Annotated in this window: 53 protein-coding genes (2 of these 53 cut by a window edge); 7 read left to right on the top strand and 46 right to left on the bottom strand. The window is 41.3% G+C overall.

The window, feature by feature from the left end; translation table 11 throughout:
• The 12 genes from FYJ75_RS06685 to FYJ75_RS06630 all read right to left on the bottom strand — a co-directional run.
• On the bottom strand, positions 1-260 hold the 5' portion of the coding sequence (locus FYJ75_RS06685; protein ID WP_154429691.1) for an endosialidase. The gene continues 154 nt to the left of window position 1, outside the view; only the first 260 of its 414 coding nucleotides appear in the window; its start codon is at positions 258-260; the stop codon falls past the left edge of the window.
• Positions 261-369: 109 nt separating this feature from the next.
• Positions 370-2775, bottom strand: a complete 2406-nt coding sequence (locus FYJ75_RS06680; RefSeq protein WP_154429697.1) for an ATP-dependent Clp protease ATP-binding subunit — start codon at positions 2773-2775, stop codon at positions 370-372.
• Positions 2776-2845: 70 nt separating this feature from the next.
• The gene (locus tag FYJ75_RS06675; RefSeq protein WP_154429690.1) at positions 2846-4768 is read right to left on the bottom strand and encodes a cadherin-like beta sandwich domain-containing protein; all 1923 of its coding nucleotides are present in this window, start codon (positions 4766-4768) and stop codon (positions 2846-2848) included.
• A gap of 91 nt (positions 4769-4859) precedes the next feature.
• Entirely contained in the window at positions 4860-5141 is a 282-nt protein-coding gene (gene minE / locus FYJ75_RS06670) for a cell division topological specificity factor MinE (protein ID WP_154429689.1), read from the bottom strand.
• Positions 5142-5156: 15 nt separating this feature from the next.
• Positions 5157-5945 (bottom strand): septum site-determining protein MinD, encoded by a 789-nt coding sequence (gene minD, locus FYJ75_RS06665; RefSeq protein WP_328596879.1) that lies wholly within the window; start codon positions 5943-5945, stop codon positions 5157-5159.
• 20 nt (positions 5946-5965) lie between these two features.
• Positions 5966-6688, bottom strand: a complete 723-nt coding sequence (gene minC / locus FYJ75_RS06660) for a septum site-determining protein MinC (protein ID WP_154429688.1) — start codon at positions 6686-6688, stop codon at positions 5966-5968.
• A gap of 157 nt (positions 6689-6845) precedes the next feature.
• Positions 6846-7868 (bottom strand): S66 family peptidase, encoded by a 1023-nt coding sequence (locus FYJ75_RS06655; RefSeq protein ID WP_154429687.1) that lies wholly within the window; start codon positions 7866-7868, stop codon positions 6846-6848.
• A gap of 145 nt (positions 7869-8013) precedes the next feature.
• Positions 8014-9339, bottom strand: a complete 1326-nt coding sequence (locus FYJ75_RS06650) for an ABC transporter permease (protein WP_154429686.1) — start codon at positions 9337-9339, stop codon at positions 8014-8016.
• Positions 9336-10040, bottom strand: a complete 705-nt coding sequence (locus tag FYJ75_RS06645) for an ABC transporter ATP-binding protein (RefSeq protein WP_195838959.1) — start codon at positions 10038-10040, stop codon at positions 9336-9338. The genes FYJ75_RS06650 and FYJ75_RS06645 overlap by 4 nt, the downstream gene beginning before the upstream one ends.
• Positions 10041-10060: 20 nt before the next feature.
• Positions 10061-11485: an HlyD family secretion protein gene (locus FYJ75_RS06640; protein ID WP_195838958.1), complete on the bottom strand. Its 1425-nt coding sequence runs from the start codon at positions 11483-11485 to the stop codon at positions 10061-10063.
• Positions 11486-11667: 182 nt separating this feature from the next.
• Positions 11668-11955: a hypothetical protein gene (locus FYJ75_RS06635; RefSeq protein ID WP_154429684.1), complete on the bottom strand. Its 288-nt coding sequence runs from the start codon at positions 11953-11955 to the stop codon at positions 11668-11670.
• Between the two features lie 73 nt (positions 11956-12028).
• Positions 12029-13012: a radical SAM protein gene (locus FYJ75_RS06630; protein ID WP_154429683.1), complete on the bottom strand. Its 984-nt coding sequence runs from the start codon at positions 13010-13012 to the stop codon at positions 12029-12031.
• A 140-nt stretch (positions 13013-13152) separates the two neighbouring features.
• Between FYJ75_RS06630 and FYJ75_RS06625 the strand changes: the two genes are divergently transcribed.
• The gene (locus FYJ75_RS06625) at positions 13153-14391 is read left to right on the top strand and encodes a 6-phosphofructokinase (RefSeq protein ID WP_154429682.1); all 1239 of its coding nucleotides are present in this window, start codon (positions 13153-13155) and stop codon (positions 14389-14391) included.
• A 169-nt stretch (positions 14392-14560) separates the two neighbouring features.
• Complete coding sequence (locus tag FYJ75_RS06620) at positions 14561-16018, top strand: L,D-transpeptidase family protein (RefSeq protein ID WP_154429681.1); 1458 nt, start codon at positions 14561-14563, stop codon at positions 16016-16018.
• A gap of 85 nt (positions 16019-16103) precedes the next feature.
• Here FYJ75_RS06620 and FYJ75_RS06615 read toward each other — a convergent pair whose 3' ends face one another.
• The 5 genes from FYJ75_RS06615 to FYJ75_RS06595 all read right to left on the bottom strand — a co-directional run bounded on the left by FYJ75_RS06615 (position 16104) and on the right by FYJ75_RS06595 (position 21413).
• Positions 16104-17864 (bottom strand): ABC transporter ATP-binding protein, encoded by a 1761-nt coding sequence (locus FYJ75_RS06615; protein WP_154429680.1) that lies wholly within the window; start codon positions 17862-17864, stop codon positions 16104-16106.
• On the bottom strand, positions 17861-19627 hold the full coding sequence (locus FYJ75_RS06610) for an ABC transporter ATP-binding protein (RefSeq protein ID WP_154429679.1): 1767 nt from the start codon (positions 19625-19627) through the stop codon (positions 17861-17863). Before FYJ75_RS06610 ends, FYJ75_RS06615 begins: the two co-directional genes overlap by 4 nt.
• Complete coding sequence (locus FYJ75_RS06605) at positions 19624-20250, bottom strand: HAD family hydrolase (RefSeq protein ID WP_154429678.1); 627 nt, start codon at positions 20248-20250, stop codon at positions 19624-19626. Before FYJ75_RS06605 ends, FYJ75_RS06610 begins: the two co-directional genes overlap by 4 nt.
• Positions 20237-21151 carry a putative ABC transporter permease gene (locus FYJ75_RS06600; protein WP_154429677.1) on the bottom strand — a complete coding sequence of 305 codons (915 nt, stop codon included), beginning with the start codon at positions 21149-21151 and terminating at the stop codon, positions 20237-20239. Before FYJ75_RS06600 ends, FYJ75_RS06605 begins: the two co-directional genes overlap by 14 nt.
• A gap of 124 nt (positions 21152-21275) precedes the next feature.
• The gene (locus FYJ75_RS06595) at positions 21276-21413 is read right to left on the bottom strand and encodes a FeoB-associated Cys-rich membrane protein (protein WP_154429676.1); all 138 of its coding nucleotides are present in this window, start codon (positions 21411-21413) and stop codon (positions 21276-21278) included.
• A gap of 284 nt (positions 21414-21697) precedes the next feature.
• Here FYJ75_RS06595 and FYJ75_RS06590 point away from each other — a divergent pair, with 284 nt between their 5' ends.
• Positions 21698-22072, top strand: a complete 375-nt coding sequence (locus tag FYJ75_RS06590; RefSeq protein WP_154429675.1) for a metal-dependent transcriptional regulator — start codon at positions 21698-21700, stop codon at positions 22070-22072.
• A gap of 59 nt (positions 22073-22131) precedes the next feature.
• Here the strand turns inward: FYJ75_RS06590 and FYJ75_RS06585 are convergent, their stop codons facing one another.
• From FYJ75_RS06585 to rsmH, 8 genes are all read right to left on the bottom strand, one after another.
• Positions 22132-23058, bottom strand: coding sequence for an XdhC/CoxI family protein (locus FYJ75_RS06585; protein ID WP_154429674.1), 927 nt, complete (start codon positions 23056-23058; stop codon positions 22132-22134).
• A gap of 17 nt (positions 23059-23075) precedes the next feature.
• Entirely contained in the window at positions 23076-23786 is a 711-nt protein-coding gene (locus tag FYJ75_RS06580; RefSeq protein ID WP_154429673.1) for a C39 family peptidase, read from the bottom strand.
• A 29-nt stretch (positions 23787-23815) separates the two neighbouring features.
• On the bottom strand, positions 23816-24937 hold the full coding sequence (locus FYJ75_RS06575; RefSeq protein WP_154429672.1) for a DUF2974 domain-containing protein: 1122 nt from the start codon (positions 24935-24937) through the stop codon (positions 23816-23818).
• 71 nt (positions 24938-25008) lie between these two features.
• Complete coding sequence (locus FYJ75_RS06570; protein ID WP_154429671.1) at positions 25009-26700, bottom strand: S8 family peptidase; 1692 nt, start codon at positions 26698-26700, stop codon at positions 25009-25011.
• A 470-nt stretch (positions 26701-27170) separates the two neighbouring features.
• Positions 27171-28481, bottom strand: coding sequence for a flagellin N-terminal helical domain-containing protein (locus FYJ75_RS06565; protein ID WP_154429670.1), 1311 nt, complete (start codon positions 28479-28481; stop codon positions 27171-27173).
• 91 nt (positions 28482-28572) lie between these two features.
• Positions 28573-28890 (bottom strand): carbon storage regulator, encoded by a 318-nt coding sequence (locus FYJ75_RS06560; RefSeq protein WP_154429669.1) that lies wholly within the window; start codon positions 28888-28890, stop codon positions 28573-28575.
• A gap of 156 nt (positions 28891-29046) precedes the next feature.
• Positions 29047-29637, bottom strand: a complete 591-nt coding sequence (locus FYJ75_RS06555) for a tyrosine-type recombinase/integrase (RefSeq protein ID WP_154429668.1) — start codon at positions 29635-29637, stop codon at positions 29047-29049.
• A 313-nt stretch (positions 29638-29950) separates the two neighbouring features.
• Positions 29951-31009: a 16S rRNA (cytosine(1402)-N(4))-methyltransferase RsmH gene (gene rsmH / locus FYJ75_RS06550; protein ID WP_154429667.1), complete on the bottom strand. Its 1059-nt coding sequence runs from the start codon at positions 31007-31009 to the stop codon at positions 29951-29953.
• 98 nt (positions 31010-31107) lie between these two features.
• On the opposite strand from rsmH, the gene FYJ75_RS06545 reads away from it, so the two are divergent.
• A complete protein-coding gene (locus tag FYJ75_RS06545) occupies positions 31108-31644 on the top strand; it encodes a nitroreductase family protein (RefSeq protein ID WP_154429666.1) in 537 nt (178 codons plus the stop codon).
• 150 nt (positions 31645-31794) lie between these two features.
• On the opposite strand, the gene FYJ75_RS06540 is transcribed toward FYJ75_RS06545, so the two are convergent.
• Complete coding sequence (locus FYJ75_RS06540) at positions 31795-33486, bottom strand: recombinase family protein (RefSeq protein WP_154429665.1); 1692 nt, start codon at positions 33484-33486, stop codon at positions 31795-31797.
• Positions 33487-33627: 141 nt separating this feature from the next.
• On the bottom strand, positions 33628-33771 hold the full coding sequence (locus tag FYJ75_RS14300; protein ID WP_195838957.1) for a hypothetical protein: 144 nt from the start codon (positions 33769-33771) through the stop codon (positions 33628-33630).
• Between the two features lie 532 nt (positions 33772-34303).
• On the opposite strand from FYJ75_RS14300, the gene FYJ75_RS06535 reads away from it, so the two are divergent.
• Positions 34304-36634, top strand: coding sequence for a tetratricopeptide repeat protein (locus FYJ75_RS06535; protein ID WP_154429664.1), 2331 nt, complete (start codon positions 34304-34306; stop codon positions 36632-36634).
• On the opposite strand, the gene FYJ75_RS06530 is transcribed toward FYJ75_RS06535, so the two are convergent.
• From FYJ75_RS06530 to pcrA, 16 genes are all read right to left on the bottom strand, one after another.
• Positions 36623-37987 (bottom strand): TrkH family potassium uptake protein, encoded by a 1365-nt coding sequence (locus FYJ75_RS06530; protein ID WP_235907026.1) that lies wholly within the window; start codon positions 37985-37987, stop codon positions 36623-36625. The genes FYJ75_RS06535 and FYJ75_RS06530 overlap by 12 nt on opposite strands.
• A 55-nt stretch (positions 37988-38042) precedes the next feature.
• The gene (locus FYJ75_RS06525; protein ID WP_154429662.1) at positions 38043-38735 is read right to left on the bottom strand and encodes a potassium channel family protein; all 693 of its coding nucleotides are present in this window, start codon (positions 38733-38735) and stop codon (positions 38043-38045) included.
• A complete protein-coding gene (locus FYJ75_RS06520) occupies positions 38722-39153 on the bottom strand; it encodes a potassium channel family protein (RefSeq protein ID WP_154429661.1) in 432 nt (143 codons plus the stop codon). Before FYJ75_RS06520 ends, FYJ75_RS06525 begins: the two co-directional genes overlap by 14 nt.
• A gap of 396 nt (positions 39154-39549) precedes the next feature.
• Positions 39550-39906: a hypothetical protein gene (locus tag FYJ75_RS06515; protein ID WP_154429660.1), complete on the bottom strand. Its 357-nt coding sequence runs from the start codon at positions 39904-39906 to the stop codon at positions 39550-39552.
• Positions 39907-40098: 192 nt separating this feature from the next.
• A complete protein-coding gene (locus FYJ75_RS06510; RefSeq protein WP_331467487.1) occupies positions 40099-40836 on the bottom strand; it encodes a response regulator transcription factor in 738 nt (245 codons plus the stop codon).
• Positions 40837-40838: 2 nt separating this feature from the next.
• Complete coding sequence (locus FYJ75_RS06505; protein WP_195838956.1) at positions 40839-42344, bottom strand: DUF4118 domain-containing protein; 1506 nt, start codon at positions 42342-42344, stop codon at positions 40839-40841.
• A 115-nt stretch (positions 42345-42459) separates the two neighbouring features.
• Positions 42460-43902, bottom strand: a complete 1443-nt coding sequence (locus FYJ75_RS06500) for a relaxase/mobilization nuclease domain-containing protein (protein WP_195838955.1) — start codon at positions 43900-43902, stop codon at positions 42460-42462.
• 24 nt (positions 43903-43926) lie between these two features.
• Positions 43927-44280: a plasmid mobilization relaxosome protein MobC gene (gene mobC / locus FYJ75_RS06495; protein WP_154429657.1), complete on the bottom strand. Its 354-nt coding sequence runs from the start codon at positions 44278-44280 to the stop codon at positions 43927-43929.
• 819 nt (positions 44281-45099) lie between these two features.
• Positions 45100-46086: a nucleotidyl transferase AbiEii/AbiGii toxin family protein gene (locus FYJ75_RS06490; RefSeq protein ID WP_154429656.1), complete on the bottom strand. Its 987-nt coding sequence runs from the start codon at positions 46084-46086 to the stop codon at positions 45100-45102.
• The gene (locus FYJ75_RS06485) at positions 46073-46834 is read right to left on the bottom strand and encodes a type IV toxin-antitoxin system AbiEi family antitoxin domain-containing protein (protein ID WP_154429655.1); all 762 of its coding nucleotides are present in this window, start codon (positions 46832-46834) and stop codon (positions 46073-46075) included. Before FYJ75_RS06485 ends, FYJ75_RS06490 begins: the two co-directional genes overlap by 14 nt.
• Before the next feature lie 133 nt (positions 46835-46967).
• Positions 46968-47447, bottom strand: coding sequence for a hypothetical protein (locus FYJ75_RS06480; protein WP_154429654.1), 480 nt, complete (start codon positions 47445-47447; stop codon positions 46968-46970).
• Entirely contained in the window at positions 47448-48509 is a 1062-nt protein-coding gene (locus tag FYJ75_RS06475) for a ParM/StbA family protein (RefSeq protein WP_154429653.1), read from the bottom strand. It lies immediately after the preceding gene.
• 62 nt (positions 48510-48571) lie between these two features.
• Positions 48572-49489 (bottom strand): ParB/RepB/Spo0J family partition protein, encoded by a 918-nt coding sequence (locus FYJ75_RS06470; RefSeq protein WP_154429652.1) that lies wholly within the window; start codon positions 49487-49489, stop codon positions 48572-48574.
• A gap of 298 nt (positions 49490-49787) precedes the next feature.
• Entirely contained in the window at positions 49788-51188 is a 1401-nt protein-coding gene (gene rlmD / locus FYJ75_RS06465) for a 23S rRNA (uracil(1939)-C(5))-methyltransferase RlmD (protein WP_154429651.1), read from the bottom strand.
• Positions 51189-51340: 152 nt separating this feature from the next.
• Positions 51341-51601 carry a hypothetical protein gene (locus tag FYJ75_RS06460; RefSeq protein ID WP_154429650.1) on the bottom strand — a complete coding sequence of 87 codons (261 nt, stop codon included), beginning with the start codon at positions 51599-51601 and terminating at the stop codon, positions 51341-51343.
• A 141-nt stretch (positions 51602-51742) separates the two neighbouring features.
• A complete protein-coding gene (gene pcrA / locus FYJ75_RS06455; protein WP_154429649.1) occupies positions 51743-53998 on the bottom strand; it encodes a DNA helicase PcrA in 2256 nt (751 codons plus the stop codon).
• A gap of 134 nt (positions 53999-54132) precedes the next feature.
• Between pcrA and FYJ75_RS06450 the strand changes: the two genes are divergently transcribed.
• On the top strand, positions 54133-54762 hold the full coding sequence (locus tag FYJ75_RS06450) for a DUF1836 domain-containing protein (RefSeq protein ID WP_154429648.1): 630 nt from the start codon (positions 54133-54135) through the stop codon (positions 54760-54762).
• Between the two features lie 69 nt (positions 54763-54831).
• Here the strand turns inward: FYJ75_RS06450 and FYJ75_RS06445 are convergent, their stop codons facing one another.
• Positions 54832-55131, bottom strand: coding sequence for a YerC/YecD family TrpR-related protein (locus tag FYJ75_RS06445; RefSeq protein ID WP_154429647.1), 300 nt, complete (start codon positions 55129-55131; stop codon positions 54832-54834).
• Between the two features lie 144 nt (positions 55132-55275).
• Here FYJ75_RS06445 and FYJ75_RS06440 point away from each other — a divergent pair, with 144 nt between their 5' ends.
• Positions 55276-56124 (top strand): CPBP family intramembrane glutamic endopeptidase, encoded by an 849-nt coding sequence (locus FYJ75_RS06440; protein WP_154429646.1) that lies wholly within the window; start codon positions 55276-55278, stop codon positions 56122-56124.
• An 89-nt stretch (positions 56125-56213) separates the two neighbouring features.
• Here the strand turns inward: FYJ75_RS06440 and FYJ75_RS06435 are convergent, their stop codons facing one another.
• Positions 56214-56678: a COG2426 family protein gene (locus FYJ75_RS06435; protein WP_154429645.1), complete on the bottom strand. Its 465-nt coding sequence runs from the start codon at positions 56676-56678 to the stop codon at positions 56214-56216.
• Positions 56679-56703: 25 nt separating this feature from the next.
• On the bottom strand, positions 56704-57671 hold the 3' portion of the coding sequence (gene hisC / locus FYJ75_RS06430; RefSeq protein WP_328596878.1) for a histidinol-phosphate transaminase. The gene runs 112 nt beyond the window's last position; the window shows 968 of its 1080 coding nt (coding positions 113-1080); its start codon lies beyond the right edge, outside the window; the stop codon is at positions 56704-56706.

The raw sequence follows: 57671 nt of genomic DNA, 5'->3' as shown, positions 1-57671 counted from the left end.
TGTGCATCTTCCGGTCCTTCAACAACAAATTCCACGCTGTTTTCTGTTTCATTAAAATGATCAACTGCAGTCCCAGGAACAGACTCATATACGAACATTCCGTTACGCTCTAACTTTGTGATTTCTTTGAACGTCTTAACCTTATAAATGTCTCCATCGTGTTCAAAATTATCGTGCTTTGCCTTTGCTCCTAACGTATAATCTCCAAAGCTGATTGTTCCGTCTGCTTCTGTTCGAATTAATTCACTAATTGCAGCCATTTTTATCCTCCTGTACATTTTCGTAGTATCCTAATTATACAATACACACGTTATGATTTCAAACCAATTCCCACAAATTTAATACTTTTGTAATAGAAAGAAATCTGCTTTATTTTTTCTCAATGACAATTTTTTTGTTCTTCGTAGATACAATTACCGTATCCTGCGCTTTTATCTCTCCTGCAATAATTTTTTCTGCAAGAGCATCCTCAATTTCATCCTGAATCTTGCGTTTTAATGGTCTGGCACCATATTTTCTGTCGTACCCTTTATCCACAATGTACTGTTTTGCACTGTCACGCACGATCAATGTGATATCCAGCTGTTTTTTACAACGTGTTTCAAGTTCACGTACCAGAAGTGTCACGATTTTTTTCATATCCTCTTTATTTAACACACGGAATACGATTGTTGCATCGATACGATTTAAAAATTCCGGCTTAAAGATTCGTTTCACTTCTTCCATGACATTATTTTTCATCATGTCATAGTTATGCTTTTCATCTTCCACAGCACCAAATCCAAGTTTTTTCGGCTCAATAATGGATTGCGCCCCCGCATTGGATGTCATGATAATAATTGTATTTTTAAAATCAACCTGTCTTCCCTGCGAATCTGTAATATGTCCATCATCCAGAACCTGTAACAGAATATTAAAGACATCCGGATGTGCTTTTTCGATCTCATCAAATAAGATTACAGAAAACGGATTGCGGCGCACTTTTTCGCTTAACTGTCCACCATCTTCATGTCCAACATATCCAGGTGGAGAACCAATCATTTTGGAAACGCTGTGCTTCTCCATATATTCAGACATATCAACACGGATCATTGCATCCTCATTACCAAATACAGCTTCTGCAAGTGCTTTTGAGATCTCCGTCTTACCAACACCTGTTGGACCAAGGAATAAAAATGATCCCACTGGACGCTTCGGATCTTTCAATCCGACCCTTCCACGTCTTACTGCTTTTGAAACAGCCGCTACTGCTTCTTCCTGTCCAATCACTCTCTTATGAAGAATCGACTCCAGTTTCTGAAGCCGTGAAGCTTCACTCTCTGTCAGTTTGTTTACCGGAATCTTTGTCCAGCCTGCAACTACATCTGCGATTTCATCTTCACCTACAATAAGTTTTCTGGATTTTGAAGAACGTTTTACCTTCTTCTGTTCCTTCTCCAGTGCTTCCTCAAGTGCTGTCTTCTCTTCTTTTTTCTGTTTTGCTTCATCAATAGAAGCTTCTTTTAACGCTTCTTCCAGTTCCATCTGTTTTTCTTTGATCTGAATCTTAAGCTGCTGGATTGTATCCGAAGATTTCACCATGCGAAGCTTGGTCTTTGCTGCAGCCTCATCCATCAGATCAATTGCTTTATCCGGAAGGAATCTGTCATTCACATAACGGGAAGATAAACGCACTGCTGCCTCAAGTCCCTCATCGCTTATCGTAACACCATGATGTTTCTCATACAGAGGACGAAGCCCCTTTAAAATCTCAATCGTTTCTTCTTCCTTTGGTTCTTCCACCATAACCGGCTGAAATCTTCGTTCCAGCGCAGCATCTTTTTCAATATATTTCCGGTATTCTTCAATTGTCGTTGCACCGATCACCTGTATTTCGCCTCTGGCTAATGCAGGTTTTAAAATGTTTGATGCATCCAGAGCACCTTCTGCTCCACCTGCACCAATGATCGTATGAAGTTCATCAATAAAAAGAAGAACATTTCCTGCGGATGCCACTTCCGAAATCACTTTTTTGATTCGTTCCTCAAATTCTCCGCGGTATTTGGATTTTGCAACAAGTCCGGACATATCTAAAGATACCAGACGTTTTTCTGCAACTGTATCTGGAACTGTTCCATTCACAATACGCTGTGCAATTCCTTCTACAATGGCAGTCTTTCCTACTCCGGGCTCGCCGATCAGACATGGATTATTTTTCCCTCTTCTGCTGAGAATCTGTATTACACGGTCATTCTCTTCTTTGCGCCCAACAACCGGATCTAACAGATTATCTCTTGCCATAGCAGTCAGATCCCTGGAATACTGATCCAGTGTCGGTGTTGTAGAGCCACCTCTTTGTGAATTTTTGCTTTTGCTATATTCCTCACGGTATTTTGCAGGATCTTCGCCCATTGCACCAATGAGTTCCACAAAAATCTTCTGCGGATTTGCCCCCAGGGTATTTAACAGACGGGATGCAGCACAATCTCCTTCTTTTACAATTGCAATCAGAAGATGCTCTGTTCCAATTTCATCGGAATGAAAATGCTCTGCCTCCTCAGACGCACGTTCCAGCACCTGCTGTGTCCGTGGTGAATACCCATCTTTTTCCATAAGCTGAATCTCATCTCCCGGTGAGATCAGTTCTTCAATCAACTTTAAAAGTTTATCAAGCTGCACATGATTGGTCGAAAGCACCTCTGCGGCGACTCCGGTTCCTTCTTTCAGAAGACCGGCAAGAATATGTTCGGTTCCAATATAATTATGATGCATGCTTCTGGAAAGGCGGGCAGCCATATCCAGTGCCTTTTTTGCTTTCGCTGTATATGCTTTCACTCTGTAGCCTCCATTGACAAATAGTTATTGATTATTTAAGATCCAGAAATTCAATGTCGTCATCATCGTCATTTGTTTCTTCTGTCTCTTCTTCATCTTCCTCTTCTTCCTCATCATGGATTTCCATTTTATCGAGGAACTTATCCATAAGACTTCTCTTTTTTACACGTACATTTTCTTCATGATAAGATGACTGAACCTGTTCTGCAGCCTCACTGAATTGCTCATCTTCCTCATTGGAAGACGGAATTACCATAGTATCGTCCTTTTTCTGCTCCGGCTTCTCAGATTCTGTTTTTTCTTTCTGCTGTTCCGGTTCAGCCTTCTCCGGTTCTTTTATTTCCGGTTCAGCTGCTCCAGATTCTTCTGTATCCTCTGTGGCATTCTCCTCTGACGCATTGTTTCCACCATCTTCCTCGGAGTCGTCCTCTGGATTGTGCACATCTTCTTCGTTCAGATCATCTTCTTCGTCATCATCTTCGTCATCTTCAAGATCATCCACATCATCATCTTCATCCGGATCATCATAAGCATCGTCCAGACCATTCTGATCTTTTCTTGCAATTAAAAGGTTAATGATAATAATAATTAAAATTGCTGCACCAAAGATCATGCCAAATATCATATAACGATTTTTCTGTTTCATTTTTTCCAATTGATTCATCGCCTCATTATACTGTTCATTTTCATTCTGCTGTTCTGAAGAGTTATCTAACTGCTCTGCATATCTCTGATAAGTACCTTCTGCATTATCATACTGATACCAGTAATTCTGCCCCTGATCATTCAGGCAATATAAATAATAAAAATCACTGTCCGGAATCTCTGATGCATCATCCCTGTGATATGCGGTCACATTTTCTGTTTCCCCCACAGTAACGGACATCTGAGTAAATCCTTCCGGAATGGAAGCAGCATCCGGATTCAGGACAATTGCGTAATGCGAATCCGTGTGAAGCAGGATAAATGGATACACGGTTCCATCATTCGTGTTGTAAATATACAATTTTCCAGCATCTTCTAAATTCTCCGGAATCAGATATAAAAGTGTGAGTTCTGCTTTTGTAAAACTGAGAGCCGGGTAATCTGTTCCATCAATCGAAACAGAGCTTTCTGAAAAGTCAGCAGGGATCACATCCTCCGGAATCGTATCCGCCGGAATATAATTCAGTCCATTGATGGTAAACACTTTACTTCCATCTGCACTCTGCTGTTCTTCCGGCTGGTTTTCTTCTTCTGCGTCTTCGTCCTGCTCTTTTCGCTCGACATTAATCGTATAAGTTGCTGTAGATCCGTTTCCAGCCTTCACTACAACCGTAACCGTATTATTTCCAACCTGAAGATTGTCTGTTCCGGTAATTGAATCGATCGTTGCCGAAGAATTACTTGGAATTGCCGAAACGTCAATACTTGTAACATCATAGTCGACAGATGCCGTATATTTTGTTGTTTTATAGGAAAACTCCGGTGAGAGTGTTCCATCAGAAAGACTCAGACTTGATAAAGAGTTATCTCCATTGGTCGAATCCGTATCACTGTCCTCCTGTGAACCGGCAGCTTTCACAACTACGCCAGCAGCGGAATAATCTGCTGAAGCTCCGCTTGAATCGGTGCCTGATGTCGAAGTGGCAGTGAGTGAAGTAGAGCCTGATCCCACGACAGTAAATGTTACCGTTCCTTTTGCTCCATCCACACTGATCATTTTCTCACCATCTCCGCCACTGGAAGTGACCGAAGATGAATCAAATGAAATTACACTGCTGTCATATGACAAAGCTACCTGGGAGGATCCACCGCCCGGAACCGAAATTGTCGCTGTAAATGTATCTCCTACTTTTAAATCCTGATTTGACAATGCTATTGACAATCCTGCTGCATACACCGGGAACTTTGGAACAGCTATCATGGCTGCCATCAGAAGTCCCGCCAGCAATATACTGAGTTTCTTTTTCATTTTGTATCATCCTCACTTACTGTTATAAAAGACACCGGCTTCATGCTCCAGACAGAGTCATTGGCCGGCGTCCGATCAACACTATGTAATTCTAGTTATCCTTAGGTTGATGCTTCATATCCTTGATCGGGATATTTGCAAAAAGAGCCGGAACAGTTCCATTATTGGCATCGGATTCCGTCTCTGTGATTTTTACATCCAGAGCATCTGCATCAATATCCATATATTTTGAAATAACCTGAATAATATCATTTTTGATCATTTCCATCATCTCCGGTGAGCAATTTGCACGGTCTGAAACCAATAACAGTTTCAAACGATCTTTTGCAACATTTCCGGAATTTTTTTTCTTAAACAAATCCATCAAGCCCATGGTAAGCTGTCCCCCTTATTTCTTAAACATTTCTTTTAATTTGCTGAATACGCCCTGTTTCTCCTCAAGATTCAAAAATGGAACTTCTTCTCCCATGATACGTCTGCAGATATTTGCGTATGCCTGTCCTGCAAGACAGTTGCTTCCAACCAGAGGCTCACCCTGGTTTGTAGAAACTACGATCTGTTCGTCATCCGGTACTGCACCGATCAGGTTCACTGCAAGGATATCACACACATCGTTTACATTCATCATATCGCCACGTTTTACCATGTCCATACGGAGTCTGTTTACAACCAGGTCGATACGTTTCATCTCATTTGCTTCAAGTAATCCTACAATACGGTCTGCATCACGGATTGCAGATACCTCAGGTGTGGTAACTACAAGCGCTCTGTCTGCACCTGCAATTGCATTTTTAAATCCCTGCTCAATACCAGCCGGACAATCGAGAAGGATATAATCAAATTCTTCTCTGAGTTCATTGATCAGTTCAACCATCTGTTCCGGTGTTACCGCATCCTTATCTCTTGTCTGTGCAGATGGAAGCAGACACAGATCCTGATATTTTTTATCTTTGATCAAAGCCTGTTTCAGACGGCATTTACCCTCGATTACGTCAACAAGATTGTATACAATACGGTTTTCCAGTCCCATTACAACGTCCAGATTACGAAGTCCGATATCTGTATCAATCATAACTACTTTTTTGTTTAACTGTGCAAGACCTGTACCAACATTTGCAGTTGTGGTGGTCTTACCAACTCCACCTTTACCAGATGTAATAACGATTACTTCACTCACGAAAATTTCCTCCTCGGTTCTTAAATATTTCTCAAGATATTCTTTGTAATTGGTTCGATATATATAGCTCCGTCTTTTGCAACTGCGATCTGAGCTTCCGACGGTGCCTCTTTCTCTTTTCTGCGAAAACGTCTTCTGGTATTTTCTTTATCCGGACTTTTCGCGATCAGATCCCCAATCTGGATCTGGATCGGATTCATGTTCAATGCAAAAACAAAACAATTCCGTTCGCCCGTACATCCGGCATGAACATTTCCCTTCAGAGCTCCAAGAATCACAATATTCCCGGCAGATATGATTTTTGCCCCCGGGTTCACGTCTCCGATGATCGTAACGCTTCCTTCGCTCTCGATGATCTGTCCGGAACGAAGTGTTCCCTGATAAAATTCGCCATAAGGTACCTGTGCCATCGCGTTCTGCATTTCCTGCTGGATCTGCTGTTCTCTGAGCAGATTCTGTTCGATCAGCTGTCTTGTCTGTTCCTCATGTTCCTTATCATTGTCAATAATACAGATAATCTCCATTGAGGTATGCTTCATAATCTCCTCAATAATCCGATTCTCCTCGTCCGTCGACAATCTTCTTCCTTCAAAAGAAATCCCTACTTTTGCATTTTTGAAAAACTTCTCTGACTCCTGAAACTTTTCAATAATTGCATCCAGCAAATCCCGAAATGAACAATCCGGATCAAGTCTCAGATTGATTCCATAACGGTTGCTTTTCATAACTACGAATTGTGACATATATGCCTCCAAATATTATCTGTTATTATACAGACATCAACGATTCAATTATACCGAATCCACAGGATTATGCAATTGATTTTGTAAAAAACCATTATATTTTCCGTTTTATCCGCATATTCCTTCAAAAAAACTTATAATCCGCCACTCTGCAGTACTATTTCCAGGTATTTGTAATGCTGATCTGACCATCACATACCGAAACATCCACGGTTCCTCCACAGACAAGCGGCATCATTGGCGAAAAATGTCCAATATCAAGATCCATGATGACCGGCACCTGATACTCCGCAAGCAGATCTGTTACAGCCCGGTAATGATCGATCCCAAATGCCTCCTCGCCATAGCAGAGCGGTCTTCCGATCAAAAATCCCTTTACATACTGGAACCACCCCGCATTTTTCATATGCCAGATTGCCCGCCGGATACTCATAACATTCAGTTCGCAGGCTTCTAAAAACCAGATGATTCCATCTTCTTTGTATTTCTCATTAAATTGCTTAACCTGATCAAACCTCGTTCCCGTCAGATTAATCAGGCAATCCATACATCCTCCAAGCAGTCTGCCAGAAAAATGTACATCCTCATCCGGGAATCTTCGGATTCTGGTCTGTTCCGTCAGATGATATGGTTCCAATGGGTGTTCTTCATCTTTTAAGGATTCCTTCTCCCACATTTTGTATCCATGTACCTGATCTTTCCGTCCGCATAACACATCCATCGTGTCCTGTAAAGACTCATGCCACGGTTCCATACCAAAGGCTGCTGCACATGGTCCATAAATTGCTGCAGTATCACAAAGTGTTGCCGATAAAAATGTAAAATTGGTATTATCCGAAAATCCCATAAACCACTTCGGAGCAGCTTTACGGATTCTCTCAAAATCCATATATGGAACCACTTCGCACATCAATTCTCCACCACCGCAGGAAATAAGCACATCATTTTTTGTGGAACTGTATGCTTCGTTTAGTTCCTCTGCACACTTTTGCGGAGTATTGCTGATTCCGATTCCTCTTCCTTCATAACAATTCGGACCAACATCCAGCTGATATCCAAGCTCCGTAAACTTCTTTTTCGTATGTTCAAATGCCGTTTTATATGGCTCTGTATTGCACCCGAATGACGGAGCAACGAATCCAATTGTTCCATTTTTCTTTAAAAATTCAGGATATCTCATTTTCTTCTCCCACTCATATATTTTGCACTATTCTACCATAGATTTTCCCGAATCGCAAAACAGAGATGAAAACAGTCTGCATATAATACAGATACTGTTTCCATCCCTGTCCTAATTGTTAAGTAACTATTTTTTTAACTATTATTTATTCATATCTCAATGCATCGATCGGCGACATTCTCGCTGCACGTTTTGCCGGATAAGATCCGAATACGATTCCTGTCAGCATCGAGAAGATAACCGATACAATAATTGCTGTCAGCGAAGGACTTACACTTACCGTAAGCATTGAGCCGATATCCGATGCAAAATTTTTGATCAGCATCACTGCCACTTTTGACAGCAGGAAACCATTGAAAATTCCCAAAAGGATTCCTATAATTCCACCGATCAGACAGATTACCACGGATTCTGTCAGAAACTGCAGATGAATTCCACGGTTCTTTGCACCGAGTGCCTTTCGTATACCAATTTCTCTTGTACGTTCCACAACACTTACCAGCATAATGTTCATAACACCAACTCCACCGACGATCAGTGAAATTGCTGCAATAACAGATATCGCAATTGTTATTACTTTTAATACCGTATTGATCACACCAAGCTCCGATGCCATATCATGGCACTGGACTTCCCATGCTGTATCCTCTTTGTATTTGTGTTCTGCAAAATAAGAAGTCGTATCCTGTGCAAGCTGTGTCGGGTCCGTACCCTCTCCTGCCAGGACATTAAAATACTGAATTGCAGCCATAGCCGGATCATCCACCTGATCTGCTGCATAAGTAAATGGAATATAAACCGGTGTTGAGATATCTTTCTCTGCAACCTTTGTGTTTCCACCGCCGAGTTTTACCTTATCATATTGATAAACACCGACCACATATACCTTTAAGACCGATCCATCCGAAAGTGAAATACTGATCTGCTTTCCAATCGGGGAGTTTCCATCACATGCATATTTCACAAACAGGTCCGAAACAACTGCTGTCGCCTTTTCCTGCTCATTATCCTTTTCTGAGATATCCCGCCCCTCAATCAGGGTAAGCTTATTTGCATCTAACATCCCAGGTGTGGTTCCCATGGTATTTACATTTACTGTTTCTTCACCATCAACCGTTCCCGATCCAAGTCCAATGTTTGCAATTACAGACTTTACTTTATCCCCAAAGGCCTCCTTATACGCCATCAGATCCTCATACTGAAGCATATCGTCGGTTGTCATATCCGGATATTCCCATGTATCATAATCTACATCATCCGGAATTACAGCATTGACATATGCCGTAATCAAATTGGTTCCTCCAAGAGAAGTAAGTGTGGATGAAATCGTTTTCTGTAAAGAGTTACCAATGGTCGTAATCGTAATAACTGAACTGATACCGATAATAATTCCAAGCATTGTAAGAACCGAGCGGAGTTTATTGGCTTTGATGCTGTCTAATGCCAGCCGGATACATTCGAAAAGATTCATTTCTGCTCACCTCCTACATCTGAAAGAATATTACCGTCGCTGATCGTAATGATACGTTCCGTCTCCTTCGCCAGTTCCTGACTGTGCGTGATCAGTACGATCGTTTTATGCTGTTCTTTGTGTAATTTGTGAAAAATATCCATCACAAGATGCCCTGTTTTCGAATCCAGTGCACCTGTTGGCTCATCTGCCAGTATAAGAGATGGATCATTTACCATTGCCCTTGCAATTGCGACCCTCTGGTTCTGTCCTCCGGAAAGTTCATTTGGTTTGTGGGAGGCCCGTTCCTTCATTCCAACCATATCCAGAAGTTCCAGTGCCTTTTCCCTGCGCTGTTTTCCCGGAATACCGGCATACATCATCGGAACTTCTACATTCCGCACCGCAGAGGTTCTTGGAATCAGACAGAAATTCTGAAATACAAATCCGATTTTCTGATTACGGATCTCGCTTAATCTCTCATCGCTCAATGTGCTTACGTCTTCTCCATCCAGGAAATAATTTCCCTCTGTCGGACGGTCTAACGCACCGATCATATTCATCAGGGTACTTTTACCGGAACCGGACTCACCAACGATTGCCACAAATTCACCTTCATAAATCTTAAGATCAATGCCATGAAGGATTTCAAGTTCATTGGGCTGATTTTCATAGTATTTTTTTACAATACCATGCATATCAATCACAACTTTCTTTTCCATGCTCTGCAATCTCCCCTCTGTTACTCTGTGTCAACGGTATAGGATGTGGTATCATCCGGAACATATAAAGGAATCGTATCTCCTTCCTGTACATCATCCGGTGTACTGATGATCAGATCTCCGAGTTCCAGTTCATCTGAACTGATACCGGTATAATAATCTGTACTATCCCCAACTGTAACCGGAACTTTTTCGATCAGATAATTACCGTCATCCTGCTCTTTTCCGCGGTAAACATAAGAACCGTCATCATCGGCTGCAATGCTGTCATAAGGAACCGCCATTCCTTTTCCACCTTCTTTTAAGGTAATTTCAACTTTAACTGTCATTCCAAGAAGAAGACTGCTTCCGGCATCGACATTCACTTCTGCACTATATGCACTTCCCGAACTGCCAGATGTTCCGGCTGCTGCAGACTGATCTGCTGTCTTTGCATCAGACGAAGCAAAGTTGATCACCTTATTTACCGCACCTGTGTTTGTCTGATCCGGGAGAGCATCGGCTGTGATTTTTGCTGCCATTCCCTGCTGCACTTTTGTGATATCTTTTTCTTTAATGGAAACTTTCACCTTTAAATTGGTATTATCTTCAATCTGCATTAACGATCCGTTCGGAACACCACCCTGTGCAATATTAAGCTGTGTGATAATACCGGACTGCCCTGCAACGACTGTCATCTGATCTAACTGACGATATAATTTAGCAAGTTCCTTGGTTGTCTGTGCATCTTTACTGTTTGTAAGTGCATTGGTATCCACTGTATCCTGTGCAGACTGGATCGTCTGATCAGTTGTTCTCTGTACCTGGGTAAGGTTATCCTTTGCAGCCTTCAATGCCTCATTTGCAGACTGTACACTGGCGCTCAATGAGCCCACCTGTTCCTGGAGTGCTGCAATTGTAGAATCGTCTCCTTGTGCGATTGCCGCATCCAGCTGGTTCTTTGCGTTATTGTAATCCGCATTTGCTTTATCATATGCGCTTTGTGCATCTGTAATTGCTGCATTTGCAGAATTGATCTGGGAAGCCTGATCATTTTTCGCATCCTGAAGATTACGCTCTGCGATCTGATTCTGCTTTGCAGCAAGCTGATCCGAAGCGGATACCTGTTCCTCTAAGGTTGCGATCTGTTCTCTTACATCCGAATCATCGAACACACAAAGAACGTCTCCCGCTTCCACATGATCCCCAAGTGCAACTTTCAGTTCTTTCACCTTGCATGTAAGATCCGTGGTAACCGAATATACATTCTGGCTCTCTACAGTTCCTGTCGCATTGATCGAACTGGACAGATCCTGTTCCGCAAGCGGGAGCGCCTGCTCCATACTCTCCGCACTTTGAATCGCTCCAGCCACATTCGAGCCACAGCGTACAAGCGAAAAAATAACTGCGATCAATACAACTGCAACAATAAGAATTATGATAATTCTCTTTTTTCTTTTTTTCATCTCTATATCATCCTCCATTTTCAATTTGACCTTTTGTCAGATCTTATGAGGATGATTATATATGTTTTTGTTTCCGGGAAAAAGTGGGTTTGCTAAGAGTTAATACTTTTTAAGACTATCCTATGGGTTTCGTAAGAATTCCTTAAGAAAAAGACCGGCATCTTAACATACCGGTCCAAAGATCAGGCTATTTTCAGATGAAGCATATATTTTTGCTTCTGTCTGTAATAATGAATAAACATACAGAAATTTCTCCATGCAGAAAACTCTTTATGATAATTAAATCTGGTATCATAAAGGATCCCCTGCCTGTTGCACCAGTTATAAATATCCGTCAGACTAATGCCCTTCATTGTGCGGATATTATTCACAAAGATCTCAACCTTTGTCATTTCGTCTTCATTCTGTACAAACAGACGAAAAATTGTATTAATACACTGTATTTGAATCATACCGTTTTTCTGGCTCATTATGAGGATCCCTCCTTTGTATTTTTATGTTACTATAGTACCATAATTCCGATATTTTTTCCAGTACTTTCTTTCAAACACCTTCACAATCAAATGCAGGAATAAAGCTGTCTTTTGCAACGTCACCTTCCTGTATAAAACCATGTGTCACCCCAAGTGAAATTGCATAATCCAGATATTTTTCATATTCCCGGTCTGTAACCTTACGATTCAGTTCCGGATAATTTTCTACCTGTTTTAACGGTGTATACTGGCTCATCAGGCTGAGATAGATCTGATCCCCATACGTATCCACCAGATAACGTACGATCTTTTTTGCATCCGAAAGCAGTCCTGGGAGCAGTAACTGCCGTACGATCACCCCTTTTGCGATCAGATATCCATCTTCCGCTTCTGTAATATATTTTCCTTCTTTTTCCTTCTCTATGCCTTTTTCCGGATAAAAATATGCTTTGGGCTGCTGCCTTACCATTTCTGCGATTGCGGCCTTTGCCACAATGGCATAATCTTCGGCATGGGAATACTTTTTGCTGATCTTTGCATCCATATATTTAAAATCCGGCAGATACACATCCACAATTCCTTCTAATGCACGCAGTGTGTCAACAGACTCATAGCTTCCGGTATTATAAACGATTGGAATCGACAAACCCTGGTCTTTTGCACTCTGTACACTCTTTATAATATGTGGTACATACTGTCCCGGAGTCACGAGATTGATATTGTTTGCGCCTTTTTCCTGCAGTTCCAGAAATATTTCGGTCAGTCTCTCATCTGATATTTCTTTTCCGGCAAGTCCCTGCGCAATCTCTTCATTCTGGCAGAACACACAGTGCAGTGCACAACCGCTGAAAAAAACCGCTCCGGAGCCATTGGTTCCAGATATACACGGCTCCTCCCAGTAATGAAGCGCCGCACGTGCCAGTTTCAATTGGTCTCCAACGCCGCATACTCCCCCCATCTGCCTGCTACGGTCTGCTTCACATTTTCTTGGGCAAAGTGTACATTTTGTATAAATTCTCCGAAATTCAGCGAAATCTGTGCTTTCTTTTCTCATCTTATTCCTCTTGACGTTCTTTCTTTATTCATACTACAATATTGGTTGCGTGTTTGGACGCATGAATAAGCATATAATTACTGCATATTTATAATAATGCAGACAAAAACAATGAACCAACCTACACAAAGGAGTACAAAATGAATCAATCAAATTGTATGGTCGCCCAGTCCGGCGGACCTACTGTTGCTATCAATGCAAGTCTTGCAGGTGTTATTCAGGGTGTTATGGATTCTGATCAGTATAATATCTGCTATGGTGCTGTAAACGGTGTGCTTGGCATACTGAACGAGAATTACCTGAATCTTACCGGTATCGTATCCGAGGACGCCGGAGCAATTGACCGGTTAAAAACGACACCAGCTATGTATCTTGGCTCCTGCCGACACAAACTTCCAAACTACAAGGACGATGATTCTCCTTATGTATTTATTTTCAATCAGTTTGCGAAGCTGCATATCAAAGCTTTTTTCTATATCGGCGGAAACGACTCTATGGATACCGTATTAAAATTATCCGATTATGCAAAAAAAATCAATAGTGATATCCGCATCATCGGTGTACCAAAAACGATTGACAATGATCTGTGTGTAACCGATCATACTCCTGGTTTTGGCTCTGCTGCAAAATATATTGCAACATCACTTCTTGAAATCGCACATGACACGTTCATCTATGCCGTAAAAAGCGTTACCATCGTAGAAATCATGGGACGTGATGCCGGATGGCTTACCGCAGCATCTGCGCTTGCAAGAAATGAATACAATACAGCTCCACACCTTATCTATCTTCCGGAGACTGTATTTGACAAAGAACAGTTTTTAAATGATGTACGCAACATGTTAAAACACCGCAATAATGTCATTGTTGCAGTATCCGAAGGAATCCATGACGCAGACGGCAATTATATTACCGCTTCCAAATCCGCAGTTGATACTTTTGGTCATCAGCAGCTGAGCGGAGCCGGAAAAGCGCTTGAGTTCATGGTAAAAGAAAACATTGGTGTAAAAGTACGTTCTGTAGAAGTCAACGTTCTGCAGAGATGTGCTTCCCACCTTGCTTCCCTGACAGATATTGAGGAAGCCTTTGCCCAGGGACAGAAAGCCGTTTCCCTTGCATCCTCCGGTGTGACAGCTTCCATGGTCACGATCACCAGAACTTCAAACCATCCTTATACTGTAGAATACGGTTATTCTGAGATCTGTGATATTGCAAATGAAGCCAAATCCATTCCAGTTGAGTGGATCAATGAAAAAGGCAATGATGTCAAACCTGAACTGATCGAATATCTTTCCCCTCTGATTCAGGGTGAGGTATCCGTATCCTACAACAATGGTATTCCATCTTATATGAATGTTTCTCATCTGAGCCATTCCTGATTCCATACTGCCGCCGGAACTTCTTCTTTTTGTTCCGGCGGCAATATGATATAATGTATGCGAACGCGCCCGCGAGTCCGGAAAATCGAAGGTTTTTCGGACTTTTGCCGTAGCGGTTAAGCAATATCAGCCGCAGCGGTTAAGAAAATAAAAAGGGAGGTACTTTTACATGAGAATAAAAAAGGATATTCCGCATATCATTGCTTATGTTCTGCTTGGCATTGCGGCAGTCCTGCTGGTTGTATACTTTGCATTCGCAGCATACTTCCACAGCCACTATTACTTTCACACCAGAATTGGTACGTTAAACTGTGGTGGAAAAACTGCAGAATACGTTGAAAAAAGTAATACACAAAACGCAGACGATTATCTTTTAACAGTATACGACAGAGAAAACAACAAATTTCATCTGACCGGAAGTGATTTTGGCTTTCAGTATAATTCTACCGGAGAAGAAGAAAAAATTCTGAAAAACCAAAATCCTTTCCTGTGGCCATCCAGTTTATTCCATCACTCCGATTACACACTCTCCGCATCTACTTCTTATGATGCCGATGCACTGAAAGAACAGATCAGCAAACTGGAATTTATGAGCGCAGATTATATGACTGCACCTACTGACGCACGTATCGAGATTGAGGACGATAATTATGAAATCATTCCGGAAACCATGGGAACAACCACGATTCCAGATGAAGTATTGAAAGAAATTGAAGCTGCCGTCGACAGCCAGGAAACATCTGTAACATTATCGGATGCCTGCTATGAATCCCCGAGCATTCTTTCCACTGATTCCTCACTTCAGGCAACGGCAGACCAGCTTGACAGTTATATGGCTTCTACAATTACATACGACATCGAAGGTGCCGATGAAAAGCTTGCTTCTTCTGACATTCTTAAAATGCTTCAGATTGATGACAATGGAAATGTAACGGTAAACGATGATGCAATCACTTCTTATGTCCAGCATCTTGCAAGTACTTATAATACATATGGTGACAAACGTGAATTCACCACTTCAAAAGGCGATGTTGTTGAGGTTTCGGGTGGTGACTATGGATGGGTCATTGCCAAGACAAAAGAAGCCGAACAGATTAAAAGCGATCTCGCCGGCGGAACACCAGTAGAACGTGAGCCAGTTTATGAGCAGACCGCTGTTGCCCCTGGTCCAAACGATATTGGCAATACTTATGTAGAGCTGGATTATTCAAACCAGCATATGTATTATTACAAAGACGGGAATCTGACTTTCGATTCTGACTTCGTGTCCGGTAAATTAAGCAACGGAAACGGTTCTCCAGATGGTGTGTATAAAATTGTTTACAAACAGAGTCCATCCGTTTTAGTCGGTGAAACCTATCATACTGAGGTCCAGTACTTTGTGCCATTTGCCTATAACGTCGGATTCCATGACGCGACATGGCAGCCAAAATTTGGTGGTGACTGGTATCTGACACATGGTTCCCACGGCTGCATCAATATGGCATTGGATAAAGTTCAGGAATTTTACGGAATGATCGAGGTTGGAACACCGGTAGTTGCCTATTACCGTACTCCGGTTGAACTGACATCGGAAAGCGCACAGATTTCAAACGCAGCATCCTACGTTGATAAAAACGCACAGTAAATAAGAACTATCATAAATCCTGCAGTCTGCTTTGCAGGACGTAAAAAAGCATGAGCCCTTTTCAAAGCTCATGCTTTTTTCATTCTCAGGCAGAGAACTGACTGTTGTACAGGTTCGCATAAAACCCGTTCATAGCAAGCAGTTCTTCATGATTGCCCTGCTCGATAATCTTTCCCTGATTCATCACAAGAATAATATCCGCCTCACGGATCGTTGACAGCCGATGTGCAACAATAAAGCTCGTTCTGCCTTTCATCATCTTTAAAAATGCATTCTGTATACGCATCTCCGTTCTTGTATCGATTGACGATGTCGCCTCATCCAGAATCAGCATCGGTGGCAGACAAAGCATTACACGTGTGATACACAGCAGCTGTTTCTGTCCCTGTGAAAGATTTCCTCCGTCTTCGGTGATCACCGTATCATATCCATCTGGAAGTCTCTTGATAAAACTGTGTGCATGGGAAGCCTTTGCCGCCTCGATCATCTCTTCTTCTGTCGCATCTGGTTTGCCCATAATGATATTTTCACGGATTGTTCCCGCCTTCAGCCATGTTTCCTGAAGCACCATTCCGTAATTCTGGCGCAGACTGTGTCTTGTGATCTGATCGATCTCATAACCGCTGACACGGATCTTACCACTGTTCGCATCATAAAAACGCATCAGAAGATTAATTAACGTCGTCTTTCCACATCCGGTAGGACCGACAATTGCAACTCTCTGTCCCGGTGTAACCTTTAAGTTAAAATCTTCGATCAGCTTCTGTTCCGGAACATAAGAGAAATATACATGTTCGATTTCGACGTGGCCATCTGCCTCCTGCAGTTCCACCGCTTCTGGTGCATCTGGGATCTCGGCTTCTTCCTCAATCAATTCGAAGATTCTCGCAGCACATGCCAGCGCATTCTGAAGTTCTGTGATAACTCCTGAGATTTCATTAAATGGCTTTGTATACTGGTTTGCATAAGTCAGGAAGCAGGAAAGCTGACCAACGGTAATTCCACCGGTAAGGGCGGATAATGCCCCCGTCAGACCGACGGTTGCATATACCAGACTGTTTACAAATCTTGTAGACGGATTCGTGATGCTTGAGAAAAAGATTGCTCTTAATGAACATTTCTGCAGTCTCTGATTGATCTCATCAAATGTTTCCAGAGCTTCATCTTCATGATTAAACGCCTGGACAACTTTCTGATTTCCGATCATTTCCTCAATATGTGCGGTCTGTTCTCCCCTCGTCTTGGACTGGAGCTTAAACATCGCATATGTTTTCTTCGCAATAAAACTTGCCACAAACAGCGATAACGGTGTGATCAGAACAACTGCGCAGGTGATCTTCACATTGATCGTCAGCATAAAAATCAACGTTCCAAGAATTGTTGCCACTCCGGAAAACAACTGCGTAAATCCCATCAGAAGTCCATCCGCAAACGTATCTACATCTGCGATAATACGGCTTACCATATCTCCGTGAGAATGACTGTCTATATATTTCAGAGGAAGCTTCTCGAGTTTTTCAAACGCGTCCTTACGAATATCCTGAACAATGTGATACGTCATCTTATTGTTGCTCATATTCATAAGCCACTGCGCAAGCGCCGTAATTCCAACTACAATTACGCCGCGCCTTAAGATCACAAACATTCCGTCAAAATCAACTTTGCCTTTTGCCAGAATCAGATCGATCGCACGACCAGTCAGAATTGGAAAATACAAAGTCAGTGCAACACTGACTGCTGCAAGTATAATGGAAAATATAAGAAGCGGTAGATAACGTTTCATATAATGCAGCACTTTACGCATGGTTGCCATCTGTCCTGCTTTCTGTTCTTTCTTTTCTCTCATGCTGTCTCACCTGCTTTCAAGTCTTCTTTTTTAAACTGTGATTCGTAGATTTCCCTGTATGTCTCGCAATTTTTCAATAATTCCTCATGTGTTCCAAGTCCGACTGTCTTTCCATCATCCAGTACCAGAATCTGATCTGCAAACTGAATTGAGGAAGTCCTCTGTGAAACAATGAAAATTGTCTTTTCTCCCTGCATATTCCGAAGCGCCGCTCTTAATCTTGCATCCGTTGCGAAATCAAGTGCCGATGCACTGTCATCCAGAATCAGGATGTCTGGATCTTTCACCACCGCTCTTGCAATAGTAAGTCTCTGTTTTTGTCCACCGGAAAGATTTCGTCCATTCTGTTCAATTTCATAATCCAGTCCGCCTTCTTTTCCGGCAACCACATCTGTTGCCTGTGCAATTTCAATCGCACGATTTAACTGTTCATCAGTTGCATCCGGATTACCCCAGAGCAGATTCTCACGGATCGTGCCATGGAACAATACCGCTTTTTGCATTACCATACCGATTTTATCCCGAAGTGATGTCACATCATATTCACGTACGTCTTTTCCATAGATCCGGACCGCACCTTTTGATACATCATAAAACCGCGGAATCAGATTCACGACAGAAGATTTGCCGGAACCGGTGCCTCCGATAATACCGATAGTCTGTCCTCTCATCGCTTTAAAATCAATATCTGTAAGTGCCTCTTCTCCTGCACCTGCATAATTCATGCACACATGGTCAAATTCAACAGCCGGAATTTTGGCGTCTGCCTTCGTCTTTTCTGTATCGGAAGGCTCGGATGCACGGATCTCTTTTGGAATGGAAGGCTGCATATCCATAATCTCAGCAATACGGTTTCCACATGCAATGGATTTCGTAATATTAATGATCAGATTGGCCAGTTTGATCAGTTCCACAAGAATCTGTGACATGTAACTTACCAGTGCAACAACCTCACCCTGTGTAATGATTCCGTCATATACCTGTCCGCCACCGATCCAGATTACCGCAACGATGGAAACATTGATGATAATATAGGTTGCAGGATTCATCAGCGCTGACAATCGTCCAACAACCATCTGAAGGTTCGTCAGTCTGTTATTCTGCTCATTGAAATCCTGTATTTCGTTCTCTTCTTTGTTAAAAGCACGGATAACACGGACACCCTCCAGATTCTCTCTCGTCTTGCCCAGTACACGGTCCAGCGCTGCCTGCACCTTTTTAAACATCGGGATACTGATGACCATAACTCCAAATACGACAATCGAAAGCAATGGAATCGTAACAACAAATACCAGTGCCGCCTTCACATTTACCGTAAAGGACATGATCATCGCACCAAATACAATAAACGGCGACCGAAGGAACAGACGAAGCACCAGATTAACTCCGGACTGTACCTGATTGATGTCGCTGGTCATACGTGTGATCAGTGTCGATGTTCCAACCGTATCCATCTCAGAAAAAGAAAGTGTCTGAATATGTTTAAACAGTTCATAGCGAAGCGTTGTTGAAAATCCAACAGATGCTTTTGCTGCAAAATACTGTGCCGTAATGGAACATGTCAGTCCAATTGTTGCAAGAAGAATCAGCACACAGAACATTCGGAAAATATAGCCCTTATCTCCATGTGCGATTCCCACATCGATAATCCTTGCCATGACAAGCGGCACGATCAGTTCAAATGTAGCCTCCAGCAATTTGAAAAGCGGTCCTAACACACTTTCCAGTTTATAATCTTTTAAATATACAAGCAGCTTTTTCATTCTATCTCAAAACCTCCATTCAGAATCGCATCCATGTATTCAAGCAGGCTTTCCTGCGAAAAAACCTGTCTGGAATCAATTCCACAGGCAATTGCGCCTTCCACATTTTCTTTTCGATCATCAAAAAACAGACTTTCCTCTGCTTTCAGCTGATACTGCTCAAGCAGATATTCATAAATTTCCCGATCTGGCTTGGTCTTATGTATCATATAAGACACAACTGCACCATCAATATCTTTCATAAAATCCGCATCTTTTGTATGTTTCACAAAAAGACTTTCCGGATAGTTGGAAAGAAGATAGATCCCATACCCCTGTTTCTTTAAAAGCCTTAACTTCTCCCATACCTTTGGACGTGATACTTTCATGCCTTCCCCATGTGTAATAAACCAGCGGATATACGCCCCATGCTCCGGATATTTTTTCTCAAATCCACATATAATTTCTTCTTCTGTCATATTCCAGAGATCCATCTCATGCCAGAGCGGATCGTCAAACATTTCATTGCCGACGATCTCCGCGGTTTTCTCATCCAGTCCGTAATCATCCACAAGCATTTCTTTCCACCGGTAATCCAGCAGAACATCTCCCACATCAAAAATAATATTTTTATACTTCTTCATCTTTTTTCTCCATAGTATTCTCTTTCGAAGCTTTAAAATTCTTCAGTGCTTCTGCTTTCTCTGTTGCAGCATTTTTGGCATTCTTCGCTTTTTTACGTATTTCCTGCTCCATGCGTACCAGTCGGCTGCTAAAACCTGAGGTGTGATCTTCATAGTGGAACTCTTTTACACTGTGTAATGCGTGTCTTTGTCCAAGATTCAAAAGTCTTGTCATAGACTCCACAGCAGCATTGGTAAGCTCCTCCTTTTTCTCTGCGGCACTGGCTGTAAACTCGTCTTTCCGCTCCATGGCAAGCAGTTTTTTCTCATTCAGATTGTCTTCCAGATTGGAATATAATTCTTCCATCTGTTTGTTCACCTGTGCTTCAATTGCCTGAAGATTCTGCGTCAGGCTGGTAAGTGCGCTTACCGTAAGTGCAGTATCCGCCGCAAACACCGCCATGAGCAATAGCGCAAGGATCTCCATGGCAAGCGGCGACAGAAAGCCCGTCGTATGCTGTGCAAACGGAAGGATCACATGTACAACCAGAAGCCCGGCCAGACCAAACCCAATAGATGCTGGAAGGCATACTCTTCCGTGAATGTTAAATTTCACATTACTGTAATCCCACCAGATTGCATGAAACAGTTTTTCAAGTACCCAGGAAGTAACATATTCCAGAATAATACTTCCGAAAAAACATACCAGAAAGATTTTCAGGTTCGACATCTTTGGAAGTGCCACGCCTGAACACACAATAGAAGCTGCAACCGCACCAACGCCATAAATCGGACAGATCGGGCCAAACAAAAAGCCTCTGTTCTGCCAATGATGTTTATTCAGTGTACAATATATTGTTTCGTACACCCAACCCATAAAACTGAATAATATAAACCATATAAAATACTTACTTACAACCATAACTTCTCTCCTGTTTCCCTTTACTCTAATTTTATAATTATATCAATTTTCCATTTTTTTCTCCACCTTTTGGGTCAAAAAAAACTGCGATACATGTCATCCATGTACCGCAGTTTTTTCTGTTCTAGTGACAGCCGCCACCACAGTTCTTGCAGTCGCCACCGCAGGAAATCGATTTACCGTTCTTCTTTGCTTTCACCATGCTTCGAATAATCAAAAACACAATCAACCCGAGAACAACGAGTACAATAAAAGTTCCCATTGGCCGCTCCTTTCACCTTTTATTTCTCTATCAATAGCTTACGTTTCTGATTCATTAGTTAGTATACACTAACTTATATTAGATGTCAATCACGTTTTTCGCAGGATTTAGAGAAATTTTATTAACTAATCCCCTATATATCCTTGGCACATTTTCCAATCTTATGGTATACTCTTATTATATATTTACATAGAATACTTATTTCGCAGTTTTTCACCGGATGATAATGTCTGCTTTTTACAAAAAGCTGCGTGATTTGCACTATATATTGGGAGGTTACAACTATGGTCAACAATGAATCAGCTGAAAATTATCTTGAAACTATCCTCATCCTGAGTAAGAGGCTTCCGGTCGTTCGTTCTGTCGATGTTGCAAATGAACTTGGTTTCAAGAAATCAAGTGTCAGCATCGCAATGAAAAACCTTCGCGAAAAGGGACATATTACAGTAAGTGATGCTGGATTTATTTTCTTAACAGATACCGGACGTGCAATCGCAGATATGATCTATGAACGTCATGAATCCATTACTGCTTTTTTTGTTTCTCTGGGCGTTCCAGAAGCAATTGCAGCAGAAGATGCATGTCGTATCGAACATGTCATCAGCCCGGAAAGTTTTTCCGCATTAAAGAATTACCTGAAAAAACAGAACACAATTTAATACTATGATGAAAAACCGGGCACAATGCCCGGTTTTTTTGTTCATATTTCTATAGCAAATTATATCACCGGTTCCAACCATACTTTCATGGATCCACCGCACACCATGCCATCATCTTCTGAAATATCTCCAGTCATATCCACAGATACCAGCTTCGGTTTTCCACTTTGTAACACTTCCCTGGCTTCCGTAAGTACCGCATTTTCTCCGCAACCTCCGCCTACAGTTCCCGCAGTTCTTCCCAGAAGATTACAGCACATAACGGATCCTGTTCTGGCAGGGACGGATCCCTTTGTATCAACAATCACCGCGATCACACGTTTTCCAAGTTCTGCGTGGTCTGTTACAGAAAGCAGATCCTGAAAAATTGCTTCCTCATAATTAGTCTGCACAAGAAACTGCTCTTCTTTTGATCTTCTGTTTCGCTTCTGGATCAGTTCTGCAAGAATTGCCACTGCGATCTCCTGTGGTGTCTGCGCGCCGATATCCAGGCCGATCGGGGTACAAACCTGTTCTAAAAAGGCTGGAGAAACTCCTTCCTCCTCCCTGAGCAGCCGAAACAGTTCCTGCACTCTTCTTCTTGAACCTACCTGGCCGATATAATAAGGACGGATTCCTTTTGATAACTGCAAAAGGCATTCTTTGTCCCAGCGGTGTCCTCTCGTCAGTATCGCCACATAATCATATTCAGAGATTTCAAGTTTCCGGATTGCAGAAACAAATCCATCGCAAACGATCCGTGATGCATCCGGGAATCTCTGTGCATTGGCAAAATCCGGTCTGTCATCTACAACCGTCACATCAAAATCCAGCCTGGCTGCAAAATGACATAACGCACCTGCAATATGTCCTCCTCCTAAAAGAATCAGTCTCTGATGTGGAATAAACCGCCGGATAACGGTCTTCTCGTCCGTTTGTATCACCCAGTCTGCCTCCTGATTCTGCCTGAGCCGGTTATATATTTTCTGTATCTCATCTATTCTCATATTCGTACATTCCTTTTTCACACAATGATCAATGCATATTTTCCAATTTTATTATAATTGTCACGGAATACCTCCATATCCACTGTCGTTTTTCCCTGCATTGGATCGTAAATCGTAACACTCGAAGCTCCCTGATCAAACCCGCCAAGCATCACACAATGCTCATTCGAATACCAGCGGTAAGTCCTTCCATTGTAACTGATCTCCGAGTCCGAATACTTTGGATCCGAATAATCAATCGTTGTCCACACGACAACCGGAATTCCATCTGCAATATATTCAAGCAGATCTTCTATCTCCATTCCTGTGACATCATACGCTTTATGCGGGTATCCTTTGCTTTTCAAAAAATCGTTTGCAGTATCACAAAGTCCAGGGGGAAAAATACCTGCACCATTTTCCGAAAACGGATCTCCGGCATATCCCAGTACATAATTCTCATCATTATGAATCAGCCAGTCACTTGCGATTGCCGTCTTATCCAGATCAAATCCATAGCTGTTTAATGCCATAGTGAGTGCAACACTCTCACATCCTGTCGGAAGTTCCGGCATCTGAAGTATCGGTGTCGTATTAATTTGTGCATTATTGATCAACGGCATCGATTCGTCTGTCTCTTTCACTGCTGCTTCCCTTTTTATATGGATCTCAGGAAGCATTCCACCTGCTTTCAGCACAAAAAGCAGCACCAGAACCGAAGCCAGTAAGATCAGCAGTTGTTTACGCATAGCTGCCTCTGCTGCCCCTTTCCGCTAATTTATTCGTCCAATTCCGTCTGTACTTTCTTCTGTATCCTCATCCGGACCGCTGCCTCAAACAGTTTAAGAAGTGTATCTTTCAATGCCGCCTTGCTCTCCGGTTCAAGCCCTTCCATCGCTTTCCAGAGTTCTAACAGCTGTCCGAATTTAATCTTTCCAAGCTGATCCAGATCTGTGATCTGGGCATTCTCAAGGATTCCAAACAAAGCTTCCACAAACTGGTGTCTCTGCTCATCGTTCAGTCCCCCGATCCAGCTCTTTAATGTGCGATCCAGATATATACTATCCTCTTCCAGATCATCCATATGTACAAAAGCAGGACCTTTTACTTCCCATGAAAACGCGTCATGCTGCATCAGTCCGGTATTGGAGCTCTGAATGATCTCCATATCCTCCTCATGTTCCAAAAGCATTCCAACCACAGATGACTGTGGCAGAATCGTATGAATCCGGTTCATGACCGCCTGATACCCATCCTCGCATATCATTTTACGTGTAAATCCCGGCCCGTCATTATTATAAACTGCAATCAGCCGGTTCTGTATCGAACGTTTTGCACACATCGCTGCATAAACTGCCAGATTGCCACCTTTGGAATGCCCCCCGAATCTCAGTTTGTTTTTGTAAAAAGGAACCGTCTCCTGCACATATCTTACTGCCTTCTGCTGTCCCGGAGTCTCCGTCAGATAACTCATATTGAAGTTTTCTTTCCAGCCGACCACCGTATTATCTGTTCCACTGAACGAAAGGAACACACTTCCATCATCCAGGTCAATCTTCACAGCAGAAAACTGGGATTCCTCTTCCACACTGATATCCTCAACATACTTGGAAAGATAGCAGTTTTTAAATCGCTCGGATTCCATCATCGCCTTCAAAAGAAACGATGCACTTTTCTTCAGTCGTGGCATGGCATTCACGATCTCTATCGGATATTTATGAAAATACCGCTGTCCGGCTTCTGCAACCGTAACCTTCGAATCCCGGTCGATTCCCGGAACTACTCCCTCCAGATCCAGATAAATGATCTGCGTCAGAATCAGGTTATCCACTTCATTAAACGGAGCCTTATGAAAATCCAGATCTCCGCGCCACTCCAGATAGTCCATCATATTTGCCATACTTCTCACCGACCTTTCTATTTTTTATTATAATCGAAAGTATCGTAAAATGCATCCTGCAAAATGGTTTCTTAACCTCCAAGACCTACGATATTTTCAAAAGACCGGTACAGATTCAGCTTTCCATATCCCCATATAGTGTTTGGATAATTAAGATCCTGATTTTTTGTACATCCGCGTATCAGCATATTTTTCAGTTCTACCGAATTCATAGATGGTTCTTTGCCTCGTACAACGCCCCATTCCATCACCTGTGCGCAGGCGCCCGCTGTAATTGCAGCCGCAATGCTCGTTCCCGAATTTTCCACATAATTGTTCCTTAGTCCTGCCCCCTGTACTCGAACAGCCGGTGCCGTAAAATCCGGTTTTACAAGTCCATCTGCGGTAAATCCTCTTCCGGAATCAATAAAAATCCCTCCGCTTCTGTGATCGTATCCACCTACGCTGATTGGAATCCTTGCCGAAGACGGAATCGTAAGCGTTGTGTCCGGATTTGGTTCTAAAAAGAACACATCATGCTCTAACATTCCACTCATTGGAAGCCACATATGAAACGATCCGGTCACAACATTCTCCGGATAAACATTAATCTGCCATATTCCTTTTGCCGCATTTTTAAACTGGATATAAATCAGCTGATCGGCACGATTTCTGCCAACGATGCGATAATCGATGCTGATCTGTGTATTTTCCAATACAAAATCATAGTCCTGATGTCCGCTGCTTCTTGGAATGATCTTTGGCACCAGTTCACCCGTCGGAGAACGAAGTGCTACCGCAAGGATCTCCGGTGCATACGCCCACATTTCCACATAAAAACCTTTCATGTCCTCTTCCACATTGATTTCTACAACCTTTGGCTGGTTCACTTCCAATGCCCTTCCCAGATAATGATGTCTTGCATTGGCCTCATTCCCGGTTGCAACTACGATCGCCCGTTTTCGGAATGCCCCAACTTCATTCAGATAATCAGATAACACACTGGTTCCCGAATGACTCCCATTATTGGTACCGATTCCAATACAGATCACAAGCGGCTGATTTCTTGCATTTGCATATGCATTCATCCACGAGACTGCTGCCATTATATCGTTTTCCTGAAAAGCAGTGGCATTCTGCGGAATAAAATAAAAATCCTTCAGATACTGTTTTGCTTCCTTCAGTTTCACAACCAGAATATCAGAAAGCGGTGCTGCTCCTGTAAAATCGGATACTGGATCTGCGCTGCCACACGCGATACCCGCAAGATAAGTTCCATGTCCATTTGTGTCCGTCTCCGGCACGATCACAGATGGATCGTCCGAACGAAGTGCTTCATTGATCTGCTCCTCATCGTACTGTGCCCCATAATCAAAACCAGCTGGCGTATCCCCCGCCAGCTGTGTCTGATCCCATATGGAAAGAATACGAGTCGAACCATCTGACTTACGGAATGCCGGGTGTGTATAATCGATTCCGGTATCCAAAAAGCCGACAATAACCCCGTTTCCTTTCAGGGCAAGTGCCGGCTGATTTTGTACTCGAAGAATCCCACTGCTCTCAAGTGCACCACTGTCAAGCAGTCCAAAGCACTTTGGAATCGCAGAAAATGTAAAATCCATTACGGAAAGCTGTGGAACCCCTCCTCGGTAATAGTACCAGATCTCGTATTTTTCGCTGATCCTCTGCGTACAGTCTGGTAAGATGTTCGGTTTCTCCATCTCATCCATTGCAACCAGAAGATCCATATATTCATTTGATTGTATGATCTCATTGCATGTCATACTGCCTACCCATCATATCTGCCGTTTAACTCATCTTATGCAGCGTATACAGTTGTTATTCATGCCAGGGCGTAAATCGGAATCCTGGCGTTCGTAAGATTATGTCAGAAGTGGATTTCAGTCATTTTCCAAGTATGAAGCGAAAGTTGATTCAGAAATTTTCAGTTTCATCGGACATTCTCCGTAAACAACAAAAAATCGACATTACACCGCATCCTTTACGGATTTCATCTTGGAAAACAACAGATTCTCCGTAGCGAAAAGAAAATTCTAAATTACACCGTCAAATAGTAAAAAAATGGCGGTGTAATCACCAGGAAATGGCGATTTACGGAGAAAATGCCAGATTTCCTATACATTACGGTCATAAAATTAGGCGTAGCGGAGAGAAAATTCGCTATTACGGAGAAAACACCTAAATATGCCAAAAAGGAGTCCGAAGACTCCTTTTGACAATTTCATAATTATTTTTACTGTAACAGAGAAAGTACACCCTGAGTAGACTGATTAGCCTGTGCAAGCATAGACTGTCCAGCCTGTGCAAGAATGTTATTCTTGCTGTAGTTGACCATCTCTTCTGCCATATCGGTATCACGGATACGAGACTCAGCAGAGGTTGTGTTCTCAACAACGTTATCCAAGTTGCTGATTGTGTGCTCAAGTCTATTCTGAACAGCACCGAGGGCAGAACGCTGGGAAGAAACCTTCTTAATTGCGTCAGAAATTGTGTTTACAGCAGAGTCTGCGTTGGTAGAATCCTTACCTGTAACTTTTACACCGCTTATACCAATTCCTTTTGCACTCATGCTCTCCATTGTAACATCAATCTTATTCTCTTTGGATGTCTCAGCTCCAACCTGGAAGCTTAAGATTAATGCTTTCGTGTTATTGCTTAATGATGATGTGCCTGTTGCACTAATTGCAAGTTTTGCTGTTACTGTAGCACCTACAGTCATATTATCCAGATTTCCTGTATATGTACCAGAAATATCTGCATTAGTTGTTTCCTGAGTTAAAGTTTTTGAAATAGTTGCACTGTCTCCAGCTTGTGCTGCATTTTCTGTTTTAATTCCATATGCAGTCTCAATATCAGCCTTTGCTTTTGTATCTACAGTTCCATCAGCCAATGTAACCGTTGTATTTGTTCCATCTGTTGTGACCCCAACAACTTTAGCTGCTAGAGCAGCATTCGCAATCGAAAATTTTGTCTTATCACTTGATTGCATTCCAACAGTACCTAATGTAACATCAGCATTATCCTTCAATTCAGCAGCTGTTGCAGCCTTTGCTTTTACCGTAAGTCCATCAACAGTTCCAAGCACAGCTCCAGCTTTAAAAGTTCTCTTATTACCATTTGATGTATCATCACCTTTTAACAGATAAGTCTCATTGAACTTGGTCGTCTCAGAAACACGATCAATCTCAGTGGTAAGCTGATCGATCTCATCCTGAACATTCTGACGGTCATCCTCAGACATTGTTCCGTTTCCAGCTTTTACAGCCAGTTCATTCATACGCTGTAACATGGAATGTACTTCAGTTAAAGCACCTTCGGCTGTCTGTACGCAGGAAATGCCATCCTGTGCATTATCAGATGCCTGTGACAGACCACGGATCTGTTTTCTCATTTTTTCGGAAATTGATAATCCTGCTGCATCGTCTGCTGCACGGTTAATTCTGTATCCGGAAGATAACTTCTCTGTGGATTTTGCCTGTGCGCTTGTTGTTACTCCTAACATTCTGTTGGCATTCATTGCCTGCATATTGTGTTGTACTACCATTTTATTTACCTCCATGTGATAAAAAATATTGTTTTGGGAATCCGTTCCCTTTTGTATAATAAAATCCAGTCCCTAGGTTAACCGGATATTATTACCGTCTGTTGTCTACGGTATAAATGCGCTTTTTTCCAGGCGCATCTGTGCGTGGGTGCTCCGCCTCCCCGGAGGCAGCCTGCTTCTCTCGTCTCAAGATTCCTGCAATCTGCTTTTGTGCTTCCTCAGAAATTCCTTTCTCGCGATAATAGTGCGTTTTATCTTTTGTACCGGTTGCGCTGCTTCTTGCGATATTGTACTCACGCGGTGCATCGACAAGCAGATGAATATTGTTTGACGATCCTCCGGAAAATATAATGCGGATGTCCTCACCGATATCGATATATTCTCCCGGTTTTAATGACAATTTCAGCATAAGAACCTCCCTGTTTTCGATGTATTTTTCCATAAATACTGTGTATACTAGCTTTAATTGCCAGCCGTCATATTTATGTGCAGGTAACATAATGTATATTGTGTTACCTCTGCTTTTCATATGGGTTTTGTTCCTTCCCCCGGACAATAAAGGTGACTACAGACACACATTGCGAAATACCTCGTCTCTGTCGTCCTGTTCAATTCCTAAATATCGTTTGGTAATTCGGTAAGATGAGTGATGGTAGATATCCATCAGAAGTACCGGAGATGTTCCCTGCTTCCATGCATGGTAGCCAAAGGTTTTTCTTAAAGAATGTGGGCTGATCACGCCCTTAAGATTACAGGCCTCTGCCGCTTTTCGTATAATGCGGTATGCCTGCACCCGTGAGATTGGTTTCTTTGTTTTTCCTGGAAACAGATATTCCTGTCCGGTGAGTGGCTGATCTGTCTTGGCAGCGCACTCTTTTTTATACGTAGAAAGCGCATTTTTGATATGCTCATTCATATAGATGCTGGAGGCTTTCCCTGTTTTGGCTTCGATCAGTAAAATATGATCTTTCCATATCCCGCTTCCCGGATCATACACATCCCGCCAGCGTAGTGATAAAAGATCTGATATACGAAGTGCCGTATTTAAGCCCATGACAATGAGCAGCCGGTTTCTTGGATGGGGCTGCACTTTCTTATAATAATTCATAAATTGTTCCAGTTCCTGTTTTGTTCTGATTGGCTGTGAAGTATTCATTTTTTTCTCCTTAAAATAATGAATTTCTGGCAAATTGTCATACTTTTTGGTTACATTTTAAATGTTTTCCCTAAATTCCAGAATTTTCAACCCATGTTATTCTTATTTCCCCATATTTTTTGAAATAAAAATTTTTAAAACAAAGGGTTAAGTATTTCATCACACAGCCGATATATAAAATGAAGCAGAGGTAACACAATATACATTGTGTTACCTCTGCTTCATTGTTTTCTGATTCTTCTATATAACTTATTACTTCCTGCATGCAGCACAACTCTGATGCTATATGCTATCTGCATTCCCCTGATCCACACTACATCTTAGAGCGAACCGCCCAGCGCATTTTGGTGGAACGTGCTCTTCCGTTCTGTGCACACTCCTGCGCTGTCGGTCGGATCACATCCCTGGCATAATCGGAATAAATTCCGGCTTTATATCCGGCTTTTAATGCCTGTTTCACCAGCTTGTCCTCTCCGGAATGGAATGTCAGAATTGCCACTCTTCCACCTGGTCTGAGTGCATTCGGAAGCTTCTCCATAAACTCATACAGCACTTCAAATTCACGGTTGACATCAATCCGAAGCGCCTGAAACGTCCTCTGGCAGGTCTTTTTGATAGTATCCTTCTTCTCTTTCTCTGGAAGAAAATCAAGTGTTTTTTCAATGACTTCCCGCAGCTTTGTTGTCGTATCGATCCGGTTTCCTTTCCGCATCTCATCCGTGATCGCCTTCGCAAGCTCTTCACAATAGGGTTCATCCGAATTCTCATAAAGCATTCCAGCAAGTTCTTCCCTTGATATCGTATCCAGTCTCTCTGCCGCACTGATTCCCTTTTCCTGATTCAGTCTGAGATCAAGAGGCCCATCCACTTTAAAAGAAAAACCACGCTTGGGATTATCGATCTGCATTGAAGACACGCCCAGATCCGCCAGAATAAAATCAAATCCACCGGTCTCTTTTGCAATCTCATCGATCGTGCAGAAATTCTGCAGACGAATGCTTAAAATATCCTCTCCATACCCCTGGTCTTCCAGACGCTTTTTCGTCTTCTGTGATTCTACCGGATCTACATCTGTCGCATAAATGTACCCATTTCCCTGAAGTTTTTCAAGCATCGCCTTGGTATGTCCTCCATAGCCAAGCGTAGCGTCAAAACCGATCTGTCCCGGCTGGATATCAAGAAAATCCAGAATTTCGTTGACCATGATTGAAATATGCATGCCAGCCGGTGTATTTCCTTTGCTGATTACATGCTCAATGGTATCTTTATACTTTTCGGGCTGTAGTTCTTTATATTTTTCTTCAAATTTTTTTGGATATTTTCCTTTATAACGGACACGACGTTTGTGTGGTGTCTGTGTTTCCTTTTCCATATTGTTCTCCTTTTCCTGATATGTATAATTGACATTTTCCATATGATTGTATACTATATTGTTAGTTTATTCTAACCATTTATACGGAGGTATTACATATGGAATTACAAACTGTATTCGAAACCAGAAGAAGCGTCAGATCTTATGACGAACAGAAAACGGTTTCCAAAGAGCAGATCAAAGAACTCGTGGAAGCCGGAATCCAGGCTCCATCCTGGAAGAACTCCCAGACCGCAAGATACTACTGTGTTCTGGACGACACCTTAAAAGAACAGTTCCGCAAAGAATGTCTGCCGGAATTCAACGCAAACAGCTCCGCCGGTGCCGCACTTGTCGTTACGACCTTTGTTGCAAACCGTTCGGGATTTGACCGGAGTGGAACACCAGACAATGAAGGTGGAAACGGTTGGGGATATTATGATCTCGGACTCCACAATGAAAACTTTCTTTTAAAAGCAGCCGAACTTGGCCTGGATACACTGGTAATGGGAATCCGTGACGCAGACAAGATCCGCACTATGCTTCAGATCCCTGAAACTGAGATCATCGTGGCTGTTATCGCTGTCGGTTACGGAAAGGATCATCCTGCGAAACCAAAACGCAAACAGCCGGATGATATTCTCAAATTCTACTAATTCGTCTTGTGCAATGTACAGATTGTTTCTGCATGCGTCGTCACCACTATTGAAACACATATCCTCTACCTCGTGTCCCGAAAAAGAACACATATCATTATCATTCAACAAATCGTGTTTATCGCTCATTTTAAACTCCTCCTTGTTGATTTATATTTCCTGCTTATGAAGATTTCTGTACCTGAGCTTTGCATCCGGCACGGCTCTCTCATCCATGCCCTTTAAAACAAACGTGAGCTTGTACGGATCAATGGTGCCGTCCTCTGCAATTTCTCCAACAATCACCTTTTCCACAATACTCTCAAATACCACTCTGTCAAATTCATCAAGAATATTAGCATTTTTGAGCTTTGTCCTGATTGCTTTCATTCTGCCTGAAATGTTCTTCTGCGATAATGCATTCTCTGCGAACAACTGCCTTTCTTCCTCGCACTTTTCTAACTTACGTTTTAGTTCCATGTACTTATCGTCATAAGCTTCCTTTGTAATTTTATCATCGAGATACATGTCAGTCAATTTCTTTCTCTTCTTCTCAAGAGTTGAAATTTCCTTTTCCACACGCTTTAACTTCTCTGTGCTTTCATCTTTTGAAACAGAAGCTTCCAATGATGTAAGCACTGTTTCAAGCACATCATCAAAATTCTCTGATAACAACTGAAACATCTCTAGAAACGCATTCTCTATGATGACCTCATCTATCGCCTTGCTGTTCGGACAGTTTGCAATTCCTTTATTGGCTGCTGTCCTACATTTCCATACAGGCTTTTTATGTTGTGTATCCTGATGATGGGAACGCCTTGTGAGATTCGTACCGCAGAAGCCACACTGACACATACTGCTGAATGCATACTTTCTGGCATACTTGGTTCTTGCCACATCAGAAACATTTTCATTCGTATGATACCGGCTTTCACGGATTTCCTGTGCCTTATTCCATATCTCTTCAGAAATGATTGCTTCATGGTGATTTCTAGTATAATACTTGTTAGATTCTCCACGATTATCCAACCGCCTCTTAGAAATAGGATCAACCGTATAAGTCTTTCCCATAAGTAAATCACCTTTATACTTCTCATTCTTAATTATGCCTCTGACACCACTGTCCGTCCACTTGACCTCGCCTTTTTTGTTAACTTTTCCAAGCCTTGTAAGCTCCTTTGCAATCGTGTATGCACCATAACCCTGCACATACAAATCAAAAATCATACGGACTATTTCAGCTTCCTTTTCATTGACGGTAATACTTTTATCTTCCGGATGATAATCATACCCCAAACAACCGTTAAATCCCATCAGTTCTCCTCTGGACATTTTCATCTGAACCCCCATAGAAACATTCTGTGATAAGGATTCCACTTCATTCTGTGCAAGTGCCGATATAAGTGATAACTGCATTTCACTTTCCATCGTAGATGTGTCGATGTTTTCTTTTTCGAAAATAACCGTTACACCCTTTGCCTTCAGCATTCTTGTATAGGAAAGTGTATCTACAAGATTTCTTGAAAATCTTGATACTGACTTCGTAATCACAATATCAATCAGATCATTCATACAGTCATCAATCATGCGTAAAAACTCGTCCCTCTTATTTGTCTTTGTTCCTGTAATTCCCTCATCGGCATATATGCCCACAAGCACCCATTCCTTATTTGCAGATATCTTGTCCTGATAATATTTCTTCTGGGATTTGAAACTCTGTAACTGTTCCTCGCCATTGGTGCTGACTCGCACATATGCCGCCACTCTTTTTCTTGTAATGGTAAGCGGCTTTCCCATAAGTCTCCGGTCTCTGATAACAGGACCTTCACTTTTCTTTATTACTTCTACCTGCTTTTCTTCCATGCAAAAATCTCCTTTCCCAAAATCAATCTGACTCTATAATTTGATGTTTTCCTGAACAACGTTCCGAAACAGTAGCAGCAACATGTATTACTGCTACTGCTTATACTCTATATCAAAAATAAAATGTTAACGAATGTATGGTCATGCAGTCATAAAACTGATTACACCATATTCTCCCATAATATGAATTTTCGTTCTGTTGTACTCATCTTCTGTGATCAATCCCTTACGGAAAATCCAGCCGAGTACCGCAAGTTTCTTTGCTAACTCCAACTCTTTCACCATGTGTAAACACCCCTTTCTATAATATTTGACTTATCACCTTCTTTCCACATAACTGCTGTGATAATCTCCGAATTATTGGCAAGATAAAGTTATTCTGACTTTCTACATATCCCATGCTGTCAGTCTCACAACTGACCTTTAGTCCCCTGATATTCATCATGACCTGTGGGCTACTCCTGCTCGAGTTCCTTTCCCACCCTTGACGGAAGTGTCTTCGCCCGCTCTGTTTTTCTTATAAAAAATAACCTTGCCGGCTCTGTTGACATGAGATAAAGTTCATTCAATTTTCAAGGTGCAATACTGCCTCCACCTTCAAAGTTCTTGTAGAACATTTGTTTGTTTCGTGTTATAATCATCGTAACCGGTTTTCCATTCATTTGGCTTTACCCGGTTCCGATTTCATGGGATAATGATACCAACGAAAAGCATAGAAAAATATTGACGGCAACTTGACCATCAGTTGCCAAAAAATATCAAAATTGAGATAAAAATGAAATCAATCATAGATTGATAGATGAAATGAGGAATATATTTGAAGAACAGACTTACCTTTGCGAATGTGATAAACATTCTGATTGAGAATAAAAAGAAAACATACCCGCAGCACCAGCTTATCTTCGACCTGTTTTCCGTATATCTCGGAAGCAGAAATGCCGACGATACGATATATTCAGAAGATAATACCATGTACAGCCGCTGGTGCACCGGTGCCAGACCGATACCCATGGAGATACTGCGTACTTATGAAGATGATAAGAACTTTGATGTGATGGAAGATGGTTTCCGAGACGAAATTATCCCAAATCTTATCAACGAATCCCTCGCACGCACCCAGATGGAAGAACTGGTATGTGACAGTATACCTGTCATCGGAAGTAACAAAGTAGCAGAGCTTAATGCCATGAAAGATAATGCTGCATTTTTCACACAGGTCGTACGATATGCAATACTCTCCGACCATGAACACAGTGGGCAGTTCTCACCTGACTTATCAGATGACTTATTGAACTGCCTGCTTCCTTCTGTTACAAAGGAATTTACCGGAAGAAAAGAGGAATTAAAGGAATGTGCAAAGCTTTTACAGGATAACAACGTTGTATTTATAAATGGAGTTGCAGGAATTGGTAAAAGTGAATTTACAAAATGCTATGCCAGAAAGAACCAGAAAAAATATACCAATATCATCTATATGTACTACTCCGGCAGCCTGAGACAGAACATCATACAGATGGACTTTACCGATGACACAGATGATTTTTCTGAAAATGTCCTCTTTGAAAAGCATTATACCAGGTTAAAGAAACTGCGTGGTGACAGCCTTATCATACTGGATAACTTCAATGTACTTCCAAAGGATGAACCACTGTTCAAAGAATTTGCACAGAACCGTTTTAAGCTACTCATCACCACCAGATGCCATCTAAAAAACTATCCTGTTCTCACATTAACAGAACTGGATAAAGATACTGAATTGACAAAACTTTTCCTTAAGCACTGCCCTTCTGCAAAAAATGATGCATACACTGTATCAAAAATCATTGACACGCTACACTGGCATACACTGACCGTGATACTTGCGGCACTCTCCCTTTCTGCAAGCGGTATGGAAGCAGATGAACTGCTCTATGAATTACAGACCTGCGGGCTTAATCTGTCCTCCGGGGAAGATGTGGAATTATACAAGGACGGAGATTATACGGATGGACTTATGACAGAACACCTGCGTAAGCTGTTACAACTTGGTAAATTGTCCAACTCCCGATTGGACATTCTGCGTAACCTTTCATTGCTCCCATTATCCGGTGTGCTGAAAGCATCTTTTAAAAACTGGCTAAAACTAACAGACCTTAATGATGTAAATTACTTAATGAAATATGGTTTTATCAATGACGATTCTGAAAACCGTACCATCAGTCTGCATCCTCTGATACAGGAAGTCGTACTGCTTGAGACGGCACCTGCTGTATCAACCTGCCGCACACTCATAGACAGTCTTCATCTTATCTGTCTCGTACATGGACTGGAGGTAAGAAAGCCTCACAATGTGATTGATTCCCTGATCAGTGTTTCAGAACACATTATCATGGATGAGCCTGCCGTTTTTCTTCTCTTCTTACAGGATATGTTCCCATACCTGGAGAAATATCTTGTGACAGAGTACTTGCCAAAGCTGGTGGCACGAATGGAATATGCTATGAAACAGATAAACTATTCTACTGAAAATGTAACCCTCTGCGACAGAGCATTGCTCTTAGACTACAAGGCAGAATTATTCTATATGAAGAAAGAATATGCCAATGCCTTAAAGAAAAGACAGAAAGCCATCTCCATAATGGAAACCCTGCATACTGATAAAGCAGACCTGCGTACTGCAAGTCTGCTCTCTAATCTGTATAATAATCTTTCCAATGTGTATCTGATGATGAAGAATCCAAAGGAAACTGCCAATGCCTTAAAAACTGCCATAAACATCCGCCGGGAATATGCACATCTTGGACTTATTGAATCCCACGATATGCTCCAGCAGATGCTGAACCTTTCCAATATGCTCGTTCTCTCCAAGGAAAATGAACTGGCATTGCAGGTACTGTCAACTTATGAGGCTCTTATCCTTGAACATGAAGGCTCACACTCCTTTGATTATGGTATTTGTGAGCTTATGCATGGTGTCATTGCACTGTCTGATGGCAATGCGAAGGAAGCCGAAACCCGCCTTCTTTCTGCCGAATCCATTATTGATGATACTATGGGATGTGACAATGATTATATGAAATCTGTGTATCGGTATCTTCATAATCTTTATACAAGATGGAAGAAACCGGAACTGGCGTTGGAATATAGGAATAAATATTTAAGTATCTGATATCCTTTGTTTTACTAAAAACGCCTTAAAAATTACAAATATTTCAAGCCTTCCTAAAACCATTCCTACAATTTCAATTAAAAGACATATTGTCGAAGTATTGAAATTAGTTACTCCGATAGAAAGCCCTACGGTTCCAAGAGAGGATGCAAATTCAAATGCGCCCTGGACCAAAGTACACCCAGAGAAAAAGGTTAAAAGCACTGTACCCAATATATAAATCAATATATAACATCCTGCATAAGTTGATGCCTCCTCTATCTGTTCATTCTCTAACAATTCCTTTTCTGTTCCCTTGTGATAATAGGTAAGTAGGACAGTTCTATCCGGCACCATCTTTTTTCGCACATTCCGAACAAGATTCTTCATTAAAATACACACACGTGCCAGTTTAATTCCACCCGCAGTAGATCCTAATCCTCCACCAATTATCATAAGAAGAATCATGACTGCAAGAGCACTCTCTGACCAGCCACTATAACTGCAGGTTGCATACCCGGTTGTCGACAATGCAGAAAATGCATTGAATATCGAGAGACGCAGTCCTTCTCCTATCGTTTTTCCTCCTGCCACTAAAAATCCCGATAGAATAGGGATAGTAATTAAAATAAGCCCTCCTAAAAAACGCATTTCACTTGACTTGCAAAAATCCCTGATTCTACCCTTAAACAGCAGAAGAAGCAATGAAAAATTTGTTGTACCAATTAACATCAAAATGACAGTAATACATTCAATTGGCAACGAGTTATAGTATCCAATACTGTCCATTCTATTAGAAAATCCACCTGTAGATAATGCACACATAGTATGTACAACACTATCAAAAAAAGGCATTCCAAATATGGTATAAAATGCGGTGCCAATCAACAGAAAGAAGCCATACATAGTACCAATTACCTTTGCTGTCTTACCGATATCCGGCATCAATCTGTCTGGATGCCCTTCTGCCTGATACAATACCGCAGAATCCTTTTCCTGCACGAAAAGAAGCATTGTCATAATAAACCCAAGACCACCTACATATTGCAAAAATGCCCTGTAAAACAAGAATATATGCGGAAGTTTTTCTACATCAAGCACAGAAAGCCCGGTTGTAGTAAAGCCACTGACCGATTCAAACAGAGCCTGCACAGGTGTAACATCTCCATACATAAGAAACGGAACTGCAGCCAGAAGAATTCCATAAAACCATGAAAATACAACAAGACGACTGCTATTACTAATCTGTTTCCCATAACGACATACAAACAAACCTGCCATAACAGACAAACATGCGGGTATCAAAAAAATAACAGACAACTTGGCTTCTCTAGGATAGAATAGAATCACGATAAGCGGAACAAGTAATATCATACCTTCCAGTACCATCATCTTACCGGCAATCGAATTGCTTGCAATTGAAGTCTTTTCATGAGTAATCAACTTTTGTCAACTCCTTTATTTCGTTAAGTTTATTCTTGTCTGAGGTAATCATGAGCAATACATCTCCTTCTTTTACACTTGTATCTCCTCTTGGAATTAAACTCTGATCACCTCTTAAAATACAGCCGATAATAATCTCTTTCGGAAGATTTAGTTCCCATAGCTTCTTCCCTATTAGTGTAGAATTATGTAAGATTGCCGTCTCTGCAATGTGAAGTCTTCCCTCCTCAAGCGGAATCATTTTCATCATTTCATCCATAAGAGCATTTTCTTCCATAATATTGGTAATCATGTTTAATGCACATACCACCCGGTCAATTCCCATCTGGTAAAAAAAATCTGTTTTTGACGGATCATTTAACATGGAAACCGTCTTTTCCACATGAAAAAATTCCTTACACATTTCACAGATGATCAAATTTGTTTCATCGCTTCCGGTTAAAGCAATCGCCACCTGACAGGATGCTGCATCAGCATCCTCCAATATGAATTTTTTACTTCCATCTCCATATATCACATTCAGCTTATTAAGTTCTGCAAGTTTTTCACAATCCTCATAATTTTTATTGACTACAGTTACACGATAATCTTTTTCGAGGAGCGAATTAGCAAGTGATCTTGCTTCATCAAATCCACCTACTATCAAAATACTCTTTTTTTTCTTTTTATTTCCCCACATAATCCCGTCCTCCTATCTGAATATAATCAGCAATTTCTTTCTCAGATAACCTGGTCGGACAAATAGTATCAATTCCCATTCCCGCTACAAGAGATATTTTTTCTTCGTCATAAATTCGTGTTACCACTTTTTCTATATGAAATACCTTTTTTGCAATCTGTGCTGCACAAATATTTGTGCAGTCATCATCTGTCACTGCAATAAATACTGTTGCCTTATCTATTTCTGCCGCTTTCAATCTTTCCAAATCTGTTACACTTGCAGCCAGCGTCAATCCTCCAAAAGATATAGGTAATTTACGAAAAGATGTCTTGTCACGGTCAATAATCATAACATCTTTTTTTTGCTCCGATAGCTTACCTGCAATGCTTGCTCCTAAACGCCCACAACCTGCAATAATTGTATAGCTTTTTTCCATAGGCTTATCCTCCTTTAATCTCTGTCTGTATTATAATTTTTCTTCTGTCAGAATGGTGTGGGAATCATCGCATCGGTGTGTGAATGTTGTGAGAATTCTTTGTCTATGTGAGAATGTTGTGAAAAAGTGTGATTCATGCAAGAAAGCTGTGAGAAATATATCTTACGATATTCTCAAAGAAATAAAGTCGGGCAGTGAACAACTCACTGACGTATCCATTTAATATATTCCCACTTTTCCATACAATAACCAATCTGAATATGTATACATTTTCTATGACCTCCTTTTTCAAAAAGATAGTTCCACTTTGCTTTTTGAATATCTGTTACAAATTTAAACGTGTATTAAGAAGGCACTTTCCTATGTTAAGAACTTTTAAACTATTGAATTATATCTTTACTTTCGTACAAAATGACCAACATGATGCTCATCATAGACTAATTCAAACTGCTGATCATTTTTAACCGGACAATCCTCTTCCGTAAAGGCACATTTTCCTGTTGGATATATCTGCCCATACTGTTCCATGTTATACCGTGCAGGAACATAAGTAGGATCCAGTGCATAAGCAGCACGAAAATGCTTCATGGCAAGTATATGGTTTGATTCCTTCTCCATTAAAATTCCCATCAAATTATGCGGAATTGCCCAATGAGGATTTTCTGCCATAGCAGTTCCTATTTCTTTTTGACATTGTTCAAATTTTCTTTGTAAAATCAATTTCCTACATCTTTCTTCCAATGTATTACTCATGTCACATTCCTCCTTTGCTCTACCTGTATTATAATTTGTTCCTTGTCAGAATAGTGTGGGAATTGCCTTATGCCTTGTGAGAATTCTGTAAGAATGATAACCATGTATAAAAATGATGTAAAAAAAGCAGATAACCTTAAAACATATGATTTTAAGATTATCTGCTTTTTAGATTAAATGAAGTTTTTATCTTTACTTGTCTCTTTCCCTCATACGGTAACCAATACCGATTTCTGTCTGTATATATTCTGGTTTTGCAGGATTATTCTCAATCTTTCTTCTGGTTGATGCCATGGCAGAACGTAAGACCTGTGTATCTTCACCATAACCATCTCCCCAGATTTTTTGTAGAATTGTATGGTATGTCAGCACTTTACCCGGGTTTCTCATAAAAAGATACAAAAGGTTATATTCCATTGGCGTCAGATGTATCTCCTGTCCGCATTTATATACAATATGCTTACCATTATCCAAGCATATATCTCCGTTGGTGTAAACTGCATCATCAGGCATCTGTGCTTCTTCCTTTTGATTCATCCGATAGTAATGTCTCAGGGCAACCCTGATTCTTGCCATTAACTCAGTAGCAGAAAATGGTTTTGTCAAATAATCATCTGCTCCATCATCAAGAGCTGTTACTTTCTCCTTGTCCTGATCTCTTGCTGAAACTATAATAATTGGCACACCAGACCATTCCCTGACTTTGTGTAAAACATCCATACCGTCCATATCCGGCAGCCCCAGATCAAGCAGGATTAAGTCTATGTCCTTTCTTATCATACATTCAATCGCTTCTTTTCCACTAGGCACCGCTGCAACTTCAAATCCTGCATTTTCAAGTGTATATACCATAAAATTCTGAATTTGTATGTCATCCTCTACCACAAGTATTTTTTCCTGAATCATTGGCTTTCTTCCTTCTTTCTTCACAATTATTCTTCCTGAACAGATACCGGTAGTGTAAAGATAAACTCAGCACCCTTACCATCTTTCCTGTTTCTTCCGGTAATCGTTCCGCCATGAGCATTCACAACTGTTTCGCAGATTGTAAGTCCAAGTCCAATCCCCTTTCTGACATCTGCAGCTCTTGTCTTTGAGGTATAAAAAATCTGGAACAGATTTCCTTCATCCTCCTTCGCAATCCCTTCTCCTTCGTCCTTGACTGTCACCTGTGCCTTGTCAGGCAAATAGCTTACACAGACTGTAACCGCTTCCTCACAAGTAGTGTGCTTTACCGCATTATCCAACAGATTGGTGATTACCTGTTCAATCAGCTTCGCATCCATAGGAACCATTCTAAAATCTTCCGGTATCTCAACCTGTATTTCCCTGTCAGGATAATTTTTTTCTATGTGTGCCACCGCACATGCAATAACCTCTTCCAGTGCCTCCATTTCTTTATGTACTAATATCTTTCCATCCTGCAATCTTGTCAAGCTTAGTATATTTTCCACCAATGATTTCAACCAGTCCGCATCCTGATAAATGCCTTTTAAAAGTTTCTGGCGATTATCATCCTTTTCGGTCATATCCATTAACATTTCCGCAGAACCCATAATTCCGGAAAGAGGTGTGCGCAAATCATGAGAAATTGCTCTGAGAAGATTTGCTCTCTCCCTTTCTCGTTCCATCCGTTGTCGGTCTCTTACTCTTTCAATGGTAATCTCAATACGTTCCAATGCAAGAGAAATATTTTCAATCATGGAATGAATCAGTTTCTTATTCGAGGAAAGTTCTTCTTCTGATACTTTTCTGTCAATCATGATAACTGCCAAAAGTCTGTTCTGCCCGTTGACCGGAAAGGTCCAGCTTTCCTCATTCTCCAGATATTCTGTTCGTAGATTTGTAAATTTTCTACGGATTTCATCAACATCTGTAACACTTCTGTGGAGCTGCTCTTTTTCAAGCTGCTGAATATAGATTGGTTCTGCCTGTTCTCCTACATAGATACATCCTACATTTACCTGTAATAATCTACTCATACTCTCCACCGCTATCTTTATTACAGCTTCGATATCTGCTGCATCAGAAAGTTTGCTGGAAAGCATATAGAGTGTCTGACTCTCCATACCTTTTCTGGTAGCTTCCATTGTCATCAACTTTTCCTTTGTCGTAAGTGCACTAGTAATCAGTGCTGTAATCAACATGATACAAAAGGTTATCATGTAGCTCGGATCATTGACTGCCAGAGTATGATAAGGTGCCGTAAAAAAATAATTAAAACATAAAAGACACACGACTGAGGACAGAATCCCATAAAAATAACCTTTTGTAAAACGTGCCACTAAAAGTACCGCAAAGATATAGATTACAACAATGTTTGTTTCGGGAAATCCCGACTTTACAAACAATATTCCTAGCAGAGTTGCACCACAAACAACTGCCAGTAATTTTGCTATATCAATAATCCACAGTACATATTTCTTGTGATTATCCAAAAAAACACCTCGTTTCATTTGCAATAAACCTTTTTCAGTATACCATAAATCTTTTCTGTTTTGTACTGAAATGAATAATCAGTAGTTTGGATATACAAATTTAATTTACTTTCTCTTATCTATTTCCCCTATCCTTTCGTTTCTCAAAATTTCTAACCCTTTCTGTTCCCCACAGTTTCTTTCTCGCCTCATACTCCTCCAAAAATTCATCATACACACTCATCTTATACCGCATACTACGCATCGTATCCTTATCATAGCCCATTCTTTTTTCGTACATTCGCAGTTCTTCCATAACATCCGCGGTTGGCTCCGGAAGTATTTTCACACGTTCCTGCAGCGACATCTTTTTATAATCCGGCTCTATGCTCTTAAGATTTTCCCTTTGTACACTCTTTGTTTCTTTATTCTCACATTGAACTGTGTCAGCAGCCTCTGCTTCCCCCTGCCATTCCCTGTTAAACTGCTCAAATGCAGCACCATAGAAAATATCTTCATCCTCTTCGCTGATATCTTCTTTTTCGCAGAACCGGTCAAAACCTTCATAAATACTAATGTCTTTCTCCTGATTTTCGTTTTCCGGCTTATCTTCCCGGATTGTTTCTTCCGCCTCTTTCTCCCACTCATCATAATCATGAAAGCTTCCTTTCATTTGCTCAATATCTGCTTCAATCCGCTGATACTCTATTCGCTTTTTTTCCTTCTGCTCCAAATATGCTTTGATTCCTGCGGCTGTAAACCTCTCACCAAGTCTCTTGCCTCTGACCGAAACAGGCTCTCCGTTTTTCTTTCGTCTGTACGGAAGAGAGTAGGAGATTGTGTTACCACGCAGCCTCACATCCAACAGAAAATGTTCTTTTACATAACGGATCACATCCTCCAGTGTCTTTGTTTCCGGACAGTTCATTGCAATTCTAAGGTATATCTTCATCTCTTCCCGGAATGATAACTTTTCTCTCTTTTTCATCTGGTATTCCGCAAAGCTACATTTCTCACGGCTCTTATCCTTTACATAGTAAGTATCCCTATAAGAATGTGTCAATCCATGCTCCCTGCACTGTTCTCCAAAAAATCTGCACATTTCCTTAAGTTCTGCCGGTCCTCTGCGAAATGACTTTCCATCTCTCAGGTTACAGTTACTCACCAGAAAATGCACATGAATATGCTCAGTATCTGTATGCACTGCAAATAATACCTCATAGCCTTTTGACCAGAAAAACTCTCTTGCAAACTCTTCTGCAATTCTGTAGGCATCTTCATAGGTAAGTTTACCGTTATCATCCGGATGGAAGGATAGAGACAGCTTCTGTGCCAGAATCTCCTTCTGTTTATAGCGGCTGTACTTCTTATCATGCATTTTTCTTGTCATAAGCAGACTGTTGGAAAAATTATCCCTGTTACAACCAAATGCATTGTAAAGATGATTCTGCGTCTTCACCACACCGTCAGCAATCTGTTCTTTTCGCCTTCCAAGAATATAATCGTCTGCACTTTTTAGCTGTGCCACAGATTTACAATAGCTGTAATTCACATTTACATTTCCGTATACTTCACCCATAATCCAGCTCCTTTCCCTGCCCATTTATATCAGTTTCTCCGATATTTGTAGCAGCTTGTCTTCTATCTTTTTCAGAAAATAATTCGTCGCTTTGAAGTTACTGTCAGAAAACATTTCTGCATACATATTGACAACATGTGCAATCTGATTGATATTCACCCCCTGCTTCTTCAGTTCATGCACTGCCTCAGCCAGCAACTCCCTGACTTCCTTTAACGTCACACCGTCCACTCTTTTCCCCTCATTTACATCCAAAAGATATCCTACAAAATCAGCATTTCCTTTATATCCGCTTTCTTCCTTCTGTTTTTCAAATCTGCCTTTCAGCCTCCTGTCCGCACGTACATAAATAACCTCGTCCTTTGTTCTGTTCGCCATAAAATCCCTCCTCTCTGGTATATAAAATGGCAAATGACATTCTGTGCAAGCACAATGTCGCTTGTCGGGCTTTTGCTACAAAAAAGGAAGCCAGACACATTGCTATTCTGCACTATGTCAGCTTCCTTCTTTTATCTGTACCTTTATTCTATTTCTGTATCTCAGTATTGTTATAAATGCAGCCACAGTCTGTAACTTGAACCGCATACTAATTACAACATGTTTACCTACACTAAAGTGGCTATAAATCCGGTTTCTACCGGCTTCACAATCAATGATAATCATAGCTTACTGCTTTTTAAAATCGCCCGTATTTTCTCCTGATGCTACATAATCTGTTCTGCTTATAGCCACTTGTTCTAAACTTAGCTACACTACAATAACATAAATCATCCAGCCATAGCCATATTTAAGTTGTACTATAACCTTTTTCCGAAATTCTCCGCAAGCAGGGCACATCATCCACACAGATCAGTCCGCTGCAAAGAACGCAGCAGACTTCCGAAAGACTGTCTCCGCTCTATGCTCCGACAGCCTTTCCCACATCTCCCTTTTCTCTGGCAGAAATCTTCTCCTCTCTTTCCGATGTGGTGTGGATGATATAGGCAGGTAGTACCGCTGGCTTGCCAATTCGTCAAAAAAGAAATGCGAAGTGCCCCAAGGCACCCCGCATTTCTTTTTCTCCTCATTGTCTGCACCATCGGTGCTACCTGCTTAAGGGGCTTTGCCCCCTAAGAACCCCCGGACAGAAAAATACCGGCATCCAAAAAGGAGATGCCGGATTTTTCTGTCTTTGTAGCCATTGTCCCTTGGAATTCCTTATCGAACTCTTCCCTTGACAGGCTCCGTCTTGATATTCTGTTCTTTACTGCGACACTTCCATAATGCCATCGGATGTTCCTTGATTCTTTGCAACTCAGCTCCCTCAAATACAAATTGTGGCTCATATATACCTTTCTCGAAAGCACTCCAGAAAATTTGCTCCTCCTTGGTTGGATTCAAGAAGCCTGAAAGATACGTTCTTACCTCATTCTGGACTGCAGTCAGTTCAAATCTCTCTCCATGCCGAAGAACTGGATACAAATCCGTTGTAATACTGCGTTTGGTTACTTTTCCAACATTTTCTATGGCAAATTCCTTTGGCGGATGCTCTCCTCCGATTGCACTGTAGAATACTACACATTTTCTAAGCATATCCAGTTGCGATTCATCGAACAGCTCATGTGTAATCATATTATGAACATCATATAAATCTCTTGTTGCTGTTCTTGTCAACAATGCTACAATCTTTGCACCAAATATCTCTATCGGATCAACAGACAACACAGTTAGTTCATCCGTCATCCACGGAAGATATACCTTTCTTCTTACCACAGGCAGAACATGACACCTGAGCATATAGTTGATTTCTATTTTCAGGTTATCTTTCATCCCTCCTGCGTTCTGGTATTCATAAACAAAGGAATCCAATGCATGATGATTCTTTGATTTCGGACTCAGCCGGTATCCGTTTGCCTCCATATATTTGCTGATACGGCTGCTCAGCATTTCCCTGACCTCAAGCATTTCTTCTCGTGGCATATTCTTTGAAAAATCCAAATCTATATCAACGGACAGTCTCGGTAAATCCAGTATCGTAAGATTGATTGCAGTGCCTCCCTTTAATGCCAGATATTCTGAAAGTAAATCATCACCCTCAAAGAATTTCAATACATCTGCAAGTCTGCATACTTTTTCAAAGGTATCTCTTACAAACCCCAGTTCCTTTGCCTGTCTTCCCAGTGCCATTCTGTCAAATTGCATCATAATCACTCACTCCTTTATCAACCAAATGCATGAAATCCGCCGGAACATATATCTTCCACTTTAAATTCCATACATTTTGTCCGTTTTCTTTTATCAGATATCTTTTTCCCTCAGCGGTATATCTGCTCAAATATTCAAAAAAATCATTACTAAGTCCCAGTTCATCCTGTAACTGTTCCAGGATATAACCACATTTCTGATATAGGAATTTATTATCATACACAGACAATGCTTCAAGGATTTTCTCCTCTTTCACACTGGGAACAAGCATGATACACCGTATCACTTCTTCCAGTCCTGCTATCTTTGTAAAATCTTTTATACTGTCAACGATTGTCTGCTCTATTCCGGTTACTCGAAGCTTTCCATTTGTTACCATATCCGTATATGCATTTCGTTCCATGCGATGATACAATATTCCATTATACTCAAAGTCTCTGAATCTGTAATCTGTTGCCACATAAACTTCGTAAAACACCTGATTTGCATAACCAAATGCTTCAAATGCACTGTGATGGGTTATGGCTGCATCTGAAAACAACTGACTTCCTATCTGGTATCTTGATAAGATCGGCTGCTTCGTCTCCAGACTTATGACTGCGTAAAAATCTCTTTTCACTTTTTCGATATATCCTTTTTTCTGATAATCATAAAGAAGGGATTTTGCAGCCGCCTCAGAACCTGTCAACTCTATCACTTTACTTTTATTAAAACATCCAAGCTCCAGCATTTTCTCATAATATTTCATGATTGTTCACCTGCCTTGTATTGATTTTATCACAAAAAGTTTCTTTTTCCAAACTTTTTGTGTAATAATTAAAAATTACTGCTAAACCACTTGCTTTTCATTATGCCAGCTTCCAAAGAAACTGGGAAAACCGTTATGCTCCAAACGAAAAATCCAGAAACTCATTCTCCTCCGGCTCACTTTCATCCATTTCATCCTTTGCAGCTACTCCGGTATTTGCCACAGGTAACACAGAATTTCCGGTTGCTCCGGCAGTTGCATTAACCGGATTTACATTCGTCATTGCACCATTCTGTAATCCTGCCGCCAATGCTGCCTGCTGTTGCAAAAGATACATCCCTGCAAGTGCGGGAATATCGGCAAGAACTTTTGCTGTCACCTGTTCCACGATCCTATCCACAAATGCATCTTCTTTTTCTCTAGTCTCAAGATATGGATCGTTCTTTCTACTTATATGCCTCGCATAAAAATCATTGATGGCACAGATGATAAATTCATTCTGCGACTTAAACTCCCTGTCCACTTCCTCGGAATGCAGCCGGCTCCACGCCTGCACTGCATCCTCTCTGTTCATATTGAAGCGGACATTCTTATTCCATGTCTTTTCTGCCATTTACATCGCCCTCTTTCCCTGCTCATGTCGTAATATCATGTAGCAGTAATACTCATATCCTTTCGCATTGGCTCTGATGTCATGATTAAAGTGCACCCTGTCCTTATCGAAAGTTCCAAATGTTTCCACAACCTTTGCACCACCACCCATGATATACAGTTTCATGAACTGTTCATTATATTCATAATCCCGGAGCTTCTGAAAAACTGTATCTGCGTACTCTCTTGCAGCTTCTTTCATCAATCCGGAAAAGGATTCTGCAATATCCGTTTCCCCTGTACGAAGGAAATTTTCAATTACTTCCTGCATAAGCTCGTATCCTGTATTATCACGAACCTTATTTCGAATAGTCTGCTCGCACTGGAACACTCCCAGCTTTTCCGTCCACGACCTGCTCTCCATCGCCCTGCCATTGTTCAGATACATCAGGTTCATGGTTCCGTTTCCGATATCCACAACAAGATTCATTCCCTTAAACTCCTTAAGATTTTCCGCAACCGCCGAATAGCACTGTGGCATAACCGTACAGCCCGCAATATCAAGCTCATATACTCTCTGCTTATATCCGATTCTTACATATCTGTTCTTTAGCATATATGTTTTAAATTCTTCTCTCTGTGCCTGAACCCATTTCAACGGAAGTCCCACTGCAAGATGCACACGCACAGCATTTCTACTGTCGATATATCCCCTTGCTTCCAATTCTTTCACTACTGCCGCCATGGTAAGCACATAGTTATCATCATCCGTCACCTTATCCGCCACAAATCCCTTGTGTCCTTCTCCTATGATATAGTATTTTCCATCCATCTCTATATAATCTTTCGCAAACACTGGTGCTTTCTCACTCATACTTATTGCAGTAGGGAAAATTCTTCTCGCAGTCTTATAATTTCCATAGCCTGCATCCACTCCAATAATCAAGCTTCCGTTCATCTTATATTCTCTAATCTTCTCTGTCATAATATCCTCTCTTTCTCCGGCATAACTGCCAGTCTTACATAATCTGTTGTCATAGTTACCATTCGTTTCCTCATTCACACTGTCTGTAAATAGTATCATGATAAACTCCCTCCTCTTCTGTCTGTTTCAATGCTCATTGCTCTGTACCTCTCTTTCCCACACTATCTTCCTGGCTGCTTCGTCTCATTCCTGTAAACTTGTTTCTCATGCCATTCCTTCACAAGTTTCTCAATCAGTTCCACCTTCTGTTTAGGAGTAAAATCATCAGGAAAATAATCTGCTAAAACATCTGCCCGAATCTTTATCTGCTCCCTCTGGTTCGGTTTTTCCTCTTCCAGAACCGAATAAATCGCATCCATATCCAGCTTTCCACTCTGGCTCAAACGCTTCAACCTGTTTGCCTGCGACAGTGACGGTGTGCACTGTTCTAAATCCATAACCGCATGAAGCTCATATTGCTCCTCTTCCTTTAGATAAGAAAGTTCCACTGCAATCGTAAATGCAATTTTCCCATCATCGACCATATCCAATATTTTAGGTATCAGATAGGTCAGCCGAATATACCTTTTAATCTGTGCCACACTCTCTCCAGCCTGTCTTGCAAGTCTCTCATTACTACGCATTACATTTGAAACAATATCTACTGTTTCCATATCAGCAGACATCGGCTCAACTTGAGCCAAAGTCATATCATCATTATTAGTTGTCAACTTCTTTCCCTGATGTTTCATAGCCTCTAACTTCATACGATAAGCAAAGGCTTTCTCACTCGGTTTCAGATTCTCCCTGTGCAGATTGGAATCCACCATCGCCACAACTGCCTGGTCATCATCAAGTTCCCTTACGACAACAGGAACCTCTGTCTTACCTGCCCACTTTGCAGCTTCTTTTCTTCTGTGTCCTGATACGACTTCGTATCCATCCCCATAGGGATTTGTTCTTACAAGGAGTGGCACAAGCACACCTTCCTTTTCTATACTTTTCATTAGTTCGCATAATTCCACATTTGTCTCCACCTTAAACGGGTGATTCCTGAAATTATGCAATTCGATGATAGATACATTCTTAATCTTTTCCATACAATCGCTCCTTCCTGAAATAACCAAAATGAATAATGTATTAAAAGTAATCAGTCAACTTCCTTTTTGATAAAAAGAAAGACCGCTCACTTTCAATTTTCTTGAAAATGAACGGTCTTTCACGCTACTTTTTATTCAGTTAAATAATAATGATATTAATTACGCTTAGATGTGTTTCCACACACGCTATCCAATACAACCGACACATTTACACCGTCGGAAATTGCTTTTTTGTATGTTTTTCGGTCACTCTGGTCAAACCTAAAAAATCTCTCAAAGTGCCTAAAATCAAGGATTTTTACATACCGGTCCGATGTAGTGCAACTATTGTTTCCACATGCGGAGTTGCTGCAAACATATCGACACAGCAGATTTTCCCGACTGTATAACCATGTGCAAGAAAAATTTCAAGATCTCTTGCAAGACTTGTCGGCTTGCATGAGATATAGATCATGTTCTCCACTCCATAGTCAATGATCTTTGTAATTGCCTTTGGATGAATTCCGTCACGTGGCGGATCAAGAACAATGTAATCTGGTTTTTCCAAAACTTCATCCAGTACTTTCAGTACATCCCCCGCAATAAAGCGGCAGTTGGAAAGTCCGTTTAAGGCAGCATTTTCTTTTGCTGTCTCAACGGCTTCTTCCACGATTTCAACGCCGACTACTTCTTTACATACCGGTGCAAGCATCTGTGCGATTGTTCCAGTTCCACTGTACAGATCAAACACCGTCTTACCATCCAGGCTATTCTGCTCTTTAATAAAATCCCTTGCTGTGCTGTAAAGGACCTCCGCCCCAAGCGAATTCGTCTGGAAGAAAGAAAACGGCGAGATTTTAAAACGAAGTCCCAACAGTTCCTCATAAAAGAAATCTTCTCCATAAAGGATGTCTGTTCCTTCATTCTTGACAACATCCGCGACACTATCATTTCTGGTGTGAAGAATTCCGCGGATCGTTCCATCCAGAGAAAGTCCACAAAGAACGTCTGCCCACGCCTGAAGAAGTTCTTCCTCAGTTACGCTGCTTCCCGGATTCTGTGTTGTTGTGATCAGGTCGATCAATATCTCTCCGGTCTTTGCCGCTTTTCGAACAAGAAGATGGCGAAGATAACCTTCATGGCTGAGTCTATGGTAAAACTTCTGTCCATGCTCCTGGAAAAATTTCAGTGTTGCTTTTAAAACTGCACGAAAATCCGCATCGACGATCTGGCAGTCCGTAACGGTCACAATATCATAGAAACTGCCTCTTTTGTGCATACCCAGAGCAAGCGGTCCGTCTTTATATTCATCACCAAATGAAAATTCCATCTTATTCCGGTATTCATACTGTTTCGGACTTGGTTTGATGCCCAGAAATTCATACTCACATGCCCCATTGATTGCATCATCCATAAGCTTCTTTACCTGTCCGGATTTCAGCTTCAACTGCTCCTCATATGGAAGCGTCTGATAGATGCATCCACCGCAGGCTCCAAAATGCGGGCAGGCAGAATCCACCTCCAGTGCAGAAGGCTCTACCACTTGCAGTAACCGTCCTTCTGCCTTTCCCTTTCGTACTTTGTTCACTGCAAATGATACTTTTTGTCCCGGAATGGTATTCTTGACAATCACCCTGTCTCCATCTGCGGTATATGCAATCCCTTTATTTGGAAATTCTACACGTTCTACAATTCCTTCTGCAATCTGTCCTTTTTTCATCTTCTCTCCCTGTTCGTATATTGTTCTATATCATGTGCTGCTTGCTACGCACGATGCACAAAACAAGGGCTACATTCCTGCAGCCCCTGCGTCATTTCTATTCAGTTGCATCCGCTTCGCGGATCCTGTCTCGTTACAACTTTCTGTAGCGATTATTCTTTGTCTGCTGCGTCGTCGTCCTCATCCTCAAAGAAATCGTCATCGAAGTCATCATCAAAATCGTCTTCAAAATCATCCAGATAATCCGGTGTAAAGAAACGATAAATACCATAAGCAGCTGCAGCAACTGCTACAACAATACCAATGATTGCAAATACGATCATTGTCTTAGAAGGTTTCTTCTCTTCAGCGTCTTTCTTGTTGAGTAATTCATTTAATTTTGCAGCGTTTAAGATCTCTTCCATCTTATTCATATGAACACCACTCCTTCTCGTAGTCTGCTTCCGGCTCACTCCTGTTATTATATTCAGCAAAGTGATCGGCATCACTAATAATTTACTGTTATTATATCATATAATGCCCAATTTTCCTATGAAAAATTACAAATATATGATTTAAATTTTTTTCAGTTTGGCAAAGGACGAAAACATTTTTTTCGTGCCTGCTTTATCAAAATCAACAGTCACTTCATAATCGCGTCCGCCGGCCACGATTGCCTTAACTTCGCCATCTCCAAACTTCATATGACGCACACGGTCTCCAACCTGATAGCTCAATGCAGCGCCTGTTGTATTGCTGCTCTCAAAGGATCTCTGATTTGTGACCGGGGTATACTGTGGAGTCCTGCTTCCATAGGATACCGGAGTGGAACGAAATGCCTTTCTTGCTTTCTGATATGTACTTTCCTGCATCGGCTCATCGTGGTAATTCTTCGGTTCATAGATCTCACCTTTTAAAAGTTCCGACGGAATCTCCTTTACAAAACGTGAGACTGCGCCATACTGCGTCTGTCCGCGTACCATGCGCATTCTTGCCGATGTGATCGTCAGATGCTCTTTTGCCCTTGTGATTCCCACATATGCCAGTCTTCGTTCCTCTTCTATCTCCTGATCCGAATTGTCTGCCGTGATCGACATATAGCTAGGGAAAAGTCCGTCTTCCATTCCCGCAAGATATACATTCGGGAACTCCAGTCCCTTCGCACTGTGCAATGTCATAAGAACCACATAATCACTGTTGTCATCCAATCCATCAATATCAGCTACCAGAGCAACTTCCTCTAGAAATCCACTCAATGTCGGTTCATCGGTTCCTTCCTCATAGGATACAACTTTGCTCATAAATTCATCAATATTCTCGATCCTGCTCTGTGCTTCATCCGTTCCTTCAGCCTCTAATTCCGCTACATATCCGGTCTCTTCGATAATTTTCTGAAGCAGTTCCGAAATACTTCCATTCTCCGCCCTTGCTTTCATCGACTGGATAAAAAGAACAAACGGTTTAATCTTTGCTGCTGCTCTTCCAATTCCCGGAATCTCATCAGCCCAGCGCAATGCCTGATAAAAATCCATCTCTTTTTCAGCTGCATAATCAGAGACCTTTGCCAGAGATGCTGCCCCGATTCCCCTCTTTGGAACATTGATAATTCGCTTTACCGCAAGATCATCACGACCATTATCAATCGTTTTCAGATATGCAAGAAGATCCTTGATTTCTCTTCTGGCATAGAAGTTTACCCCTCCGACGATCTTATATGGAATGTTACTGTTAATAAAACGTTCCTCAAACAAACGAGACTGGGCATTCGTGCGGTACAACACAGCACAGTCATGATAGGTATATTCTCCTCTTCGGACTTTTCCTGCAATATCTCTTGCCACATAATCCGCTTCCTCATACGCTGAATCCAGCTGCTCAAATGTGATCTTATCGCCTCTTCCATTATCCGTCCAAAGAGACTTCTCTTTTCTTCCGACATTGTTTGCAATCACACTGTTCGCCGCATCCAGAATATTCTGTGTTGAGCGGTAATTCTGTTCCAGCTTGATTACTTTTGCATCCGGAAAATGCTTCTCAAAATTCAGTATATTGTAAATATTGGCGCCACGGAATTTATAAATCGACTGATCGTCATCACCTACCACACAAAGATTCTTATATTTCATGGCAAGAAGCCGGATCAGTTCGAACTGTGCAGTATTCGTATCCTGATACTCGTCCACCATAATATAACGGAATCTTTCCTGATAAGAATCCAGCACGTCTTTATTCAGTTTGAATAACTCAACCGTCTTAAAAATCAGATCATCAAAATCCAGTGCATTATTCTTCTTAAGCTCCGCCTGATATTCCCGGTAAACATCTGCCTGTCTGCGTTTGTTATAATCTCCGGCAGCGCGTGTCGTAAATTCGATTGGATCAATCAATTCATCCTTTGCCGATGAAATGACACTCAGGAACATTTTTTCCTTATAAATCTTCGTATCGATCTCCAGCCGCTTACAGATCTCCTTCATAAGCGTTTTCTGGTCATCCGCATCATATATTGTAAAATTCGTTCCATATCCAAGCCGGTCAATGTATCTCCTTAAAATGCGCACACAGGTGCTGTGAAACGTCGTCACCCAGATGCTCTCCGAGCCATATCCGACCATGTCATCAATTCGCTCTCTCATCTCACCCGCTGCTTTATTGGTAAAAGTGATCGCCATGATATGATATGGATTCACCCCAAGTTCTTCGATCAGATATGCGGTTCTGTGTGTCAGCACTCTTGTCTTTCCAGATCCCGCTCCTGCAAGGATCAGAAGTGGTCCTTCCGTATGCTCAACTGCCTCTCTCTGCGGAGTATTTAACATCTCTAAATTCATCTGCACAATCCTTTCTGTATTATACTTCCGTAAGTATAACACAGAAACTATGTTCGGGAAATGAAAAAATTAATGGTTTTTCTCCTTGTCATATAGTTTTAATTACTATATAATGTGATAATGAGGTGAAAATTATGGCAAATGACATTCACGAGTTTCTGGAGATGCTCTTAAAAAACCTCCAGTCTATTGGCTATGTTAAGCCGGAAGATATTCCAAATATCGATTTATATATGGATCAGATCACAACCTTTATGGACAGCCAGTTGGAGGCTTCCAAACGCCATGAGGATGATAAGATCCTGACAAAGACCATGATCAATAACTATGCCAAGAACGATCTGCTTCCTCCTCCTGAGAAGAAGAAATATTCCAAAGAACATGTTCTGACACTGATCTTTATCTACTATCTGAAGAATATTTTAAGCATCAGCGATATCCAGTCCATCTTAAATCCGATCACCGAGAACTATTTTGGTAATAAAGACGGATTTGATATGGAAGATGTCTACAATGAAGTATTTAATTTAGAACATGAAGAATCCCAGAAGCTTTTAAAGGATCTCGGCAAAAAATACAAAATTGCAAACGATACCTTTAACCAGTTTCCGGAAGAAGACCGCAAGTTCTTACACGCATTCAGTTTCATCTGCTTACTGAGCTACGATGTCTACATTAAGAAAATGCTCATCGAACGCACCATTGACGAATTAAATGCAGAAAAAGTTTCTTCCTCAAACGAACAACATGGAAAAAATAAATAGGTCATAACAAAACCCCGTGAACCGGACTGCTCATAGCCTGGTTCACGGGGTTTTATAATATGTGCCGGATTATTGTTCCTGCTTGTCCTCCATACGGGAAAATACCATGTCATATCCATCATTTCCATAATTCAAAGAACGGTTTACACGGCTTATCGTAGCAGTAGAAGCACCGGTCTTCTCTGCAATATCTAAATATGTCTTCTGTTCACGAAGCATCTTTGCTACTTCAAATCTCTGAGACAGTGATAATAATTCATTTACAGTACATACATCCTCAAAAAATGTATAGCATTCCTCTCGATTCTCAAGGCATAAGATCGCATCAAATAAATGATCCACAGCCTCTGTTCTAAGTTTCTTGCTCATTTGCACTACTCCTTCTTCTTTGTCTTATTGAACTGTTCTTATTTTAGCATATTAAAGTTGTAAAGTAAACAGGTTTCTTGCAATAATCACACACAATGATATATAATAGAATTTACATTATACAAAAAGATTGGAGTTTTTACCATGAAAAAAACAGGTTGTTTCTTTTTTAGTTTTATACCGATGCTTTTAGCTGTCGGAATCCAGATTCTGGCAACACTTTTTCTTTTTGGGATCTATCTGCTGATGGCATTTCCATCGATGTCTTTTTCCAGATCCACATTTTCAAATCTGCTCTATATATTATCAAATTCTGATTTTTCAACCGTACTGATGATCATCTATTCCCTGATTGTCATCTGCTCCTACGGAATCTGGTATTATCACAGCTACGGCGGTAATTTTCTTCCGAGTGCAGGAAAGATCTTCCAGCCTTACAAACTGGTCGGAGTTCTTCTTCTTGTTCCGGGAATGCAGCTTTTAAGCGGCTACCTTATCTCCATCCTCGCAGTCATTTTTCCAAGCTGGCTGGAGGCATACGAAAAGCTTCTGGAATCGGCCGGCCTTGATGAAACGATCACCCTAGCAATGCTTATTTATTCTGTTTTCCTTGCACCAATCGGCGAAGAGCTGATCTTCCGTGGTGTTACAATGCGTATCGCAAGACGCCACTTCAGTTTCTGGTTCGCCAATCTGCTCCAGGCGTTCCTTTTCGGTCTGTACCATATGAACATGATCCAGGGTTGCTACGCATTCTGTCTCGGTCTGATCCTCGGATATGTCTGTGAACGCGGAGGAAGCATTTACTATTCCATGTTCCTTCACTTCCTGTTTAACATCTGGGGAACACTGATCTCCGAACATTTAAGCTATGGCAATACCCCACTTTCCTTTGTGTTCTTCCTGATCGTTGCTGTCGTACTGACCGCTTCCGGAATTTCTGTCTTCCGCCTGGGCATGCGTAAAAAACCACTTCCGGATTGTGTGTGCTAATATGTGTCATTCATTATGTCGAAAAGAAAACCCATGAAAAAAGCCTTCTGACTTCTTTCATGGGTTTTCTTTTGGTTATTTCACATATCTTACAGGAAAATACTTACCCCTGCAAAACTTACGATCATCATGATCACACCCGCAAGCAGTACACCAAGCATAACTGCTGTAACTGTTGACTTGAAATCCATATCAAGAATACTTGCTGCAAGTGTTCCAGTCCAGGCTCCTGTGCCCGGCAGCGGAATTCCTACAAAAAGTAAAAGAGCAACAAAAAGACCTTTTCCGGCCTTTGCCTGAAGCTTCTTTCCGCCTTTCTCCCCTTTTTCAAGGCACCATGTGAAAGGCTTTCCGATCACTGGCTTATCACAACCCCATTCCAGTACTTTTCTTGCGAATAGATAAATGACCGGTACCGGCAGCATATTACCGATAATTGCAATGATATAAGATTGCAGCAACGGCAGATGCAGAATCTGCGAATACGGGATTGCTCCTCGCAGCTCCACAAGCGGAACCATCGAAATAAAAAATACGATTAAATAATTCAACATAAACAGAGTCCTCACTAAAAATATACTATGCAGTCACAATTTTACAATCCGTCAGATACTGATCTAGGAAGTCAACAAAAGCTTTCATTTCCGCATCGGTTCCAATACTGATCCGCAGATAATCCGCAATTCGCTCCGGTTTGTTGAAGTGACGTACATAAATGTCTTTTTTCTTCAACGCCTCAAATAATTCCATTGCAGGAACTTTCGGATGTCTTGCAAAAATAAAGTTGCTCTTGGAATCGCCAAATTCAAATCCAAGTCTTCTCAGTTCTGTCTTGGTCCATTCTCTTGTACGGATGATCTTTTCTTTTGTTTCTTCAAAATATGCCCGGTCTTCCACTGCCTTGACCCCAAGCTGGATCGTAATACGGTCCATCGTGTAGGAATTAAAGGAGTATTTCACATCATTTAAATATTTAATCAATACCGGGCTTCCAATTGCAAATCCAATCCGCATGCCAGCCATGGAACGGGATTTGGAAAATGTCTGCACAACCAGCAGATTATCATATTTTTCTAACAATGGCAAGGCACTTTCTCCCCCAAAGTCAATATATGCTTCATCCACAATTACAATCACATCTTTGTTCGCTGCAATGATCTCTTCAACCATATCTAAAGGCAGCAATTCACCTGTTGGTGCATTTGGATTCGGAAATACCACACCGCCGTTCTCTCTCTTATAATCTGCTGCACAGATCTGAAACTTCTCATCCAGCGGAATACGCTCATATGGAATGCGGAGCATATCTGCCCAGACATCATAAAAGGAATACGTAATATCCGGAAACAGAATCGGTTTATCGGAATTAAAAAATGTCATAAAACTCATTGCAAGCACATCATCCGACCCAACACCGACAAATACCTGATCTTTTCCTACCTTATAGAAATCAGCAATTGCACCTGTCAGATCACTGACTGCCGGATCCGGATACAACCGGAGCTTATCGGTATCAATATGCTGAAGCGCCTCTGTAACCCCAGGTG

Origin of the sequence: Roseburia porci, from assembly GCF_009695765.1 — a bacterium.
Lineage (GTDB): Bacteria > Bacillota > Clostridia > Lachnospirales > Lachnospiraceae > Roseburia > Roseburia porci.
This window is presented reverse-complemented; position numbering and strand designations above follow the sequence as displayed.

Coding starts and splice junctions, on each gene's coding strand:
- FYJ75_RS06545 (WP_154429666.1), top strand. CDS start 31,108: ATGGAATTACAAACTGTATTCGAAACCAGAAGAAGCGTCAGATCTTAT.
- FYJ75_RS06520 (WP_154429661.1), bottom strand. CDS start 39,153: ATGGAAAAAAGCTATACAATTATTGCAGGTTGTGGGCGTTTAGGAGCA.
- FYJ75_RS06515 (WP_154429660.1), bottom strand. CDS start 39,906: ATGAGTAATACATTGGAAGAAAGATGTAGGAAATTGATTTTACAAAGA.
- minE (WP_154429689.1), bottom strand. CDS start 5,141: ATGGGCTTGATGGATTTGTTTAAGAAAAAAAATTCCGGAAATGTTGCA.
- FYJ75_RS14300 (WP_195838957.1), bottom strand. CDS start 33,771: ATGGTGAAAGAGTTGGAGTTAGCAAAGAAACTTGCGGTACTCGGCTGG.
- FYJ75_RS06680 (WP_154429697.1), bottom strand. CDS start 2,775: ATGGCTGCCCGCCTTTCCAGAAGCATGCATCATAATTATATTGGAACC.
- mobC (WP_154429657.1), bottom strand. CDS start 44,280: ATGGCGAACAGAACAAAGGACGAGGTTATTTATGTACGTGCGGACAGG.
- FYJ75_RS06450 (WP_154429648.1), top strand. CDS start 54,133: ATGGCAAATGACATTCACGAGTTTCTGGAGATGCTCTTAAAAAACCTC.
- FYJ75_RS06575 (WP_154429672.1), bottom strand. CDS start 24,937: ATGGCAAATATGATGGACTATCTGGAGTGGCGCGGAGATCTGGATTTT.
- FYJ75_RS06500 (WP_195838955.1), bottom strand. CDS start 43,902: ATGGGTGAAGTATACGGAAATGTAAATGTGAATTACAGCTATTGTAAA.
- FYJ75_RS06570 (WP_154429671.1), bottom strand. CDS start 26,700: ATGACATGCAATGAGATCATACAATCAAATGAATATATGGATCTTCTG.
- pcrA (WP_154429649.1), bottom strand. CDS start 53,998: ATGAATTTAGAGATGTTAAATACTCCGCAGAGAGAGGCAGTTGAGCAT.
- FYJ75_RS06645 (WP_195838959.1), bottom strand. CDS start 10,040: ATGGAAAAGAAAGTTGTGATTGATATGCATGGTATTGTAAAAAAATAC.
- rsmH (WP_154429667.1), bottom strand. CDS start 31,009: ATGGAAAAGGAAACACAGACACCACACAAACGTCGTGTCCGTTATAAA.
- FYJ75_RS06490 (WP_154429656.1), bottom strand. CDS start 46,086: ATGATGCAATTTGACAGAATGGCACTGGGAAGACAGGCAAAGGAACTG.
- FYJ75_RS06435 (WP_154429645.1), bottom strand. CDS start 56,678: ATGTTGAATTATTTAATCGTATTTTTTATTTCGATGGTTCCGCTTGTG.
- FYJ75_RS06655 (WP_154429687.1), bottom strand. CDS start 7,868: ATGAGATATCCTGAATTTTTAAAGAAAAATGGAACAATTGGATTCGTT.
- FYJ75_RS06590 (WP_154429675.1), top strand. CDS start 21,698: ATGGTCAACAATGAATCAGCTGAAAATTATCTTGAAACTATCCTCATC.
- FYJ75_RS06480 (WP_154429654.1), bottom strand. CDS start 47,447: ATGGCAGAAAAGACATGGAATAAGAATGTCCGCTTCAATATGAACAGA.
- FYJ75_RS06595 (WP_154429676.1), bottom strand. CDS start 21,413: ATGGGAACTTTTATTGTACTCGTTGTTCTCGGGTTGATTGTGTTTTTG.
- FYJ75_RS06615 (WP_154429680.1), bottom strand. CDS start 17,864: ATGAGAGAAAAGAAAGAACAGAAAGCAGGACAGATGGCAACCATGCGT.
- FYJ75_RS06635 (WP_154429684.1), bottom strand. CDS start 11,955: ATGAGCCAGAAAAACGGTATGATTCAAATACAGTGTATTAATACAATT.
- rlmD (WP_154429651.1), bottom strand. CDS start 51,188: ATGAAAAAAGGACAGATTGCAGAAGGAATTGTAGAACGTGTAGAATTT.
- FYJ75_RS06640 (WP_195838958.1), bottom strand. CDS start 11,485: ATGAAAAAAAGAAAAAAGAGAATTATCATAATTCTTATTGTTGCAGTT.
- FYJ75_RS06565 (WP_154429670.1), bottom strand. CDS start 28,481: ATGGTAGTACAACACAATATGCAGGCAATGAATGCCAACAGAATGTTA.
- FYJ75_RS06600 (WP_154429677.1), bottom strand. CDS start 21,151: ATGGTTGTAAGTAAGTATTTTATATGGTTTATATTATTCAGTTTTATG.
- FYJ75_RS06440 (WP_154429646.1), top strand. CDS start 55,276: ATGAAAAAAACAGGTTGTTTCTTTTTTAGTTTTATACCGATGCTTTTA.
- FYJ75_RS06525 (WP_154429662.1), bottom strand. CDS start 38,735: ATGTGGGGAAATAAAAAGAAAAAAAAGAGTATTTTGATAGTAGGTGGA.
- FYJ75_RS06625 (WP_154429682.1), top strand. CDS start 13,153: ATGAATCAATCAAATTGTATGGTCGCCCAGTCCGGCGGACCTACTGTT.
- minC (WP_154429688.1), bottom strand. CDS start 6,688: ATGTCACAATTCGTAGTTATGAAAAGCAACCGTTATGGAATCAATCTG.
- FYJ75_RS06605 (WP_154429678.1), bottom strand. CDS start 20,250: ATGAAGAAGTATAAAAATATTATTTTTGATGTGGGAGATGTTCTGCTG.
- FYJ75_RS06620 (WP_154429681.1), top strand. CDS start 14,561: ATGAGAATAAAAAAGGATATTCCGCATATCATTGCTTATGTTCTGCTT.
- FYJ75_RS06470 (WP_154429652.1), bottom strand. CDS start 49,489: ATGGAAAAGATTAAGAATGTATCTATCATCGAATTGCATAATTTCAGG.
- FYJ75_RS06530 (WP_235907026.1), bottom strand. CDS start 37,987: ATGATATTACTTGTTCCGCTTATCGTGATTCTATTCTATCCTAGAGAA.
- FYJ75_RS06610 (WP_154429679.1), bottom strand. CDS start 19,627: ATGAAAAAGCTGCTTGTATATTTAAAAGATTATAAACTGGAAAGTGTG.
- FYJ75_RS06650 (WP_154429686.1), bottom strand. CDS start 9,339: ATGAATCTTTTCGAATGTATCCGGCTGGCATTAGACAGCATCAAAGCC.
- FYJ75_RS06630 (WP_154429683.1), bottom strand. CDS start 13,012: ATGAGAAAAGAAAGCACAGATTTCGCTGAATTTCGGAGAATTTATACA.
- FYJ75_RS06475 (WP_154429653.1), bottom strand. CDS start 48,509: ATGATACTATTTACAGACAGTGTGAATGAGGAAACGAATGGTAACTAT.
- FYJ75_RS06560 (WP_154429669.1), bottom strand. CDS start 28,890: ATGCTGAAATTGTCATTAAAACCGGGAGAATATATCGATATCGGTGAG.
- FYJ75_RS06585 (WP_154429674.1), bottom strand. CDS start 23,058: ATGAGAATAGATGAGATACAGAAAATATATAACCGGCTCAGGCAGAAT.
- FYJ75_RS06675 (WP_154429690.1), bottom strand. CDS start 4,768: ATGAAAAAGAAACTCAGTATATTGCTGGCGGGACTTCTGATGGCAGCC.
- FYJ75_RS06540 (WP_154429665.1), bottom strand. CDS start 33,486: ATGGAAGAAAAGCAGGTAGAAGTAATAAAGAAAAGTGAAGGTCCTGTT.
- FYJ75_RS06460 (WP_154429650.1), bottom strand. CDS start 51,601: ATGAATAAGATGGAAGAGATCTTAAACGCTGCAAAATTAAATGAATTA.
- FYJ75_RS06445 (WP_154429647.1), bottom strand. CDS start 55,131: ATGAGCAAGAAACTTAGAACAGAGGCTGTGGATCATTTATTTGATGCG.
- FYJ75_RS06555 (WP_154429668.1), bottom strand. CDS start 29,637: ATGAATACTTCACAGCCAATCAGAACAAAACAGGAACTGGAACAATTT.
- FYJ75_RS06485 (WP_154429655.1), bottom strand. CDS start 46,834: ATGAAATATTATGAGAAAATGCTGGAGCTTGGATGTTTTAATAAAAGT.
- FYJ75_RS06580 (WP_154429673.1), bottom strand. CDS start 23,786: ATGCGTAAACAACTGCTGATCTTACTGGCTTCGGTTCTGGTGCTGCTT.